The organism is Myxococcus sp. CA056 (assembly GCF_013336715.1).
GTDB lineage: Bacteria > Myxococcota > Myxococcia > Myxococcales > Myxococcaceae > Myxococcus > Myxococcus llanfairpwllgwyngyllgogerychwyrndrobwllllantysiliogogogochensis.
Map to the genome: position 1 here is coordinate 572,522 of NZ_JABUMT010000004.1, position 56,848 is coordinate 629,369.

Sequence of the window (56,848 nt, forward strand, 5' to 3'; positions counted from 1 at the left end):
GCGCTCCGAGGAGATGCTGGAGGGCTTCGGCGTCACCGAGGCGAACTGGCGCGACGGCGCGAAAGTGGAGCCGGACTTCATCGCCTCCGAGTCACCGTCCTACGTCGGCCGCGCCGTCGCCGCGCTCGCCGCGGACCCGAACGTCGCCACCAAGGCCGGCACCGTCCATAGCTCCTGGGCCCTGGCCCGCGAGTACGGCTTCACCGACCTGGACGGCTCCCAGCCCCACTGGGACGAGTACTTCGAGCGCACCTATCGCACGCCCTACCGCGTCGCCGACGCCACCGCCTACGCGTCCTGGCACAACAGCCCCATCGAGATCGCCCGCCCCAACTGGCCCGTCGACTGAATCCGTCCTTTCGCCCGCACCCGGGCCGGGCCCACCCGGGCCTACATGGTCTGGGAGTCCTGGGCCGCTCGCACCGAGCGGGCGACCGACCAGGGGCCTCGGGCGACGGTTGGGCCACGCGCTCGTGGACGTGGCCCCTCTGCGCCGGTAGGGTGCGCGGCTCGAATGGAACGCCCCCTAGTGGTTTCCGCCCTCGAAAATCAGGTCAAGGCCCGGCCCGTGCCGCGCCACGTGGGCATCATCATGGATGGCAACGGTCGGTGGGCGGAGTCGCGGGGTCTGGACCGACTTGAGGGCCACCGCGAAGGGAGCTCCAGTGTGCGGGAGGTGACCCGCACCGCCCGCCGCGTGGGCATCCAGGCCCTGACCCTCTACGCCTTTTCCTCACAGAACTGGGCCCGCCCCGCGGAGGAGGTCGCCGGGCTGATGGACCTGCTGCGCGACTACCTGGAGCGCGAGCGGGCCGAAATCCTCGACAACGGCATCCGCCTGAACGCGGTGGGTGACGTGGGGCGCCTGCCCCGCTTCGTGCGGGAGCCGTTGGACCGGCTCATCGCCGACTCGGCGCACAACACCGGCATGGTGCTGTCGCTGGCGCTGTCCTACGGCGGCCGGGAGGAAATCCTCCACGCCGCCAGTCGGATGGCGGAGGCCATCTCCCGGGGCGAGCTGTTGGCGGGCCGGGTGGAAGAAGCCGACTTCGAGTCCTTCCTGTGGACGAACGGGCTGCCCCCGCTGGACCTGGTGGTGCGCACCAGCGGCGAGCAGCGCGTGTCCAACTTCCTGCTCTGGCAGATGGCGTACGCGGAACTGTGCTTCACCGACGCCCTCTGGCCGGACTTCCGCACCGATGAGTTTCTCCGCTGCGTGTCTCAGTACCAGCAGCGAGAGCGGCGCTTCGGTCTCACTTCCGCCCAAGTCAAGCGGGAGGACACCCCCCAGCGGGCCAAGGCGTGAACGACAAGAACAAGAACCTCGTCGTGCGCATCGTGACGGCGCTGACGCTCCTGCCGCTCGTGGTGTTGCTGCTCTTCCTCGGCGGCGTGTGGAGCGCGGGCCTGTTGGGCCTCGCCGCCGCCGCGTGCGTGGGGGAGTACTATCTCATCGTCCAGAAGCGGCTGAACGCGGCCGCCTGGGTGGGCATGGCCTTCGCCGCGGTGATGCCGTTCCTGCCGCTCAAGGACGCGGCGCGCACGGGAGAGACGGCCTTCTGGCTCACCGTCGTCTTCTCGTTCTTCGCGTGGATATTCCACCTGTTCAAGGGCCCGCTCGCGGAGGCCCCCACGCGCACGGCGCACCTGGTCAACGGCTTCCTGTACGGCGCCGTGGGCCTCACCGCCCTGTCCGCGCTGCGGCTGCTGCCGGACCATGGTCTGGCGTGGGTCATCTGCGCGCTGACGATTACGTGGGCCAACGACACCGCCGCGTACTTCTTCGGCCGCTTCCTGGGGCGCCACAAGCTGTACCCCGAGGTGAGCCCCAACAAGACGTGGGAGGGCTTCTTCGGCGGCATGCTCGGCTCGGTGGGCGGCATGTTCATCGCCCGGGGCTTCTTCTTCCCCGTGTTCACCGTGTGGGACTGCGTGCTGCTGGGCATCGCCGGCGGCCTGTTGGGTCCCGTGGGTGACTTGTGCGAGTCCATGCTGAAGCGCGCGTACGGGGTGAAGGACTCGGGTTTCCTCATCCCCGGGCACGGTGGGGTGCTGGACCGCATCGACGCTTTGCTCTTCAACGCCCCCCTGGTGTTCGTCTACGTGCAGTTCGTGCGCGGCCTGCTTCCGTAGAATCGTGAGATTTCGCTCGCCCGCCTGGCTGGCGGGCCCGGATGTGCGTTGTCCGTCCGGGGGCTCACGATTACTGTTGCCGCCATGCCCTCACTTCAGAACCTGGGGTTCTTCATCCTCCTGCTTGGCGTGCTCGTGACAGTGCACGAGCTTGGCCATTTCCTCGTGGCGAAAGCCTGCGGGGTGAAGGTCCTCAAGTTCTCCATCGGCTTCGGGCCCAAGCTCATCGGCTTCGTGAAGGGCGAGACGGAGTATCAAATCGCCATCCTGCCCCTGGGCGGCTTCGTGAAGATGGCGGGCGACCTGCCCCATGAAGAACTGAGCCCCGAGGAAGCCAGGCGCGGCTTCCTGGCGCAGCCCCCCTGGAAGCGCGGCCTCATCGTCCTGGCGGGGCCGGCCTTCAACCTCATCTTTCCCGTCATCGTCTATTTCTTCGTGTTCCTCGGCCCGCACCAGGCCACGTCCACCCTGGTGGGGTACGTGGAGCCCGGAATGCCCGCAGCCGCCGCTGGCATGCGCCCCGGAGACCGGGTGCTGTCCGTGGAGGGCGAGTCAGTGCGCACCTTCGACGACATGCGGGACACCTTCGTCGGGCGCTTCGAGCGGCCGATTCCCATCGTCGTGGAGCGCGATGGCCAGCCGGTGACGTTGACGGTGAAGCCCATCAAGAACACGGAGACGTCGCCCATCGACACGGTGGAGCGGGGCCTCATCGGCGTGCTGCCGCTGGCCAAGCCGCCCCTGGTGGGTGTGCCTCCGGGGTCCGTGGCGGAGGCCGCGGGGCTGCGGACGTTCGACCGGGTGCTGAGCGTCAACGGGACGAACGTTCCGGACGAGGCGCGGCTGTATCAGGAGCTGGGCCGGCACCCGGAAGGGGAGCCGCTCAAGGTCGTCGTGCGGCGCATGGACACCGTGGCGGCGGGCGTGGTGCAGGGGCAGGTGGCCCGCGTGGCGGAGGTGACGGTGCCCCGTCAGCCCGGTGCGGGCCTGGCGGCGCTGGGCGCGGAGCCGGCGGACCAATATGTCGCGACGGTGGTGCCCGGCAGCGCGGCGGAGAAGGCCGGGCTCAAGCAGGGTGACCGCATCGTCTCGCTGGACGGCGAGGTCCTCCCGTCCTTCCGGATGCTGGAGGTGAAGCTCAGCGGGGCGGAGGCGAAGCCCTTCACGCTGACGTGGCGGAGCACGGACGGCGAGCACACCGAGAAGCTCTCGCAGGCCCCGCTGATGGCGGAGGACGGGATGGGGCAGCAGCTCACGAAGCTCTCCCTGGGCGCGCGCGGGTGGACGCTCGTGGACGCGGACGTGGCCCGGGCGGACGAGGTGACGGTGCACCTGGGCCCGGCCGCGGCGCTGAAGCAGGCGGCCATCGTGGTGCCGAAAATCGTGGGGCAGATGGTGAAGGTGCTCGGAGGGCTCGTCACCCGCGACGTGCCGCTGAGCACGGTGGGCGGCCCCATCATGATGTACCAGCTGGCGGCCCGGAGCGCCGAGCAGGGGCTCGACTCCTTCCTCAACCTGATGGCCATCATCTCCATCAACCTGGGCGTGATGAACCTGCTGCCCATCCCCGTGCTGGATGGCTTCGCGCTGCTGTCCGCCGCGTGGGAAGGCATCCGCCGTCGCCCCATCCCCGTGCGCGTGCGCGAGGCCGCCAACATGGTGGGACTGGCGCTGCTCATCCTGCTGATGCTCCTGGTCTTCACCAACGACATCACCCGCTAGAGGTCCCATGCGCGCGAGCACCTTCGTCATCTTGCTGGCGCTGGGCATCTCCACCGGGTGCGCGTCGCGCGCGGCGAAGCCGGACTCGCCTGAGGACTCCAGCCCGGAGCCGTCCTCGCCCCGGGTGACGAAGCGCGAGCAGATGCCTCGCTCCTACGTGGGCGAGGGGCTGGCCTCGTTCTACGGCCCGGGGCTGCACGGCCGTCCCACCGCGAGCGGGGAGCGCTTCAACCAGAACGAGCTCACCGCCGCGCACCGCAAGGAGCGCTTTGGCGCGTGCCTGCGCGTGGTGAACATGGAGAACGGCCGCGCCGTGCAGGTGCGCGTGAATGACCGGGGGCCATACGTGGATGGGCGCATCATCGACGTCTCGAAGGCCGCCGCCTCCAAGCTGGGCATGCTGGACAAGGGCGTGGTGCGCGTGCGGCTGTACCGCTGCAAGGACGCCGTGTCGGAGATTCCCCGCGCAATGTGGGCCGCGCCGGTGTAGGGAGCGCCCATGTTCCTCGCGCTGGACACCTCCACGCTGACGATGTCGCTCGCCCTGGTGGAGCGCGGGCCGGAGGGGGCCGTGCACGCGGTGGAGCACTCCGTGGTGCGGCCTCCCGTGAAGCAGAGCGAGGCGCTGCCCGGTGTCGTCGGTGAGCTGCTGGACCGCCATGGCGTCAAGCTCGGGGATTTGGAGGGCCTCATCGTGGGCCTGGGCCCGGGCTCCTTCACGGGGTTGCGCATCGGCCTGGCCACGGTGAAGTCGCTGGCGTACGCGGCGAACCTCAAGGTCGCGGGCGCGTCCTCGCTGGCGGCCGTGGCGCTGGAGGGCCCGGAGGACGTGCCGCTCTACTGCCTGGCCGTGGCGCGCAAGGACGACCTGTACCTGGGCGCGTATGTTCGGCGCGGCGCGACGGTGGAGGCGCTGGAGCCGGAGACGGCCATGTCGCCCAAGGACGTGGCCGCGCGCATGGCCGCGGAGCCGCGGGCGGTGGCGCTGGGGCCGGCGCTGGTGGACTACCGCGCGGCGCTGGTGTCGCACGGCGTGGCGGCGGAGCGACTGTTGACGGGGCCGGACTTTCCCTCGGCGGTGGAGCTGACGCGGCTTGCGCGCATGCCAGAGACGTTCTCGCTCGAGGCCCTCTTCGCCATGGAGCCGCACTACGTGCGGGCCTCCGAGCCGGAGCGAAACCCCAAGTTCCCTCCGCTGCCGGGGCCTGCGCCCACGGCGCGGTTGAAGGACGACTGAAGCGTCCAGCGCTCACGCGCTCGGGCGATGCAAAGGACGCGCGATGAACGAGAATCTCAAGATTGCCGTGGTGGGCGCCACGGGTGTGGTGGGCCGTGAGGTGTTGGCCGCGCTGTACGCGCGCGACGTGCCCGCGGAGCAGGTGCGCGCCTTCGGCTCCGAGCGCTCGAAGGGGCTGGAGGTGGAGTACGGCGAGGACTCGCTGGAGGTGGAGCGCGCCGTTCCGGAGGCCTTCAAGGGCATGGGGCTGGTGCTACTGGCCACGCCCGCGGAGGCGTCTCGCACGCTGGCTCCGGCCGCTCAGGCCGCGGGCGCGTGGGTGGTGGATGTCAGCTCCGCCTTCCGGTCCGACGGCAACGTCCCGCTGGTGCTGCCGGGCTTCAACACGGAGCTGTTGGGCGCGACGATGAAGGGGCGCCTGGTGTGCCTGCCGAGCGCGGTGACGACGGCGTCGGTGCATGTGATGGAGCCCCTGCGCCGGGCCTTCGGCGTGGTGCGCGCGCAGGTGACGGCGATGATGAGCGTGTCCAGCGCGGGCGTGCGCGGCGTGGCGGAGCTGGAGAAGCAGACCGCGGATTTGATGTCCGGGCGCGAGCCGGACCCGAGCGCCTTCCCGCACCGAGTGGGCTTCAACCTGGTGCCCCAGGTGGGCGGCTTCATGGTGGGCTCCCCGTGGACGGAGGAGGAGGGCGGCTGGACGCTGGAGGCCGCGCGGCTGTTCGCGACGCGAGGCGACGCGCCCGTGCTCGCTGGCACCGCGGTGCAGGTGCCCAGCTTCTACGGCCACGGCCTCACCCTCAACGTGCAGCTGAAGAAGGCGGGCCCGGTGGAGCAGGTGCGCGCGGCCCTGAAGACGTCACCCGCCCTCAAGGTGCTGGACACCCCCGGTGAGCGCATCTACCCCATGCCCATGCTCGTCACGTCGGACCCCACGGTGCACGTGGGCCGGGTGCGCGCCTTCCCCCAGGCCCCCGAGTGGGTGACGCTCTTCGCCGCCGTGGACAACGCCACCCGGGGCGCCGCCCTCAACCTGGTGGAGGCCGGCTTGAAGCTGGCTGAACGCCCCGTCTGACAAATTGGCACGCCGGCCGCGGCCGCCCTGCCTGTTTGGCTCGCCGGAGCGGCCCGCGAGGGCCAGAAGTAGGCCTGCGGGAACGATTTCAACGTGGCCTCCCGCTTGCTAGCTTCCGGCTACCCATGCGCCTCACATTCGCCGTGCTCCTGCTCTTCGCGTCGACCGCCCTGGGGCAGACCGTGACGTTCTCCGGCTCGGTCATCGTCGACAACGACATCGTCGTCTCCAAGGCCAACTGCGCCGATCGCAGGTCCGTCTCCTGGTCGCGGACGGGGACCCTCGCGTGCAGTCCGCTCGTCTTCTGGTTGTCGGACGGCAACTGTTCGGGGGAACCGGGCGAGGGGGACAAGGAAATCTTGGAAATCGCCGAGGGGAACACCGCCACTACGTCCGGCACGCTCGAGCTGCGCATGAGTGATGCGCTCGCCGCGGGTGGCCTCACGTGTGAAACCCAGACGGCGGACAAGACCTACAGGCTCTGTGCGACGGTGGAGAAGCAGGACTCGCTTGGGGCCTGCGACAGTACGACCTCCAGCGTGGGCTCGCCGAGCGTCAACTTCATCCTGGACCCGACCTCTCCCCTGGCGCCGGCACTGCCGGGCGTGACGGGCCTGGACAGCGCGCTGAGTGTCAGCGTGACGGTGCCCAGCGACACGACGAGCATGCTGGTGGAGGTGGTGGAGCTGGTGCCAGGGGATGGGGATGGCGGGACGGCCACCGCGGGCGAGGTGGTGCGCTCGAAGACGCAGACGTCCGACAACACGGTGTTCCGGATGGATGAGCTGGAGAACGAGAAGGAGTACGGCGTGCGTGCCTTCGCCTTCGACAAGGCGGGCAATCAGAGCCCGGCGTCGCCTCTGGCGACTGGCTCGCCGATTCCGAGCGATGGTTTCTTCGCGGCGTATCACGCGGCGGGTGGTGCGGAGACGGGCGGGTGTGGGGCGGGCGGGGGTGGCCTCGCGCTGGGCGCCGTGGTGGCGGCCCTGGGGTTCTGGATGACGTCGAGGAGGAAGCTGTCATGAGTCGGGCATGGGCCGTGAGTGTGGCCATGATGGTTGCCGCGCTGCCGGCGTGGGCGCAGGACGTCGGAGTGGTTTCGACCGAGCAGATGGAGTCGTCGCGCAGCGGCGGCATCATCATCCGGGTGGGCGGCTACAAGCCGCTCTTGGATGACGAGAAGGCGCTCAACGGGAATACGCCCTACGAGGACACGTTCGGTGACGCATCGCTGCTGCTCGTCGAGTTGGAGCTGCAGCGCTACTTCTACCAGGGCATCGGCACCGCGGGCGTGGGTGTGTCGGCGGGCTACGGGGAGAAGTACGCGGCCGCGAAGCTCGCGGGCGGAGGCAACGCGGCGGAGCAGACGGCGCTGAAGGTGGTGCCGCTGGCGTTCAACCTCTTCTACAAGTTCGACTACGCGGCCTTCGAGTGGGGAGTCCCCCTGGTGCCGTACGGCAAGCTGGGGCTCATCTACACGCCGTGGTGGGTGACGAAGGGCAGCGACACCGAGACGGCGGACGGCATCACCGCCAGCGGTGGCAAGTGGGGCTGGGGCGCGACGGGCGGGGTGGCCTTCCTGCTGGACGTGCTGCAGCCGCGCTTCGCGCGCGACTTCGACTCGGGGCTGGGCATCAACCACAGCTACCTGTTCGCCGAGTACACCTACGCGGATGTGGACAATTTCGGCAAGCCGGGCTTCGTGCTCTCCAGCCGGCGCTGGATGTTCGGACTCGCGCTGGACTATTAGCGGCGGATGCCGCTTTTTCCGCGCTCCTCCCGCTCGTTCGTCGCGCACTTTCTCTTGATGGTCGCCGTGGGGCCCTGGGCCTCCGGCTGCCGGCGCGTCGTCCGGGCGGACCTGGGCGCGGACCGCACGGTGGAGGCGGGCGTTCCCGTGGAGCTGGGCTCGGGCGAGGCGGGGGCGCAGGCCCTCACCTGGGAGCCCGGCGACGGGACGCCTTCACGGACGGGCTCCCGGCTGTCGCATGCCTTCGCCCGCGCGGGCACGTTCACCGTTCGCGCGCTGCATGAGGGCCAGGAGGTCGGCAGCGTGCGACTCACGGTGGTGCCGCGCCCGTTGCCGCGCGCGGTGCCCTCGGATGCGCGGTCGCTGCTGTGGGTGCCCAGGCTTCAGGGCAACGTGGAGCCGCTGGTGGACTTCTACGAACGGCTCGTCGGTCCCGATGAGGCCGAGCAGGTGCTGCGGGAGGCTCCGCTGGTGTCGCTCGTGCTGAACAGCCTGACGAGTGGCGCGAGTGTCGTGGACCCGGAAGAGGGCTTTGGACTGTTCCTGCTGCCCGGGTTCGACGGCGTGGTGGCGCTGCTGGGCGTGACGGAGCCCGACGCGGCGCTCGCGGCGGTGGCGAAGGAGTTGGAGGCGGTGGGCCACGAGGTGACCGCCACGGAGGATGGCGCCATGCGCGTGACGCCCCTGGACTCCGGCGAGCCGATGCTGCTGTTCGTCGACCGGGGCTATCTGTACCTCGCGATTCCGGACGCGGCGGACGAGGACGTGGTGCCTGGGGAGGGCGAGCCCGTGGAGGTGCTGGCTCAAGAGGAGGCGCCGGCGGTGGTGGGCGACGTCGAGGTGGCGCGCCGCGCGGTGCTGGGGCTGTCCGGTGAGGGGCTCTCCGAGTCCGCGCTGCTGACGGAGCTGCGGCCGAAGGTGGCCGAAGGCAATGTCTACCTGTACTCGGGCGCGTTGCAGCGGGCCGAGGACGCGGAGGAGGCGGGGCCGGTTCGCGGGTTCTTCGCGTCGCTGACGGTGCAGCCGGAGCGGCTGGTGTTGGATGGGTTCCTGTCGTCCACGCGGCCGCTGCTGCAGGGGGCGGATGCTCCCGCGTCGGCGTTGCTGGCGGACAGCGCGCTGGGGCCGGTGGCGGCCGCGCAGCTCTCCGTGCCGCCCGAGGAGCTGGCGAAGCTGGCGTTCGGTGCTCCGGGCTCACCGCACCGGGAGCGCACCGTGGAACGTTGGCGCGCGCGGGGGCTGGACGCGGAGGCGCTGCTGAAGGCGCTGCGCGGCGACGTGGCCATGCTGGTGTACTTCGACGCGCCCGGGTTCCTGCGGGGCTTCGTGCAGAAGCAGCGGCCGGAGCCCAAGGGCACGGTGTTGATCGACGCGGGGCTTACGTCCGCGGAGCCGGTGCTGCGGCTGCTCGATGCGCGGCTGCGGGGCACGTCGCTGCGCTTCAGCGCGGAGAAAGTCCCGGGAGGCAAGCTCTACCGGACCCTGATGTGGGGCTATCCGGTGCAGCTCAAGGTGGGGCCGGAGCGGGCCACGCTCGTCGCGGGAGAGTCGCTGGACGGCCGGCCGCGCGGCGACGTGGGGCGCGCGCTGCGCGAGCGCTTCGGGGGCGAGACGTTTGGTGCCGGGCACATGTCGGTGATGGCGGACCTGGGCCAGCTGCGTGCGGACCTGGAGGCGCAGGAGTCGGTGCCTGGGGTGTCGGCGGAGCGGCTCGCGTCGGCCCAGGCGCTCGTCAAGGCGGTGATGGAGGGTGTCACGCCGCTGGACTCGGCCTTCCTGGACTTCTCGCTCGCCGAAGGGGGCGCCCGACTCAAGGGGAGCCTGCGGCTTCGCGAGGATGCGCGGACGGGGCGAGGTTGGCAGTGAGCGCGGGTGGCGCCGTCACCGTGCTGTACTTCGCCGCCGCTCGTGAGCGGACGGGACGGGCGCGTGAGTCGCTGGACGTTCCCGACGGCGCGACGGTGCGAGACGTGCTCCGGTTGCTCGCGACGGCGCACCCGGGGTTGGAGCCGTTGCTGCCGCACCTGCGGGTGGCGGTGGACCAGGAGTTCGTGAGCGCCGAGGCACCGGTGCGACAGGGCGCCGAGGTGGCGTTGATTCCTCCGGTGGCGGGTGGCTCGCCTGGGTTGTTCCAGGTGGTGGACCGTCCGCTGCGGCTGGAGGACGTGGTGGAGGCGGTGGGCGGCGAGGCGTACGGCGGGCTGGTGACGTTCAGCGGCTCGGTGCGCAACCAGACGAAGGGACGGCGCGTGCTGCGGCTGGAGTACGAGGCCTACGCGCCCATGGCGGAGAAGAAGCTGGCGGAGATTGGGGCCGAGGCCACGGCGCTGTGGCCGGGCGTGCGGCTGGCGATTGTCCACCGCGTGGGCACGCTGGTGCCCGGAGAGCTGGCGGTGGTCATCGCCGCCGCGGCCCCGCATCGCAAGGAGGCGTTCCGGGGCTGCGAGCACGCCATCGAACGGCTCAAGCAGGACGTGCCCATCTGGAAGAAGGAGTTCTTCGAGGACGGCGAGGTCTGGGTCGGGCTGGGGCCGTGACGCCACACAGGTCCCAGATGAGTCGCAGCTGCTCGAGCCCGCGCAGCACGAGGTACACCAGGTCCACTTCCCACCACGCGACGCCCTGACGGACCCGGCCCGCGCGGTGGTGATGGTTGTTGTGGAACTCGCAGAGCGAGAGCACCGCGTAGAGCAGGTTGTTGCGGCTGTTGTCTCGGGTGTCGAAGCGGCGGGGGCCTCGACTCAGGCTCGGGCCGCGCGGGGGCCCGGGCCCGTCCGCGCGCATGGAGGCCTCAGCGCGAGCGGAAGGTCGCGGGGATATGGACCTCCTCCGGGCCTCCATCGGTCTGCTGCTGCGAGCGCTCCGCATCGGTGATGGGCCGCATGGGCGTGTCCAGGCCCATCTGCTTGCGACGCGCGGCTTCCTTGTCGGCCGCCAGTTGCAGCGCGCGTGCGTTGGATTCGGCCGCGCGTTGTGGCGTGGGGCCCGCGAGCAGGAAGCCCACCGGAAGGCTCAAGAAGAGCAGTCCGACGATGAGCAGCCAGCCCATGTCCTTCCACTGGAGGGGGCCGACGCGCTCCTTCACGACGGAGCCCTGGACGAGCAGCGAGAGCTGACCTTCCGTCAGCCGCAGCGTCATTCCGTCCGCGAGGGCCACGGAGGTCCGGCCCTGGTCCTTCACGAGCTGATTGGCTGGGACGGAGGTGAAGGCGTCGCCGCGTGCCTTGTGCTCCACGTGGACGTTGGGCGGCAGATGGATGCGCCAGCCGCGTCCGGTGCGTTCTGCCACGAGGAAGGGCTCCTCTGGCAGCGTGAAGCCGTAGAGGGGCAGGGGTGCCTTTTCATCGGGCGCGGCATGCACCTTCGCCTGCTCGGGCCCGTAGCTCCAGGCATCCGCGAGGTTCTCGCCCCAGTACAGCTCGAAATACAGCCCGCCGTCCGCCTTGGTGCTCATCTCGCGTACAAGCATATGCGTCCTGCTGCCTCTCGGCCGCGTCATCGGGCGCGGAAGCCCACCGGTGGACACGAAACGTCCGCCCGCCTACCCGACAACCAAGGGAGGGCAGGGGTTCCCCGGGCGAATCACCTCGAGGGCGTACTCGGTCCAGCTGGCGAGGTGGGGCCCGGTGTGTTCGACCCGTTCTTCGTGGGTTCGGTGGGTCCACCGGGGACTGCGGTGGTGGGGGCGCTCAGCCCGTTTCTGGCGGATGCACTCGATGCACCTGCTCCAGCGTCAGTGGGCGGCACTTGACCTGCCGTTCCCGAGACAGGAGGCGCCTTCGGTCCAGTTGGTCCAGCGGGCACGGTGCCACCCGTTCCCGCGATGCCCGTCGCACTCGTTCCACCTGTCCCAGTGACAGCAGGTGACACGGGCCCGCCGGTTCCTGCGACAGCAGGAGGTGTTGAACCGCTCTTCCCCGCCGCAGAAGGTGGAACCGTTCCACTCGCTCCGGTGCCAACAGGCGCTGCGGTCCCGTTGCTTCCATTGGCAGAAGGCGGTGCTGAACCACTCGTTCCTGTGGCGGCAGGCGGAACAGCTCCACTCACTCCGGTGCCAACAGGCGCCGTGGGTCCACCGGTTCCCGAGGCAGCAGGCGCAATCGCTTCACCTGCCCCGGTACTAGTGGGCGTCACAGTCCCACCAGTTCCAGCGACAGCAGGCGCAGCAACCCCGCCGGTTCCCGAGACAGCAGGAGCAATTGCTCCACCCGCACCGGTACCACCAGGCGCCACAGTTCCACCGGTTCCCGAGACAGCAGGAGCAATCGCTCCACCAGCACCCGTGTCAGCAGGCGCCACAATCCCACCGGCTCCCGCGACAGCAGGAGCAATCGCTCCACCAGCACCCGCGACAGCAGGCGCCACAATCCCACCGGCTCCCGCGACAGCAGGAGCAATCGCGCCACCTGCACCGGTAACAGCCGGAGGCACGGGACCCGTCGCAGGTGCCACGGGCCCACTGGCTCCGGCAACAGGAGGAGCAGTCACTCCACCTGGACCCGACGGAGGCGTCGAGCCGGCGACCGTGGGCATTCCCGTTCCAGGTGTCGCGGGAGTCCCCGTTGCCGTCTGCGTCCCCCACCTGAATCGCTCGGGAAGCGCGCCCCGAATCTCGGCCGCCGCCACCGCGACGATGACCACCGAAATCGCGAGGAAGCCCACCGTCTGCGCCACGGTCTCCACGCGCGGCGGCAGCTTGCGACCGCTCGCCACTTCAATCATCAGCAACAACACCCGCCCACCATCCAAGCCGGGAACCGGCAACAGCGTCAGCAACGCCAACGCCATCGATGCGGCCACCAGGGCCCGCAGCACCGAGTCCACACCCGAGGACGCCGCGTCCGACGACTCCTGCCGGACCAGCGCGCCGGGCCCCGTCGGTCCTCCATGGGGCTGGCCACCTCGCACCAGCCGCAGGAGCATCGTCCCACCCTCCGACGCGAGGTTCATCGTGTGGACGAACGCATGGCCCAGCGCCTCGCCCGGCGCATGCGAGCGGTAGACGTACTGTTGGCTCACGCCGATGCGGCCCTCGCCCCGCTCATCCGCGCGGGGACGCACGCTCACCACGCGCGTCTCGCCGTGCCGGTTCACCCGCAGCTCCAGCGTGCGGCCCACCCCCACCGCCACCTTCTCCACGAACTCCGTCCAGGTGCGCAGCGGCTGCCCATCCACCGTGTCGATGCGGTCTCCCGGAAGCAGTTGTGCCCGCGCCGCCTCCGAACCGGGCCGCACCGTGCCCACCGTCAGCGGCACCACCACGTGCGTGCCCGACGTGTACAGCGCGAAGAGGACGCCCAACGCGAAGAGGTAGTTGGCCAGCGGCCCCGCCAGGATGATGAGCGCGCGCCGCACCGGCCCCATGGCCCGGAAACTGACGGCCTCCGCCGCGTCCGCGCGGTGCGGATTCATCCCCTGGATATGCACCGTGGCGCCCAGGGGCACCGCGCCCACGACGAACTGCGTCCCTCCCAACCGGAAGGACGCCATCGGAGGGCCGAACCCGAAGACGAAGCGAGGCACCCGCACGCCGAGCAGCCGCGCGGCGATGAGGTGCCCCAGCTCGTGCAGGGCCAACAGCGCCCCCAGGGCGAGCAGGACGAGTGCGTAGTGCATCCCGGAAGGCCGCGCCCTACAGCTTCCGCCGCTGCCCGGTCCGCTTGTAGGCCAGGTAGTCGGAGAGGATGGTTCCGTGGTCGAAGCACAAGTCGGACGGCAGCGCGTCCAGCGCGAAGGTGCGCGCTTCCGCCGCGTCGTCCGAGCCCTGGGGAGCACCCTCCGAGGTGCCGATGTACACCGTGGACAGCGTGTGCTGGCGAGGGTCTCTCTTCGGGTCCGAGTACGTGAAGAACTGCTCCACCAGCTTCACGTCGAGCCCCGTCTCCTCCTTCACCTCGCGAATGGCCGCCGCGTCCAGCGGCTCACCCTCGTCCACGAACCCGCCCGGCAGCGCCCACCCGATGGGCGGATTCGCGCGGCGGATGAGGACGATGCGTCCGCCGGGAAGCTCGATGATGCAGTCCACGGTGGGCTTGGGGTTGCGGTATTCGGGCATGGCCCCCAGTCTACCCCGACCGTCACGTCCGCACTGCACTCGATGCGTCCGTGGAGTATGGTGCGCACCGTGTCCACCGTGAGACGCTTCCGCCTGCTTGTCCCCGCCCTCCTCGTGAGCGCCATGTCGGGCTGTCTGCCCTTCAACCAGGACCCGGGTGACTACCAGTTCACTCCCGTGGAGGTCTTCCGCGACGAGTGCGGTCTCTACCCCGCCAACCAGGACCAGTTCCACGGCACCCTCCAGGTCACCGGGCGCGTCGTCCGCCTGGACTTCGGGCTGCTCGACACGCAGCTCATCGGCTACTTCCTCGCCGAGGGAGACGACTTCTCCATCGACGGCACCATCGTGAATGCCTCCGCCATGGTGCGAGGGCAGGAGTGTCTGCTCGACGAGGCCAACATCCACATCGACGCCACGACGCAGTGCGGGACGCGCTTCGATGGGGTGATGCGGGTGCGCTACCAGACCGATCAGCGTCCGACGGACTGCGCCTGCGAGCTGTGGATGCGTTTTGAAGCCGTCAAGGAAGCGAAGCGCTGCGAATAGCGCGCTTGAGCCTGGCCTCGCGGGTTCCTAGAACAGAGGGGTTGTCGCCCACTCCGTGGAGGAGCCCATGGCTGAAACGCACCAAGAGATTGTCTCGGTCCTGACCGAGGCCCGCGTCTTCCCACCGCCCCAGGCGTTCTCCCAACGCGCTCTCTTGAAGAGCATGGAGGACTACCAGCGCCTGTGGGACGAGGCCGCCAGGAACCCGGACAAGTACTGGGGAGACCGCGCCCGCGAGGAGCTGTACTGGAAGGAGCCCTTCCAGACGGTGCTCGAATGGAAGCCGCCGCACGCGCGGTGGTTCGTCGAGGGACGCACCAATCTGGCCTACAACTGCCTGGACCGGCACCTCGCCACGCGCCGCGACAAGCCGGCCATCCTCTTCGAGGGCGAGCCCGGAGACCGCCGCAGCATCACCTACGGAGAGCTGTCCACGCAGGTGAACCGGCTGGCGAACGGCCTCAAGTCGCTGGGCATCAAGAAGGGCGACCGCGTGGGCATCTATCTGCCCATGGTGCCCGAGGCCGCGGTGGCGATGCTGGCGTGCGCGCGCATCGGCGCGGTGCACTCGGTGGTGTTCGGCGGCTTCTCCACGGAAGCACTCCAGGAGCGCATGAACGACGCGGGCGCCAAGGTGGTGCTCACCGCGGACGGCGGCTGGCGCAAGGGCGCGGTGGTGCCGCTGCTCAAGAACGTGGAAGCCGCGCTGAAGACCATGACCACCGTGGAGAAGGTGGTGGTGCTGCGGCGCACGGGCGACTCGCTGGCGCTGAGTGACTCGAAGCTCCTGGCGTGGGACGCGCTGGTGAAGGACCAGTCCGACACGTGCGAGCCGGAGTGGGTGGAGAGCGAGCACCCGCTGTTCATCCTCTACACCTCCGGCTCCACCGGAAAGCCCAAGGGCGTGCTGCACACCACCGCGGGCTACTCGGTGATGGCGTCGCTCACCACGCGCTGGGTGTTCGACTTGCGCGAGGACGACGTCTACTGGTGCACCGCCGACGTGGGCTGGGTGACGGGGCACAGCTACGTCGTCTACGGGCCGCTGATGAACGGCGCGACGACGGTCATCTACGAGGGCGCGCCCACGCACCCGGCGCCGGACCGGTTCTGGGACATCATCGAGCGCTACAAGGCCACCATCCTCTACACCGCGCCCACCGCCATCCGCGCCTTCATGCGCCTGGGCGAGGAGCACCCGCGCAAGAAGGACCTGTCCTCGCTGCGCCTGCTGGGCAGCGTGGGGGAGCCCATCAATCCCGAGGCGTGGATGTGGTACCGCGAGGTCATTGGCGGCGGGCGCTGCCCCGTCGTGGACACCTGGTGGCAGACGGAGACGGGCTCCATCATGATTTCGCCGTTGCCCGGGGCCACGCCCACCAAGCCGGGCTCCGCCACGCTGCCCCTGCCCGGCATCCACGCGGAGATTTTGGACCGTCAGGGCAACGCGGTGCCGAAGGGGCAGGGCGGTCTGCTCTTCGTCACCCAGCCGTGGCCCTCCATGCTGCGCACCGTGTACGGCGACCCGGAGCGTTACGTGCGCACGTACTTCAGCGAGCTGCCCGGCAAGTACTTCACCGGCGACGGCGCGCGCACCGACGCGGACGGCTACTTCTGGTTGATGGGCCGCGTGGATGACGTCGTCAACGTGGCGGGCCACCGCCTGGGCACCGCCGAGGTGGAGAGCGCCCTCGTCTCGCACCCCCGCGTGTCCGAGGCCGCCGTGGTGGGTCGCCCCGATGACTTGAAGGGCACCGCGCTCGTGGCCTTCGTCACGCTCAAGCAGGGCCACGCCCCGTCTCCCGAGCTCAAGAAGGAGCTGGCCCAGCACGTCTCCAAGGAGATTGGCGCGATTGCCCGGCCGGATGAGATTCGCTTCGCGGAAGCGCTGCCCAAGACGCGCTCCGGAAAAATCATGCGCCGCCTGCTGCGCGACGTCGCCGCCGGAAAGCAGTCCTCGCAGGACACCACCACGCTGGAGGACCTCAACGTCCTCGCGGCGCTCCAGCAGAACGACGAATAGCCATACCCCGAGGCAGGGCAGGGGAGCGTCGAATCAGGCCCCCTGCCTTCGCCCCTGTGGGACGTGGTGGCTCGGGTGCCCTACGTGAAACCACTCAGGTCGGAACTGCAACTGGGTTTCACCCTACGTGTGACGGTCGGTCTGCGCTAACAATCCGAAATATTCAGGTGTTGAGGAGTTGTTGACACTGGAAGATTACAGGGGCATTAGAGGCCGCGCTCACCCCCCCCGAGCGCGACGCCCCAGGTCTTGTTTCCAGCGTCGTTTACCCTCCCCCTCGGATGTGTTCATGAATCTCCGCGATCAGCTCGACTCGCCGCTGTTCACCCATTTCATCGCCAACTACACGAACCCCACGGGGCCTGACTTGCTGGGCCGCACGGAGGCGTTCTTCGAGTGGCAGGAGTCGCGGCGGCAGACCGGGTTGTGGCCGTATTCGCGGAGCCTGGACGGAGCGCCCATGGCCGAGTGCGCCGTGCGCAGCGAGACGGGAGTGGCGCGGCAGGGTTTGAACTTCGGTTCGCAGGACTACCTGGCGCTGTCCACGCATCCGTCCGTGGTGGAGGCGGCGCACCGGGCCATTCGTGACTTCGGCGTGCACAGCGCGGGCTCCGGGATGTTCGGGGGGAACACGGCGCCGTCGCTCAAGTTGGAGCAGGCGCTCGCCGAGCACCTGGAGATGCCGTACGTGGCGCTGTTCGCGACGGGGTGGGGCGCGGGCTTCGGTGCCATTGCCGGGCTGGTACGTCCCGAGGACCACGTGGTGCTGGACGCGCTGTCCCACGCGAGCCTTCAGCAAGGCGCGAACGCGGCGACTCAGAAGGTGAGCCGCGTGCCGCACCTGAACAACCGCGCGATGCGCCGCAAGCTCCAGGAGCTGCGCGCGAGCGACGCGGCCAACGGCATCCTCGTCGTCACCGAGGGCCTGTTCTCCATGGACTCGGACATTCCTCGCATCGAGGAGCTACAGACCATCTGTCACGAGTTCGGCGCGACGCTGCTGGTCGACGTAGCGCACGACCTGGGCGCGCTGGGGCCCAAGGGCACGGGCAGTCTGGGGGCGCAGAACCTGCTGGGGAAGGTGGACCTGGTGGTGGGCTCCTTCTCGAAGACGTTCTCGTCCAATGGCGGCTTCGTGGCGACGCGTTCGGCGGCGGTGCGCCAGTTCGTCCGCGTCATGGGCGGGCCGCACATCTTCTCCAATGCGCTGGTGCCCGTGCAGGCCGCGGTGGCGCTGGAGTCGCTGCGCATCGTCCGCTCGGAGGAGGGTGACGTGCTGCGCGCTCGGGCGATGGAGAACATCCTCGCGTTGCGCGCCGCGTTCGCCGAGCGCGGAGTGAAGTGTCTGGGGGAGCCGTCGAACGTGGTGCCGGTGCCGCTGGGGGACCCGAAGGTGGCGCGCGTGGCATCGAAGCTGGTGTTCGAGCGCGGCGTGTTCCCCAACCTGGTGGAGTACCCGGCGGTGCGCATCCGCGAGTCGCGCTTCCGCATGCAGGTGATGTCGTCGCACACGGTGGCGCAGATGAAGCAAGGCGCCGAGGTGGTGCTCAACGCCGTCGAAGAGGCCCGGACCATGCTCGAGGCCCCGCAGCCGAGCCCGTTACGGGTCGCGCGCGCCGAGTCAGGCAAGCGCGCCGAGGTCTGAGCCGCGCGCGTCGAGTCGGGCGCGCGCCGAGGTCTGAGCCGCGCCCGTCGAGTCGGGCGCGCGCCGAGGTCTGAGCCGCGCCCGTCGAGTCGGGCGCGCGTCGAGATCTGAGCCGCGCGCGTCGAGTCGGGCGCGCGCCGAGTCAGGCAAGCGCGTGTCGAGTCGGGCGCGCGTCGAGTCAGGCAAGCGCGCCGAGGTCTGAGCCGCGCGCGTCGAGTCGGGCGCGCGTCGAAGTCTGATGCTTGCGCCGAGCCGGGCAAGTGCCAAGTCAGGTGCTCGCGCCGAGGTCTGAGCCTCGCGCCGAGGTCTGAGCCTCGCGCCGAGGTCTGAGCCTCGCGCTGTCGCCGCGGTCACTCCAATCGGCTTCACGAGTCCCGGCGAAGCCGACTGTGCCGATCAGGTGTCGTCGAGGCTGTCGTCGCGCAGGTGCGTGATGTCGCCCCACGTCACTAGCCGGAACGCGCCCTGGTGATAGTCGAACTGGTTCCAGCACGCGTTGAGCACCGAGAACGCGCGCGGCGTGCTCGGCGGAATCCCCAGGCTGTGTCGGAAGAAGCTGCTCAGCACGCCCCCGTGGGTGACGACGACGACGCGCTCCCCAGGGTGGCGGCTGCCCACTTCACCCAGGCACTCCACCGCGTGCCCCAGTCGCTGGGACGTGCTCTCGCCTCCCGGGACGACGAAGTCCGGCGCGTTGGTGGCGTACTCGCCGAAGATCTCTGGATGCTGGCGACTCGCCTCCTCGCGGGTGAGTCCCTCGAGGATGCCCAGCCCGCGCTCCCTCAGCCGCGCGTCCGAGTGGACCGGGTGGCCCGTCCTCGCGGCGATGCGCTGGGCGGTCTGCAGCGCCCGACCCAGGTCGCTGCTGTACAGCGCGCTGAAGGAGAGGGTGGAAAGCCGCGCCGCGAGCGCGTCCGCCTGACGCAGCCCCTCGGCGCTCAAGGGGCTGTCCCGGTGGCCCTGGAGCAGCCCGAGGGCGTTCCACTCCGTCTCGCCGTGCCGCAGCAGGATGAGCTCGGTCTTCATGCCCGAAGCCTGACGACAGGCCCCGGGCGGGGCAAGGACTCCGTGCGTGCCGTGTCAGCGGCTCAGCGCGCCCGCTCCATGTGCGTCATGCCTTCCTCCAGCAGCGCCGCCACGCCCCGGCGCACCACGTGGACGACCTTGCGGCTGTAGGCCGGGCCTCCATGGGTGTAGTGCCCGCTCACCTTGTGGTGCAGCTCCGTGGCGCCCCACACCAGCACCAGGTCCGCCCACTCCAAATCACTCCGCGCCCGGTCCGACGTGCGCCGCTCGGTGCCGTCCACCATGCGCAGGTCGATGTGGTGGCCCAGCTTCGACTCCAGCTCCTCGCGCACCGCCGGAGAGCCGCCCACCACCACGACCTTGCGCACGCCCAGGCGGTTGCACGTCTCCACGAAGGCGACCTCCGCCCGGTGGTTGGCCGAACCTCCGCAGCGCGCGCAGTGGCTGCGCGGCTCCACCCGCAGCGGCTCGCGGCCACTGGCCTGCGCCACCTTGAGGCACGCGCCATCCGCGCACACGGGGAAGAAGCGCCCCTCGAGCACCTCCGCCGCCTTGTGCAGCTTGGGCTCACTCATCCGCAGCTTGCCGGGACGCGTGAGGCCCGCATCCTCCAGCACCGCGCGAGCGCGCACCCGCGCGTCCGTCAGCGTGATTCCGCGGTCCGACAGCCAGCCGTCGATGTCTCGGTCCGTGCTCATGACTCTCTCCTCGTCGGAGACGGCACGGCGGAGAACAGCTCCGCCTGCACGGGGGAAGTTTCAGGAGAAGCCACCAGTCCCAACACCTCTCTCACCGGACCGAAGCTGCGCCGGTGGATGGGCAGGACCCCCTTCTCCTTGAGCGCCTGGACATGGCGCGCCGTCGGGTAACCCTTGTGGTCCGCCAGCCCATAGCCCGGGTAGCGCGCGTCCAGCTCCGCCATCAGCTTGTCGCGCGTCGTCTTGGCCAGGATGGAGGCCGCGGCGATGCTCATGGAGAGCGTGTCGCCCTTGATGATTCCGCGCTGGGGCGAAGGGCACTGCGGAATCGTCCGCGCGTCCACCAGCACGTAGTCCGGCTTGAGCCCCAGGCCCTCCACCGCGCGGCGCATGGCGAGCAACCCCGCGTGGTAGATGTTGAGGCGGTCGATTTCCTCTACCTCCGCGTGGCCCACCGCCCAGGCCACCGCGTCGCGCTTGATGGCGACCGCCAGCGCCTCGCGCTTCTGCGCGTCGAGCACCTTCTTCGAGTCGTCCAGCCCCTTGAGCCGGTAGCTCCTGGGCAGCACGGCCGCGGCCGCGACGACGGGGCCGGCCAGCGGTGCCATGCCCGCTTCGTCCACGCCCGCCACATGCGTGTGCCCCTGCTCCCACAGCTCCGTCTCGAAGCGCAGCAGGTGGCGCAGCCGCTGGCCCTCGGAGCGGTTCTTCTCCTGACGGGAGCGGATGCGCCGGGCGAGCGCCTGGGCGCCTCGTCGCGGATCCGCGTCGAGCGCTTCCAACAGACCGTTCGGGACGGGGTTCGCCTGGGTGACGAAGCGCTCGGTCAGCTCACCGAGTGCGCACTGAAGCCACTGTTCCCGGCTATCGATGGACATGCTTGCGGACCCGAGCGACTACCGGAACGGTAGGACTCCCCGATGAGGGAACGCGGTGCCCACCACAACACGTCCCCACCGCCGTACACACGGGAGCGCCCGACTGGTGGGTGGCTCCGAGGACGGGGATGTGACGCGAGGAGGCGGGCATGCGGGTCTGACGCATGCTGACAGCCGTACCGCAGGCGGCCGGCTCAATTCAACCTCCCTGGTGCATTCTCGCGAGGAAATCCTCGCGAACCCCGGAGAAGTTGGAGGCCAGATGAGTTCCTACGGACTCAACTCCAGCGTCAATTCGGCCGGCTCGGGTACGCAGTTGCAGGTGTCACACACCCATTCGACGCGGGAGGCAGGGGACACCTTGGCGCCGGCGGTGGCCACCACTCGCACCGGGCTGGGGGCGAGCCGCTCGTTGACGGCGGTGGTGACGCCGTCGCTGTCGGTGACGCCGGAGATGCTCTCGTTGGAGGTGAGGTTTGTGGCGGTGACGGTGGCACCGCGCACCCGGGCTCCCTCCGCCGAGACGACCTCCACGCGCAACGCCATCAGCGTCGCCTCACAGTCGTCGATGCCGCGCTCCATGCGAGGTGCGTCATCACATCCCGAAAGCAAGCCGAGGCCGATGAGCCAGCAGAGTCCGCGCACGCGAAGCATGTGCTCAAGGTGATGCTTGTCCCTCCGCGCGGCAATGCCTGACTCAGTCGGAAGTGAGTCTCGTGCGCTCGCCCGCGTAGCGCGCCGCGCTGGTGTCCGGGTAGCGGTGCAGCACGTACTGGTAGACTTCCTCCGCGCGGGCCATCTCGTTCATCCGTTCGCCTAGCACGCGCGCCAACAGCACCAGGGCCCGGGGCGCGGTGGGCGCATCCGGTGCCACATCCGCCGCGCGCTCCAGCGCCGCTACCGCCAGTGGGAAGTTTCCTTCCACGGCCGCTGCCTGCCCGATGAACAGGTGGTGCTCGGCGGGCACACGCGAGGCGGGGAGTTGCTCCAGCGCGGCATACAGCTCCAGGGCCCGGGGTACATCGCGCCCCCCCACGGCCGTCGCCAGGGCGGAGAGCTGCTCGGTGGCGCTCGCCTGGCTCGCCCCGGCTTCCCCTCCAGGAGACGCCGCTTCCGTGACGTGCTCCGTCAAGAGCCCTGTCGAGTGGAGCGACGGTGCATCCTTCAGCGGCCGGGTGTTTCCCAGCACCGGCTCCAGGTAGTCCCGTGCCTCGCCGTAGCCCACCTGGTCTCCCCGGACGTACAGGAGCAGGCCCAGCACGTGCGCCGCGAGGAAGGGCACCACCAGCGTGACGCACTCCGCCAGGACACGGGAGATGATGACCAGGTCCAGCGCGCGCAGCCCCGCGGCCACCCCGTGGGCCACGACCTGGAGGAGCACCAATAGCGCGAGCACGAAGGTGGTCAGCAGGTAGTCGGAGCCCAGGCCCCGGGCCAGCCGGAGCACGAGGCGCGGGTCGAGCATGCGCCACGGCGGCTGCCCCGTCGCGGCGAGCAGGAGCCCCATGGGCAGCCACAGGCCCCCCAGGAGCAGCAGGGCCCAGAGCACCGGGTCCTCGAGCAGGTCGGGCGGCAGCTCCCACTGGATGAACCAGGCGAAGGCGTCCAGCTTCGCGTGGGCGCCGGTATGGGTCAGATACCCGTAGGCGAGCGCCGGCAGGGCCGCGAGCACGAAGACCATCAGCCCGCGCAGGCCCGGGACGATGGCGTCGCGGAAGATGTCGCTGAAGTCCGGGATGTCCAGCGACGTGTCGCCGCGCGCGGACTCCTGGACGAGGCCGAAGAACGTCGCCCAGAACAGGCCGCCGTAGAGGGCGATGAGCGGGGCCCGCATCAACAGGAACGACATCTCCGCGAACCAGGCCACCGTCGCGAGGAACAGGCTCAGCGCCACCAGCAGTTGGAGTCCCTCGGCGGAGAAGGGGTAGCGCCAGGCCTTCTTCAGCCGGTGGGACAGCGGCACCGCGCCGCGGTGGATGCCGAGGACCTGGGCGTCGCCGCCGCACGGTCCGCAGGCGACCAGCTCCACCGTCTGGACCCGGCGCCCCAGGGCGCACTCGGGGCACAGCGCCGCGCCGCACGACTGGCAGCGCCAGCCGGCGAGGGCCTTGGGATGACGCTGACAGGCGGCCGCGGTGGTGGGAGGCATCTTCCCGGCAGCCTACGTCGTGCCAGGGGCCTCGTCCCAGGGGGCGCCGAGCCAGGCCTGATAGGCGGACTTCTGCGCCTCGCTGGGCTTGTCCACGCGCGAAAGCCACACGGCCTCCGTGGGCTTGGCGCCGAGCACCACGGGAACTTCCACCAGCCTGTCGCGGCGGAAGACCGTCACCCGCACCGTCTCCCCGGGCTTGCGGTCCTCACAGCGGCTCATCAGCGCGGCGCCGTCCGCCTTCCAGCCGTCGAGCGCCACCACGTCGTCCTCGGCGTACAGCCCCGCGTCCTGCGCCGGCGAGCCGTCCAGCACCGTGGCCACCGTGGCACTCCCCTTGAGGGTGACGCCCAGCCAGCCCTTCGGCTTGGACTCCTTGCCCTTGGGCGGCGTGCCTCCGCGGTCGCTCGCGGACTCCCGGATGCGGAAGTTCATCTCCAGGCCGACGTGCGCGAGGACCGAGTAGTCCAGCTCCTCGGTGGTGCGCAGCGCCCGGTCGAAGAAGGGCGTCAGGTCCACGCCCGCCACCTCGTTCGCCGCGGCCTCCACGCCGTCCTCATTCACGCCGGAGCCGTCCCCGTGGCGGCGCCACAACAGCCGCAGCACGTCATCCAGGCCGCGCGTGTCGCTGGTGGCCCGGCGGATCTCCAAATCCAGGAGCGCCGACACCACCTCGCCCTTCAGGTAGTAGGAGATGGCGCTGTTGGGCGAGTTCTCGTCCGGCCGGTAGTGCTTCACCCAGCTCACCAGCGACGCCTCCAGCAGCGTCTGCGTCCGCCGGCCCGGCGTCGAGTGCAGCGCGGTGAGCGTCTCGCCCATCCGCGTGAGGTAGCGCTGCGCGGACATCAGCCCCGCGCGCCGGACGATGAGGTTGTCGTAGTACGCGGTGGTTCCCTCGAAGGCCCACAAGAGGGAGGTGTAGTTCTCCTTCGAGTAGTCGAAGGGCACCAGCGCCCGGGGCTTCACCCGCTTGACGACCCACAGGTGGAAGTACTCGTGCGCGGCCAGCGTCAGCAAGTCCTCCCACCCCCGGCCCGTGGACAGCGCCGTGCGGGGGAAGAGCAGGGCGGTGCTGGCCTGGTGCTCCAGCCCGCCGCGTCCCTTGTCCGTCAGGTACAGGAGGAAGAGGTAGCGTTGCAGGGGAAGTCCGCCGAAGAGGCGGGCCTGCACCTCGCACAGGCGCTGGAAGTCCGCGCACAGCCGCTCGGGGTCCGCCGGTGTGTCACCCCAGACGATGATGTCGTGCGGCACGCCCGCGGCGGTGAAGCTCAGCGGCGTGTGGGGGCCCACCTCGAAGGGGCTGTCCACCAGCGTGTCGTAGTCCGAGGCGATGAACGCCCCCGCTCGCTGCCCCAGCGCGCAGAAGGTGCTCCAGCTCGGCGGCGCGTCCACCGTGACCTGGTGCTCCAGGCCCCGCGTCGCCTCCGTGTAGAGGAACACGGTGGCGCCGTTGAGGTACGCGTGGGTGCCGTCCACGTGGCTGGTGCGCACCGTCAGCTCGTTGGCGTACACGCGGTAGCGCAGCGTGACGGCCTGGCCTCCGGCGCTCACGCGCCAGGTCTGCTTGTCCACGCGCAGCACCGTCAGCGGCGAGCCGTCCTGCGTCGTCGCGGTGAGGTCCTGGACGTGCCGGGCGAACTCGCGCACCAGGTAGCTGCCCGGCGTCCACACCGGCATCAGCGCGTCGAGCACGGTGGGGCCCGCCGGGAAGGTGACCTCCACTTCCACCAGATGCGAGTGGGGCCGAGGCAGTGAGACGCGGTAGCGGACGGACGGGGACATGGCCGGGCCTTTCTTCCAGGCAGGCTACTTCGCTCGGACGAGGACGGCTCCGAAGAAGCCATCCGTGCCGTGGGTGTGTGGCGCAAGTCGCAGGAACGGGCCAGGGCCCACCTTCGCGCCCAGCTCCGGCCCCAGCAGCTCCGCCACCGGGCGCACCGTGTACTCGGGGTGGCGCGAGAGGAAGTCCTCGATGACGGCCTCGTTCTCCTCCCGCAGCACGCTGCACGTGCCGTAGATGAGCCGGCCTCCGGGCTTCACCATCCGCGAGAAGCGCTCCAGAAGCGCCTTCTGCCGGGCCACGTGCTCGGCCAGGTGCTCGGGCGTCAGGCGGTAGCGCGCGTCAGGCTTGCGGCGGAAGGTGCCGGTGCCGCTGCACGGCGCGTCCACCAGCACCCGGTCCGCCTTGCCCGCGAGCGAGTCCAGCGAGGAGTCCGCCTCCGGCCCCTCCGCGGCGATGAGCTGGGCGCGCACGTTGTGCACCCCGGCGCGGCGGGCCCGCTTCTTGAGGTCCTCCATGCGCCGCGTGTCGATGTCCAACGCGTGCAGGTCTCCCCGGTTCTTCATCTGCGCCGCCAACTGGAGCGTCTTGCCACCCGCGCCCGCGCACGCATCGACGACGCGCGTGGGGGGCGCATCCACCAGCATGCCGAGCAGCTGGCTGCCCTCGTCCTGGATTTCGAGGAAGCCTTCGCGGAAGGTCTCCAGCGAGAAGACGTTCATGCGCGTCTCCAGGTGCAGGCCCATGGGCGACAGCAGGGAGGGCTTGGACTCCACCTCCTCGGTGGACAGGCGCTTCGCCAGCGCGTCGCGGTCCTCCTTGAGGAGGTTGGCGCGGACGGTGAGGGGAGCGCGCTCGTTCATCGCCTCGGCGGCGCGCGCGGCGTCCTTGCCGTACTGCGCGAGGAAGCGCTCGGCGAGGAAGTCCGGCAGCGAGGCGGCGATGGGGAAGCGCTTCTTCTCCGGCAGGGCCTCCAGCGCGGCGGCGGCCTGGGGCAGCGCGCTCAGGGCGGAGGCATCCGCGGGCGTCAGCGACGAGGTGCGCGCCACCTCACCCAGCGCATCTCCGTGCAGGACGCGCGAGGTGGCCAGACGCAGGACGTCCTGACGGGTGGAGTCCAGCGAGTCGAACTGCGGATGGGCGCGCGACAGCAGGAAGTCCACCGTGCGCTGGCGGCGCAGCAGGGCGTAGACGCGCTCGGCGACGGCGCGGCGCTCCGACGAATAGAGGTTCGTCTTGCGGCGCAGCGTGAAGTCCAGCGCCCGGTCCGACAGTCGCCCTTCATGGCGCACCAGCGCGTACGCCTCCAGGCAGGCCTGGAGCACCAGGTCCTCTCTCACGGGCCGAGGGGAGCGCGCCTGCTCCTTGAGCGTGGGCTTCTTGCTGTGCGTACGCTCGTTGGAGGACTTCTTCGCGGACGGTCGCGAGGTGGGGCGGAATTTGGATTTCTGGGCCATGGCTGCAGGGGCCTTTGCATCCCCCGGGCGGGTTGACAAGCGGGGAAAGCAAACCCGGGTGGTCAGGGGACGCTCGGTCCACCGACACACCCGGGCGGGGGGCTCGCTCACCGACGGGGAGCGAGACGGGTTTTCAAGGACGTCGGCTGGCGCGGCGACGGCGGAGCAGTCCGGCCACCATCAGCCCGGCGGCGGGGAGCAGCGCGGCCGTGGGACCCGCGGCGCAACCCCCGCCGGACCCGCCGCCCTCATCGTCGGTGCCCGGCGTGCCCGTCGTCGGCGGGGAAGGGCGGTCGTCCGGGTTGCCCGTGGAAGGGGTCCCCGCGTCGGTGCCGCCACCACTGCCGCCGTCTTCGCCTCCACCACCGCCACCCGGGGCCGCGGAGACTGTCACGACGGACGTCGCGGTCCGCGTCACCGCTCCGAAAGTCGCCGTCGCCGTCACGGTGTACTGGCCGGCCTTGGCGTACGTGTGCTCGGCCGTCGTGCCCTCGGCCGCGCCGCCGTCGCCGAAGTCCCAGCTCACGGGGACGACCGAGGACGTCGTCGCGCGGAAGAGGGCGCGGTGGGGCGCCACGCCGCGCTCGCCCTCCACGGTGACGGACAGGGCATCCGCCGGGGGCGGCTGCTCCACCGGGGGCAGGTCCTTGTGCAGCGTGAAGCTGTCGAGCACCGTGTCGTCCGTGGTGATGAGCTTCGCGGTGAGCACGCCCTCCACCACCTCCACGTCGAGGAAGCCGTGCGCCTTGTTGTCGCGCACCTGGCTCCAGCTCGGCTGGCCCTCGGAGAACGCGCGCAGGGCCGCGCCGCCGCCGCCCACCACCAGGTAGGGGATGCCGCCCGAGGACGCGACGCCGTCACCCTGCATCGGCTTGCTGCGCTCGTAGTTGTGGTCATGCCCCGTCAGCACCAGGTCCACGCCGTACTTCTCGAAGATGGGGCCGAACTGGCGGCGCATGGTGAGCTGCGAGCCGTGCTCGCCGCTGGACCAGGGCGGGTGGTGGAAGAAGACGACCTTCCACGGCTGCGTGGTGCCGGCCAGGTCCGTCTGCAGCCACGCCTTCTGGTCCGCCAGCGAGCAGCGCTCCGCCGCCGACAGGCCAATGGCGCAGTTGGAGTCGAGCGACACGAAGTGCACGTGCCCCCAGTCGAACGAGAAGTAGCGCTCCGAGCCCGCCGGGTTGTTGGTGGGCATGTAGAGGTTGTCCAGGTACGGCTGTCCCTGGTTCGTCACGTACTCGTGATTGCCGGGCGAGGCGAAGAGGGGGACCTCCGCCAGCAGCGCGGCCATGGGCGCGAAGAGGTGGTCCTGGAAGTCGGCCTCGGTGCCGTCGGGGTAGGCGTTGTCGCCCAGGGCCACGAACAGCTCCGGCTTGCGCGCGAGCATGTCGGCGGCCACCGCCTTCTGGTCCGAGCCGCCCGTGCCGAAGTCGCCCACGGCGGCGAAGTGCACGCTGCGCGTTCCGGGCTCGGGCGCGGTGGTGAAGCGCTTGGTGGGCGTCTTGAGGCCGCAGGCGCTGACCTCGTAGGAATATTCGGTGCTGGGCTTCAGGCCGGTGAGCACCACGGCATGGACGCGGCCCGAGGCCTCCGAGCGGGCGACCTCACTGACGGCTCCCACGCCATACCGCACCTCGGGCGAGCAGTTGGCCGCCAGACGGAACGCCACCAGGGCGGTGTCCGGGCCGACTTTCTGGAGGTAGGGGTCGCGGGCGAGGACGCCCGCGGAAGCCACGGCCGACACCAGGGTCAGGGCCACGGCCAGGGGAAGCGGGTTGAAGCGGGTCTTCCGATGCATGCAGCCTCCTCCCGAACCATTTCGGGACGGAGGCCCAACCGTTCACTCCGCGACCTTCATCCGGACGGGAAGTGGGCGCCGGGCGGCGAGGCAAGCCCTCGCGCACCCGACGCCTGTCCCGCCGGGCGCTACTTCTTCACGTCATAGGTCGCGAGGTCCTCGGTGCGCTCACCCTCTTCGCGCACCTTGCCGACACCGGGCACCAGCCAGTACGTGCGCTCCTTGCCCTCCTTCACCTCGCCGGCGTCGTTGAGCTTGTCGCGGCGGACCTTCACGGCGTTGGTGAAGGTGCCGGCCCGGGTCTGCACCGTCGCGTTCACCTCCAGCACGCGCCACGTATAGGTCGGGTCGCTGTCCTCCTGGCTCCCGTCACCCAGCACCGTCAGCTCCTGCACGGCGCTGGTGAAGGACCAGGGCAGAGAGCCCGGCGCGCGCGACAGGGACTTCACCGTGGAGGGAGACCAGGTGGTGGTGCGCACCTGCACCCCGTCCCGGTGGTCCTCCTCGCGAAGGCGCACCACCAGGCCATTGCTCTGCTCGAGCTGCCACGAGTACTCCTCGTAGAGGATGCCGGTGGCCACCCGGTCCTGCCGGCTGTGCACCAGCACGCCCGTCGTTCCCGCCGGTGCCCCCGGCACCTCGCGCGGCCCCTGCACCGTCACGCGTTTCTGGAAGTTGCCGTGCACCGGGTCCTGGATGTCGTAGACCCAGACGGAGCCCGTCGTCAGCGGCCACAGCGTCTTGGAGGCCGTGTCGTCCGGGTTGTTGTCGTTCGGGTCCTTGTCGCCCGGCAGGCCCACGTCTCCGCCCGGCGAGGGACCCGGTCCATCTCCATTGGGCAGGCTCCCTCCACCACCACACCCCACCAGCAACCATCCGGCCGCGAGCGCGACCACCCACCTGCGTGTCATGTCAGCTCCTCTCGTGTCCCCTTGGGGCCTACCGCCGTCCACCGCAGCCCCCGCAGGGGCGTGCCCTCCGTCCGTCCCAGCGCCGCCGTCAGCGAGCCGGGCACGGGCTCCTCCACTTCCAGCTCCAGCCGCCGCCCGTCGAAGTCGAGCGCGCAGCTCTTCACCAGCACGTTGCGCTCACGCAGCGCGCTCCTCAGCGACGCCTCCGCGCCCACCAGGTCGTCGGCCTGCGCGGACACCAGCAGGCGCTGCCGGGTCGCCACGGGCGTCTCGCGGTTGAACAGGTCCAGCACGAACAGCAGCGCCGCCACGAACACCGTGCCGACACCGGCGAGCCCCAGGCTTCCGTGGCCGCACGCCATGCCCAGGCCAATCATCAGGAAGAGGATGGCCGCGTCGCGCGGGTCCTTGAGGCCCGAGCGGAAGCGCACGAAGCCTCCCAGTCCCACCAGCCCGAAGGCCTTGGCCACGCTGTCGCCGATGACGGCGGTGATGACCGCCGCCGCCGCGCACAGCAGCACCTGCGCTTGAATCATGTCCGCCTTCGGCAGCGCCCGGCGCATGGGCAGCCGCCAGGGACGCAGTGACAACACCGTGCCGATGAACGCCGCCGCGAGCATCCGCGGCAGCATCACGGTGATGGACAACGAACTCATCTCCGCCTTGGCGCTCTCGAAGAGCGCTGGAATCGAAACCTCCATGTCGGGGCTCCCCTAGAGCTCGACCAGCTGTGTGGCCGCATCCGCGACGACGCGGCTTGGGCGGACCGTGGTGCCCCGAGCGTCGAGCGTCGACGCCGTGGCGATGACCGCATAGGCATTGCGCAACACCGGCAGGCTCGCGGGGCGTGCCTCCAGGACACGTGAGATGAGCGTGCGTGCCTCGGGCCCCAAGGGCAGCCCCTTGAGCGAGGACAGCACGGTGGCGGGCCAGCGCTTCGCGTGGGCCACCCGCAGCTTCCACGCGCGCGGGTCGTTCATGCCGTCGACGGAGTCCAGCGCCTCCTTCGTCTGCGAGGAGCCCCGCTCACGCAGCGCCCACGCTTCCTGCGAGTCGAGTCCGGTCAGCGAGCGCAGCACCAGCTTCAGCGCCTTGCCCGCCAGGGCCTCGCGCAGTCCGCGCGCCACCGGGGTGTCCAGTCCCTGGGTGCCGCGCAGCACCGCCAGCCGGTCATGGGGCAGGAGCGCCTCTCTCAGCGCGTCCGCCCGCGCGTCCGACAGGCCTCCGAGGCTGCGCGCGGTCTCCACGAACAACGAGCGCTGCACGCCGGCCTCGCGCACCAGCCAGGACTCCTCGCCGTCCACGCCGGAGAGGCCCAGCAGCACGTCGGTGAGGCGGCCGTCCTTCATGCCACGCTCGCGCAGCGCCCACGCCTGGGGAGAGCTGTCGCCCTTCAGGCCCTGCAGCACCTCCGACGGAGCCTGGGCATACAGCCGCTCGCGCATCATCGACGCGCGCGCGCCGGTGAGTCCGCCCAGGCAGAGCGCCACCTGCGCGGGGGCCAGCGGCGCCAGCACCTCTCGCAGCGTCCACGCCGCCTCATCTCCCAGGCCCAGGAGGCCCCGCGCCGTGAGGGCGGGGAAGCGCTCCACGAAGGCCAGTCTGCGCTGGTGCGCCATGAGGCCGGGCAGGCCACCCAGCATCCACACCGCCAGCGACGGCTCGCGCAGCTCCACGGTGTCCAGTGCCTGGAAGAAGCGCGCCTCCACGTCCTCCACGTCCACGGGGCCCGAGTGCACCGGCGTCGTCGACATGGGGACGATGCGCTGCACGGGGGTGTCGCGCCCCTCCAGTCGCGCCACCACCGCGTCCACGAGCCGCTGCTCCAGCACGTGCAGCGGCGCGTCGTTGTTCTCCAGGATGAGCCAGCGTCGAGGGTCCTCCTTCGCCAGGGCGAGGAAGGACTCGCGCACGCGCACCGCCAGGCCCGCGCCCGCGAGCCCCTTGCGGCTGTCCCCGTCCGAGCCGCGTCCCGCCTGGGCCTTGCCCAGCCGCTTGCGCCACCTCGCGAGGTCCGGGTCCACGTCCACCAGGATGACCAGGTCCGGCCACAGTCCCTGCGAGGCCAGCTCGCACGCGGGCCGCAGCTCCGACATGGGCAGTCCCCGGCCCCCTCCGCTCAGCGCGAGCTGCGAGTACAGGTAACGGTCGGTGATGCACACCTCTCCCCGCGAAAGCGCGGGCGCCACCACTTCCTCCAGTTGCTGCGCGTCTCGCGCCAGATTGAGAAAGAACTCCGCGCGCGGTGACATCTCCAGCAGCCGCGCATCGCGCGTCAGCTCCCGCACGCGCCGGGCCGTGGACGAGCGCAGCTCGCCACCTTCCCGTGCGTGCGCCACCCGGTAGCCGAGCTTCTTCAGCCTCCCGGCCAGCAGGTTGGAGAGCGTCGTCTTGCCGCTGCCGTCAATCCCCTCGAAGTCGATGAACACGGTGCCTTATCCCCTCGCGACCCCATCCACGGCGAAGGCATGAACCCTCGCCATCCCCTCTGCGAACTTGCTGTACGTTGGCGCGCCGCCCGGATTGAGCGACGACAGCCAGTCGGGCAGCTCCTGCCCCAGGTGCTTCACCTCCACCACCACGCGTCCTTCGCTCCACAGCGGCGGTCCCAGCCGCTCCGTCGTCAGGGCAAGCTGGGACATGGCCAGCTCCGGAGCAATCTGGTGGTAGCCAATGTCCCGGTCCACCGTCACCCGCCACGCCTGCGACGCCTGATACACGTGCCGCTGGTACGTCACCGCCAGCACCGGCAGCAGGCTGCCTCCGGTGATGAGCGGCAACAGGCGCGCGCCCCCTCGCAACACGCGCCCCAGGTCCGAGCGCGGCACCCAGACCCGACGCTTCTGCGTGAGTCCATGACGCTCGCGCTTCACCTCCAGCACCACGCGCTCCACGCCGCCGGCCCCCACGTCCGGCGAGTACTCCTTCGTGCGGACCTTGAGGCAGTCCTCCGGCGTGCGCAGCGCGCGCGACGCCAGGGGACAGCCCGGTCGGTCGAAATAGACGGACACGATGCGCGTGGGTCGCGGCATCTGCCCCTCCAGCTCCATCGACAACCGCGCGCACAGCGTGAGCGCGGCCTGCTCTCCCAGAACCAGCTTGAACTCACGCCGGAGTCTGGTCACTTCTCCCTCGGCGAACGAGAGCATGGCGTGTCTCCGTGATTAGAAGCGGGTGGCGAGCTGCAGCGAGTACTCGAGGCCCGGCGCCTCGTCCCCCGGTCGCAACGCGCGCTCCACCTGGAACTGCCCCCGGAACCGACTCCCCAGCAGCAGGTTGAGACCCCCGACCAGCGAGTGGCCCCGGCCTTCCACATCCCCTCTCAACTGCAACCCCTCCGCCCCCACCACCGGCTGGAGCGCCCACTCCGTCGTCACCGGCACCGTCCAACTCGCCAGCAAGAGCTGCGCGGTGAACGGACCCATGGGCAGCCGTCCCGTGACGACCTCACCCGTCACGTTCAGCCCGCCCAGCTTCAGCTCCGCGTCCGCCGCCACCGCGTGGCGCCGTGCGCGGTCCAACGCCTCCGCCACGTACGTGCTGACCCCCAGGGTGAGCATCTTCTTGAACGGACGCACGCTCACGCGTCCGGCCAGGTCCTCCTTGGTGCGCACGCCCAGGTCATCCTTGGAGCCCTGGAACACGCCCGCCGACACGCGGACATCCCAGAGGCTCTTGAGCCGCACCTCGCCCATCAGTCCCATCCGACGGCCGCCCAACTCGTGCACGTCCCCCAGGTAGTCCTCCACCAGACCGCGTCCCTGGATGGGCAGGCTCCACGAGCCCTCCAACCGGCGCTGGAGGAAGGGGGCCTTGAACTGGCCGCCGTAGAGTCGGAAGCGCTTGCTGTCGTCCGCGAGGCGGACGAAGGCGTCCTTGAGGATCGACGAGTCCGCGAGGTCCGCGCTCACCTCGGCCTCCAGGTTGGACAGCGACGTGCCCACGCCCACGCGCGCGGAAGGGATGCTCAGCGCGCGCTGGTACTTCGCGCGCTCGTCCGCGCTGGCGCGGGCGTAGACCCGGCCGAAGACGCGCACCGTCTGCACCTCCTCCTGAGGGGTGTCGTCGAGCGCCGTGGAGTCCTCTCCCAGCGAGTCCTCCTGCTGCGCGCCGGGCTTGGACTTCTTTTTCTTCTTCGGGTCCGCCTGCTGCGCGGGCTCCGGCGTGGGCTGTGCGCTCGTCGGCGGCACCGGGCTCACCGCGTCGCCGGTGTCCCCGGGCTGGATGCGCGGGGGCAGGGCCTGCGCCAGCGCGCCCTCCGTCAGGCTGCTCTGGGAAGGTTCCAGGGGCTCGGAGCCTTCTGGGGGTCCGCTCTCGGGCGCTTCCACTCCATCCACGACTCCGCCCGAGAGCGGATCCTCCGCGGCCTCCAACCCCGCGTTGCTTGCGGAAGCCGGAGCACCCGCCAACGCCGGCCCACTCAGGAGGACCGCGACGAGGAGGCCCCGCCTCCCCAGATCATCCAACCGCCACCCGCCCATGTCCCCGCCTCCCCATCGCAGCCGCCAGAGGGCTTGTGCAACTGCGGTGCCCGAATCGACAACGTCGGGTGGAGGACGGCGTGGGCGGCGCGCGGGTGTGCCAGGGCGCGAAAACGTCGTGACCAGGGCGTTACAAGGCCCTCGGTGGGAACGGAAGTTCCACCGCGAGGGCAGCCGGGCCTGTACGAATGTCGATCAGCCGGTAGAAGGAGTTACCGGTTGGACGCCGCATCCGGCGGCGGGACGGTGGAATCGCGTGCCTCCGTGGACGCGGGAGACTCCACCGTCACCGTGGAAGCGGGGGCCGTGCCAGCTTCTGGCGTGCCCGCGGGCGAGGCCGGGGCCTTCATCCTCCGCATCGCGCCCCGCACACCCCAGACGAGCGCCGCGCCCGAAGCCAGGACGAGCAGGCCCCAGCTCAACTCCGGAGGCAGGGGCTGGGCGGCCACGGTGACGTAGCCCGTCAGGACCTTGAGGTGCGTGTTCTGGTAGCGGATCTCCAACTCGTAGAGGCCCGGCTCGTCGAAGGTCAGCTCGGTGTGCCAGTTGACGCCGTCGCGCGTCAGCGTCTTCGTCACCTGGGCGGGCGAATCCTTCAAGTGGACGGTCAGCGTCAGGGGGCCGGTGAACTCGGCGCCCTCGAACGCGCCCACGTGGAGCGACAGCATCGCGGGCTGGCCCTCCCGGGGAAGGGCGGGGTGAAGCGTACCCTGCAGGCGCTCCTCGGCATCCGCCCAGCGCAGCTCCATGACGTCGCCGCGTCGCTCCAGGCGGAGTTGATCCGCACCCGGAGTCGCTGCGAACGCACCCGTCGCCAGCAGGCAGGCAATCAGCACCCCGAGCGAATTCCGTGCGCGCCACCTTTGCCTCGGCGGCGGCTGTCCCATAAGATGGCGACCCCTGACGCATTCCATCTGAGCCAACTCCCCCGGCCAGAGTACCGGGATGAACCCTCAATCATTCGGGAAATATCAGCTCCTGAAGAAGCTGGCCACCGGCGGCATGGCCGAGGTGTGGCTGGCGCGTCAGTCGGGCATCGAGGGGTTCCACAAGAACCTCGTCGTGAAGCGCATCCTTCCGCATCTGGCGGAGGACCGTGAATTCGTGGAGATGTTCCGGAACGAGGCGCTCATCGCGGCGCGCTTCAACCATCCGAACATCGCGCAGGTCTACGAGTTCGGCGAGGCCAACGGCACCTACTACATCGCCATGGAGTTCATCCACGGCGAGGACCTGGGCCGGGTCATGCGCAAGGCGGCCAGCGCGGGGCAGTGGATAGCGCGCCCCCTGGCCATCCGCATCGTCGCGGCGGCGTGCGAGGGCCTGCACTACGCCCACAGCCGCACGGACGACGCGGGCCGGCCGCTGCGCGTGGTGCACCGCGATATCTCGCCGCAGAACATCCTCATCAGCTTCGACGGCTCGGTGAAGCTGGTGGACTTCGGCATCGCCAAGGCCGCGGACCAGGCGTCGCTGACCAAGTCGGGCGCCATCAAGGGCAAGTTCGCGTACATGGCGCCGGAGCAGGCGGCCGGCAAGCCGCTGGACGGGCGCGCGGACATCTTCGCCATCGGTCTGGTGCTCTACGAGCTGCTCACGGGCGTGCGCCCGCTCAAGCGGGACTCGGAGCTGGCCACGCTCCAGGCGGCCATGGAGTGCGCCATCCAGCCGCCGTCGCAGGTGGCCGACGTCCCGGAGGAGATGGACCCGGTGGTGATGCGGGCCGTCACCAAGAACGCGGACGACCGCTACCGGGACGCGCGCACGTTCCAGACGGCGCTGGAGGAAATCCTCGTCGGCCAGCGCTGGGTGGCGGGCTCGGTGCAGATCTCCGAGCTGATGGAGACGCTCTTCGCGGACCGACTGGCCGATGAGAAGGTCCAGGGCCAGGTCGTCCCGGTGGACGACGACGCGTCGGGCAACTCGGGCTCGCCCGTGCCTCCCACGCCGCCCCCTCAGGAGCGCGGCCGGGGACGTCCGTCGTCCGCGGACATGAGCTGGGATGCGCCTCCAGGTGAAGCCTCCGCGCCCCGCGAGCGAGGAGGCCGCGCCGCCCCCTCGCGCTCCGCCCCGCCCCCGCCGCCGCGTCGCACGGGTGCCTCCGCGCAGCCGGTGGTGGAAGAGGACCCGGGCGAGTGGGACGCGCCCTCGGGCGACCTGGACGTGCCGCCGCGACGCCGCGGTGGAACGTCGGACTCGATGCGCCGGCCCAGCAACGCGAACGTCACCCAGGTGGCGCGCACCAGCTCCCGCTCGGACCTGCGCAGTGCCGTCACCAATCCCGGAGAGCCGCCTCCGTCGCCGCCGCGCCGCTCCATGACGCGCGCCCAGCCGGTGGTGGACGTGGACGCGCCTCCGCCGCCGCGCTCCCGCACGTCCGCGTCGTTGGATCTGGACGAGCGCACGCGCATGGAGGACGAGGACGACGAGCGGACCATGCTCCCGCCTCCGGAGCCGCCGCCGCGCCGTCGCACGGGCATGCAGTCTCAGGTGTCCGCGCCCGAGCCGGCTCCCCGCCGCCGCACCTCCAGTCGCGCGGAGATGTCCGTGCCCCCGCCGTCGCGCTCGCGCGTCTCGCTCTCCTCGGCGCCCGCCGTGAGGCCGGACGACGATGTGGACCGGGCGCTGTCGGACGACTCGCGCCGCACGCGCCGCACCATGGCGACGCGCAACGTGGCCACGCTGGGCTTCATCGTGGGGTTGCTGGCGGTGGTGGCCATCTTCCACAAGCCCATCCTCGCGGTGCTCAGCGCCACGGCGTCGGACGGGCAGGGCGTGCGCCTCACCATCAACACCAATGAGCGGGTGAAGGTCTCCGTGCGCCATGCGAATGGCTGCGGCGGCTCACAGCCCATCACCGAGCTGGGCATGACGCCGCTGACGCTGGTGTCGGGTGCCCACCTGCAGGACACGCTCATCCTGGAGAACGAGCAGCAGGGCATCTACAAGGAGGACACGGACACGCTGGCGTTCGGCGAGCCGGGTCAGGCCAAGGTGCTCACCCAGGAGTTCCGCCGGGGGAGTCTGCTGCTGCTGCTCAAGCCGGACAGCGTGCGCAACATCACCGTGCGCCGCAGGGACCAGGACGTCGGCATCTACCAGGGTGGCAACGGCAAGGGCCTCAAGATTGAGTTGATGGAGGGCAAGCACAAGCTCGAGCTCAATGGCGGCCCCTTGAAGGAGCCGTTCCACTTCGAGGTCGACATCAAGCCCAACAGCATCAACCGCGAGACGCAGGACCTGTCCGCGTTCCTCGGCTGAGGGCCCCCTCAGTAGCGGGGCAGCGAGGGGTCCACCTGAATCGAGTACAGGTCGATGCCGCCTCGCAGCGACACGGCCTCCAGTCCGCGTGACATCAGGTAGGCCGTACCGTCCAGGCTGCGCACGCCGTGGTGGCAGTAGACGACGACGGGCCGGCCCCGCAGGGCCTCCAGCTCGTCGGCGCGCTCGTCCAGCTCCGGCAGGGGGATGAGCACCGAGTCCGGCAGCGCGACGTACTCGTGCTCATGCGGGAAGCGCACGTCCAGCAGGGCGGGGCGGGACTCGGCGGGGCCGGCGAGCAGCTCGGCGAGTCGGGCGGGCATGATTTCGGGGATGGGCATGCGGGGAGGTTCCTGGCTCGAGTCGCGGGGCGCTCAAGCGGTGGTGGAGCAGAAGCGCTCGTAGTCGATGAGCTCCACCTTCGCGCCCGGCGCGCACACCGGGCACTGCGCGTCCCGGCGCAGCTTCAGCTCCTGGAAGCGGGTGCTCAGCGCGTCGAAGGTGAGCAGCCGGCCGACGAGCAACTCGCCCTGGCCGAGAATCAGCTTGAGGGCCTCGTTGGCCTGGAGCAGGCCGATGAGCCCGGGCAGCACGCCCAGCACTCCGGCCTCCGCGCATGAGGGCGCGAGCTCCGGCGGCGGCGGGGCGGGGTAGAGGCAGCGGTAGCAGGGCCCCTGGCCGGGGACGAAGGTCGTCACCTGTCCCTCGAAGCGGAAGACGGAGCCGTGGATGTTGGGCAGGCCCTTCATCACGCACGCGTCGTTGAGCAGGTAGCGGGTGGGGAAGTTGTCTCCGCCGTCGAGGACCAGGTCGAACCCCTCCAGCACGCGCAGGACATTGTGCGAGGTGAGCCGCTCCTGGAAGGGGATGACGCGGACGTCTGGGTTGAGGGCTTCAATCGCGGCCCTCGCGCTGACGACCTTGGGCTGGCCCCGGCGCTCCTGGGTGTGGAGCACCTGCCGCTGCAGGTTGCTCAGGTCCACCACGTCCGAGTCGACGATGCCCAGCGTCCCCACGCCCGCGGCCGCCAGGTACAGCGCCGCCGGAGAGCCCAGCCCGCCCGCGCCCATCAACAGCACGCGCGACTTCAAGAGCTTCGCCTGCCCCTCCTCGCCGACCTCCGGGAGGATGAGGTGTCGGCGGTAGCGCTCCTTCTGTTCGGCCGTGAGCACGAAGGGCTTCTCCACCGGCAGCGCCGCGTCGCTCCAGCGGTTGTAGCCGCCCGCCAGCGAGGCCACGCGTGTGTAGCCCAGCTCCTTGAGGCTCTTCACCGCCAGCGCCGAGCGCGTCCCGCCCGCGCAGTAGACGACGAGCTCCTCGTCCCGCCCGGCCCGCTCCTCGATTCGCAGCTCCAGATAGCCCCGGGGGATGTGCACGGCGCCAGGCAGCCGTCCGCCCGCGTACTCGTCCGCCTCCCGTACGTCGATGAGCTTCACCTGGGCCCGGTCGTCCAGGAGCCGCTTCACCTCGTCCACGGTGACTTCGCGAATCTCCTGTTTCACACCGGCCAGAAGCTCACGGAAGGATGGGGCCATGGGGCGGGGTATAACCCGAGGGCGGGGCGTGTTCCGCTCGGGATGAAGCGTCCGGGGCGGACAGGCGGCCGGTCCCATGGATTTTCCGGCCCCGGGCGTTATAAAGGGCCGTTCGAGAGGAGATTTTCCCGACATGGATACGACGACCACGACCCCCGCCCCGGCCACCACGACGGCCCCCCAGTCCGCCCCGCCCGAGGCCGTGCGTTTGACGGAAGGCGCAATCCAGCAGGTGAAGAAGGTCATCAAGGACCAGGGCTTCGAGGGCTACTTCTTCTCCATCCGCGTCGTGCCGGCCGGCTGCAGCGGCCTCGGCTATGACCTGAACCTGGTCAAGGAGTCGAAGGCCGGCGACAGCGTCTGGGAGCAGGACGGCGTGAAGCTCGCCACCGACGGCATGAGCGCCCAGTACCTGGCCGGCACGGAGATCGACTACGTCTCCGCCATCACTGGCGCGGGCTTCAAGTTCAACAACCCGAACGCGAAGTCCTCCTGCGGCTGCGGCACCTCGTTCACGACCTGAGTTCCCGTCGTGGCGTGACGTGGCTCGCGACGGTCCACGCTTCCTGAGGCGTGGGCGGGTGCTCGCGAGCCGACACGAGGGTGGGTGTGCTGCCCGCCCTCGTGCTTTCCCCATTCCGAGCGGGCCTGCTCAGGCCCCGGCGATGGGCTGCATCACCTTCAACCAGGACTGGTTTTCCTTCTGCCGCGCCAGGCGCTGGGCGCGTCGCGCCTCGGCCTCCCGGAACGACTCGCGCTCGGTGTCCGTCTCCATCAGCAGCGGCGGCACCGGGACGCGGCTGCCGTCCTTGTCGATGGCCACGAAAGTCAGGAGCGCGCTGGTGGTGAGCGTGCGCTCGCCGGTGAGGGGATTCTCCGCGTGCACCGTCACGCCCACTTCCATGGAGGTGCGGAAGGCGGCCAGCACGCGCGAGTGCAAGAGCGCAATCCAGCCGACCTTGATGGGCGCGTGGAAGTGCAGGTCATCCATGGACGCCGTCACCACGACTTGCCGGCAGTGACGCTGGGCGGCCACCGCGCCGCAGATGTCGATCCACTCCATCACCTTCCCGCCGAACGCCGCGTTCAGGTTGTTGGCGTCCGGAGGCAGGATGAGTTGGGTCATCACCACCTCCGTGTCCTTGGCTCGCTTGGGCGTCATGTCCGACATCTCACACCTTCCATGCAGGGACTGGGGGGCGCATGCGTGGGCCCCCGTGCCTCATGCCAGGAAGGTGGAGACGCGGTCCAGGAACTCCTCACGGCCCCGGCCCCGGCGGATGTCCTGGTTTGACACATCCATCACCAGACACTCCACGCCGTACTTCTCCTGGAGCACCTGGGGGAAGGACGCGTAGTAGCCGTTGAGGCCTCGGAGGAACTGCGGGCGGATGCCCTTCTCTTCCTCGCGGCCGCGGGTGCGGATGCGCTCCAACAACACGTCCACGCTGCCGACCTCGAAGCAGATGACCTTGTCCGGGCGGATGATGTGGCGCGACAGGCGCTGGAAGTACTCGTAGTAGAGGTCCAGCTCCGCGTTCGTCAGGTGCCCCAGGCCGTGCAGGTACTTGGCGAAAATCTCCGGGTCCTCGTACAGCGTGCGGTCCTGCACGCAGCTGCGGCGGTACGAGTGGATGAGCTCGTGGTGCTCCACGCGACGGATGAGGAACTCGAGCTGGAGCGTGAAGGACCAGCGCGACATGTCCGAGTAGTAGTCGCGCAGGAAGCGGTTATCGATGACGGGCTCGTCGAACAGCTCGTAGCCGAAGCTCTGGCTGAGCATCTTCGCCGCCGTCGTCTTGCCCGCGCCGATGTTGCCGGAGAGCGCCACGAAGCGCCGCCCCTTGGGGGCCTTCACCTTCGGCTTCTCCTTCACCGCGTTCTTCGCACGGGGGGCAGCGGCCTCGCTCCGACGGGCTTCGGTGGGAGGCTTCGGGGCGGCGGCCGGAGAGGGGGACGGGCGCGAGCGCGAGGTGGTACGAGGCATGGAACCGGGGCTTAACCCGGCTTGGTAAGGTCGTCCATTCGCTGCCTCAGCAGGTCCGGTCGGTCGGTCATGATTCCGCCGACCCCTTCTTCCAGCAGCCGCTGCATCTCGTCCGGGTCATCCACCGTCCAGACGTTGACCCACTTGCCGCGCGCCGCGCAGTCGCGCAGGAAGTCCGCGTCCACCAGCCGCACCTCGCCGAAGTACAGCGGCATGTCGAGCACGGTGAAGCGCGGGTCCTCCGGCGGCGGCTCTCCGCCGCGCAGCGCGATGACGAGCGCGGCCAGCGCGTCGCGGGGGTAGAAGTGACACGCGTGGGGCAACCGGGCGACCAGCCGCTCGCCCACCGCGTCCTGCTCGCTGCCCATGCACACGCGCTCCACCGCGCCTTCGTCCTCCAGCAGCCGCGCGAAGACCTCCTCGTGTCCGGGCACGTCTGGCTTCAACTCCACGTTGAGGCGCAGCGCCGGAAAGGCGCGCAGCACCTCTCTCAGTGTGGGGATGCGCACGCCCTGGCCCCGGAAGGGAAATGTCCGGCCCTCATCCGGGGTGAATCCATACCCCGCATCCAGCTTCTTCAGCTCCGACAGTGTCTGCCCCGCAAGGGGCCCGAAGCCATCCGTGCAACGCTCCAGTGTGTCGTCGTGCGCCACGATGACTTCGCCGTCCCGCGTCACGTGGACGTCGAGCTCCAGCATGTCCGTGTGGAAGCGCTCCACCGCCTGACGGAAGGCTTCCATCGTGTTCTCCGGGGCGAGTGACGCGCCGCCGCGGTGCGAGATGTGCAGCGTGGGCCGCAGTCCTCGGAGGAAGGCGGGTAGGGCGTTCATGGCTTCCTCGATTTCACGAAGGTGTCACCGGCCTGGCGGGAGTGGCTTCCTTGCCGGCCCCCGCGGGCCGCCGGTATAAGGCCGACATCCTCGGACCGACTGGCGTCGACTTCAACCCTTGGGACGCCGCGACAAGAATGGAGATACGAGACATGCAACTGCGCAAGACTCTTGGCGCGGCAGCGCTGATCACCGCGGCGGTATTGGCTTCGGTGGCGGGCTGTTCCGGTCGTGACGATGGCGACGAGACCCCAGACTCCGGCCCGGGCTGTTCGGGCACGTGCGGCGATGCTGGCACGGACGCTGGCACGGACGGCGGCCCCACGCAGAACTGTCCCGCGCCCGTCAACGGCATGGGCCCCATCGGCAACCTGCGCACCGCCGGTGAGCGTGGCCAGTCGGTCACCCTGGACAACGTGGTGGTGACGGCGGTGAGCAATGTCTCCCGCGGCAGCGCGGGTGACTTCATCGCCCGCTTCTGGGTGGTGAACCCCTGCTTCCCGAAGGAAGGCATCTACGTCGACAAGTTCTACACCGACGTCATCACCAACTACGAGCCCGTGGTGGGCGACGTGTTGACCATCACCGGCTTCTTCCGCCGCTTCTACCCGAATGGCGACGACAACGTCCCCGCCGGGCGTGACGCGTACCGCCCGGTCATCAAGAGCGACTTCCAGCTCAACGTCGCGGGCGTCAAGGGCAAGCTCTCCATCACCAAGCGCGGCTCCGGCCAGATCCTGCCGGACAACGCGGCCCCGGCTAACTTCGGCAACTCCGAGGGCGGCAGCACGAAGCCCAACCCCGAGTTCGCCGGTTCCCGCGTCCACATCCCGGGCCCCATCACCATCACCAATGCCAAGCCCGCGGCCCTGCGGCAGTACCCGAATGATCCGGAGAACCACAACTACGTGGGCTTCGAGGTGACCGGCGGCGTGCTGGTGGCCAGCTACAAGACGTACCAGGCTTGCGACCTGCGCGCGTCGGCCGACGACGGTGGCACGGTGACCTTCCCCAACGGCATCCGCGGTGTCTGGGAGACCTTCACCAACACGCCCTGCACGGACGGCGGAACGGTGACCACCGACGGTGGCTCCCGCTTCAACTGCAATACCTTCGGCGACGGCGTCATCCCTGGCACGCAGAACGACTACACCTACGTGCTGTACCCCATGACGTGCGACCCGGACATGGTTGGCACGGTCGCGGCGCCGTAATTCCAGGCCCATCATCCCTTCCGGGATGATCCGCTGATTTCGCCGCCCCTCGCCTGTGTCGGGAGGGGCGGTTTCTTTTTGGACGCGACCCCCAGGTCGGTGTCCGCTACCTGTCGATGTGGGCCCCCGGCTCCCCCAACCGTTTGATTGTGGGTAAGCTCGGGAAAAGTCCAACCTGTCCCACCCTGTCAGACGCCTTGTTCCCTCCGTGAACTCCCCCCAGACGGCCATCCCGTTCGGACAGTACCTGCTGATCAAGCGGCTCGCCGTGGGTGGGATGGCGGAGCTGTTCCTGGCGCACCGTCCGCCGGATCCGGAGCTGGTCGTCCTCAAGCGCATCCTCCCGTACCTGTCGGAGGAGCCCGAGTTCGTTCAGATGTTCCTGGACGAGGCGCGCATCGCCGCGCAGCTCAGCCACCCCAACATCGTGCAGGTGCACGAGCTGGGGAAGGAGGGCGACAACATCTTCATCGCCATGGAGTACGTGGAGGGCGTGGACCTTCGCCGGGTGATGGCGGAGGAGCTGAAGTTCGGCGCCACGGTCCCCTGCGGCGTGGCGGCGCGCATCTGCTCGCTGGTGGCGGCGGGACTGGATTACGCGCACCAGAGCCGGGGCGTGGATGGCCGTCCGCTGGAGCTCATCCACCGGGACGTCAGTCCGCAGAACGTGATGATTGGCTATGACGGGCGCGTCAAGCTGGTCGACTTCGGCATCGCCAAGGCCGGCGCGTTCATGGAGCGCAGCAAGCCGGGCGTCATCAAGGGCAAGTTCCTCTACCTGGCGCCGGAGCAGGTGTCGCAGGAGCGGTTGGACCACCGCGCGGACATCTTCGCGCTGGGGACCATGCTGTACGAAATCACCACCGGCAAGCAGCCCTTCGCCAAGCCGACGACGGAGGGGATTCTCTACGCCATCCGCTTCGACGACCCGACGGCGCCGCACCTGTTGCGTCCCGACTATCCGCTGGAGCTGTCGCGCATCGTCATGCGGTGCCTGACGAAGGACCGCAACCTGCGCTACCCGCGCGCCGCGGTGGTGCACGAGGAGCTGGAGGCGTTCCTCGACTCAGGTGAGCTGCAGCAGAGCCTGGACGTGTCCGAGTACATCGCCCGGCTGATGGGGGAGGAGGAGGAGCGCACCATCCTCCACATCCCCATGGCGAGGCCGGTGGGACGCACCCAGGCCACCGTTCCCCTGGCGGGGAACCGGCTGATGCAGGCGCCGTCCAGGCTGGCCCCGCTGGAGGTCACCGCGCCGACGTTGTCGTCCACCACGCCCATGGCGGAGCCGTCGCCCGGGGCCGTGACGGCGGTGCCCGGGCTCACCGCGCGGCCCACCCCCCGCCGAGTCTCCGCCGAGGCCGTTCCGGCCGCGCGCTACGCGGACGAGCCGGAGCCGGCGACGCAGATGGCGCGCCCACGCGAGCTGCCCACCGGGCATCGTGGTGCCCATGAGGACGCGGACGAGGACATGTCCACCGCCATCCGGACCGCGCCCACCGGATACGTGGTTCCGTCGGAGCTGCAGGACCCGGATGAAGAGGACATGGGGGACGGAGAGTCCACCATTCCGCAGCGGGGGCGGGGCCGCGCGCCTGTCACGCCGCCTCCGGGCCCGCCGGTGCGCCGCTCCAGCACCCAATCGGAGTTCCCTCCCACGCCTCGGTCGCTGTCGGCGGTGGAGCCACTCACCGCGCCGCCGACCCCGCCGCGCCGCTCGGGCATGTCCCCCTCCGAGCCGCCGCGCGCCGTCGCTCCGCTGGAGCCGCTGCCGTCGCCCCGCGCGGCCGGCTTCGCGGAAGCGCCCGTCGCCAAGACGCCCTCGCCGGTGGAGACCCGCTCCCGTCGCGTGTCGACTCCACCGACGCCCGCCGCCGCGCCGCCCCGCCGGGCCCCGACGCCCGTGCCGCAGGACCCCCGAGACTTCGACATGGGCGAGGCCTCCGGCGACATGACGATGCCCATCCGGCGTCAGTCCATTCTGGACGTGGAGGCGTCGGTGTCGCTCACCACGCCCATGCGACGCATGTCGCCGCTGGACGAGGAGTCCTCGCAGTCGGTGTCGCTCACCACGCCCATGCGGCGCATGTCGTCCGTGGACGTGGAGGCGTCGCTCACCACGCCCATGCGGCGCATGTCGTCGGTGGACGTGGAGGCGTCCCAGTCCGTCTCCATCACCCCGGCGACGGTGAGCCACCGCCATGCCTCCCGGCCGCAGATGCCCGCGTCCCGGGGTGGCAAGGCCGTGGGCGACGAGGACGAGAACTTCCACACCGACTCCAGCATGTCGGCGGCGCACACGAATCCCACGGCTTCGCTCCGCGACGACGGCGAGGACGACGAGTCCACCGCCGGGTACGCCGGCTACGACTACCCCGACACGCGCGCGACCACCGGACGCACGAATCCGCGAGGGCTCCTGCTGGCCATCGCCGGCGGACTCCTGCTGCTGGCGCTGGGGGCCATGTTGCTCTGGGTGCTTTACGGCCGGCTCCGGAGCCCCGTGCCGATGTCGTCTCAGGACCTCTCCCGAAGGGCGCTGGAGGAACAGCAGGTACGGCCGTCGGCTCCGGTGCGGGCCAATACGCCGCCTCCCGCCGTGAATGCCGCGCCCCCAACCGTGGCCCCTCCACCCGCGCCGACGCCGACCGCCCCCGAGGCGGCCGCCCCTCCGTCGCCCGTGCCCTCGACTCCGGACCCGGCAGTGGTGGCGGCGGCTCCCGGCGGCACGGCGAACGGCGGGTCCGGCCTTCCTCCGCCAGCTCCCTCCCTGGTCGAGGTGCGGTTCGAGGCCCCGGCGAAGACCATCCTTCGCCAGGAGGGGGGCGAGCGGCTGCCCGTCAACCGGCTCCTGGCCCTGCCGCCCGGCCCCATCAAGGTGGCCTACGACTGCCCCGGACGACGCGCACCTCGGGGGGCAATACCCTACCTTATCGAGCAGGCGACCCCGGGGCCGCTCGTGCTCCAGGTCCCCTGCAAGGTCCGGCGCTAGTCCGGACGGGCACTTGCCCGTATGGGCCGTGCTCCCCCCGAATCGGACAAGTGGGACTGGGTGGGCTTGAGTGCCCTTAAGTCGTTGGATTTCCTAGCTTTTCCGAGGCGCGCGCGCATTGCGCATGTCAGACGGGGCCGTAGAATCCGGCGCTCCATGGCGCGCCTCAAGAAGCAGAAAAACATCGTGACGAAGAGGAGTTACACGGCCGGACGGGTAGTGCGACAGCAGCCTGTCGCACCAGAACCGAACCGGCTCGTGAAGGTTTGGAGACGCGTGCTCGAACGCCGCCTCCGCACGCGCTTACGCGCGAAGGTGGCGGTGGAGGTCCACGACAACACGCACACGATGCTGACCTTCCAACGTCACCGGGCGATGTGGCGGCTGCGGCTGCACCACATGTTCCTGGCGGCGCCGGATGACGTCGTGCAGGCCCTGGCCAGCTTCGTGCGCAAAGGGGACCCGGAGGCGAGCACGCTGTTGGACCGCTACATCGAGCGCAACAAGATGTACATCCGGCGGCTGTCTCCGGCGCAGATGCGCAAGCGCATCCGGCTGGAGCCCCTGGGTCAGCACCACGACCTGGAGCGCATCTTCGAACGGCTCAACGAGCGGTACTTCAGCACCCGTCGCATCGATGCGGCCATCACCTACGGCCCGGCGCCTCGGGTGAAGGGGCCCCGCAAGAGCATCAAGATGGGCTCCTACTCGGCGGACTCCAAGGTCATCCGCATCCATCCGGCGTTGGACCAGCCGGTGGTGCCCCGCTACTTCGTGGAGTGGATTGTCTTCCACGAGATGCTCCACCACATCTACCGGACGAGGAAGGGCGACGACGGGCGGCGGTGCATCCACCCGCCGGAGCTCATCGAGCACGAGAAGCGCTTCCACGACTACACGCGGGCCCAGGCCTGGGAGCAGGAGAACCTGGACCTGCTGCTGCGCGCCCGCGTCTCGCCGGACTGAAGGACTCGGCAGGGCCCATCCTCCCCAGGGCTCAGGGGAGGATGAGGCCGCCGGGGCTGCGCCGCTCCTGGGTGGGGGCGGCCTCCGCGGGCGAGGGCGCACTGGCGCCAGGGGCCCCCCCAGCTCGCCGGGCGGCGGCCTCTTCGCGGGCTCCGGCGGCGGCGACCAGACCAACCACCTTCTCGAAGAGATGCTCGGCGAAGCGGGAGAAGGGCTGCGTGGCGCCGTGGAAGAGGCGCCGCGCCTCACCCCGGGCGACTTCGGCCTCGCGCTTCCGCCCGGTCCGCTCGAAGAAGTCCGCCATCCTCCACAGCCGCAGGGCGTAGCGACGGGACATGTCGGGGGTGAAGTACTCCTGCGTCACCGTGCGCACCGCGCCCTGGAGCTGGTCCTGGCGCTGTACGTCGCTGAGCGCCAGGGGGCTGACCACCACCTCGTCCAGCTTCGCGAGCAGGCGCCTGGTGATGGACTCCGGTGGGAGCCACGCCGCCAGCTCCGGTGTCTCGTGCAGCAGGTCTCCGTCGAGCGCGTGGCGGACGTCCTCCGGCTCGGGCGGGGGGAGGGTGGTGGGCTCGAGCTGGGGCTGCACGCCGAAGTGGCGCAGCGCGACATCGAGCCCCTCGGGAAAGGGCGTGTGGGCGCGCAGGTTGAGGCCGGCGGCCTCGGCCAGCAGGGCCGCCGCCTCGTGCTGGGGCAGCTCCACCGTGCCGCCCTGCTCCAGTCCGTCCTTGAGGATGCGGCGCCAGATGCTCCGGCTCGCCTCCTGGAGCTGCAACTGGAGGACGCCCTCCTCGTCGGAGATGAGGGCCTGCACCATCTCGATGCCACCCGCGCGCAGCACGCGGCCCATGACGAGGGCCCGCTCACCTCGGCCCGTCACCGTGCTGGCCAGGGCCGGGAGCGCCTCGGGGGAGGGGGAGGGCCGAGGGGCCTCCGGGGGCGCCGTGCGAGGGGGCTCGGCGATGGCGACGCCGCGTGAGCGCAACCGGTACAGCGCCTTCTTGGCGAGCTTGGCCAGGGGCTTCACCGCCGAGGCGGACAGGGCCTCGGGCAGCGCGACCTGGCCGTCGAGCACGGCGGCTTCGAGGAGCGCGGCGGCGAGGGGCTCCGGGAGGGCTTCCACGGAGGCCGGCGTCGCGGTGCCCAGGTCCTTCGCGAGCGCCCGCGCGGACTCCACCGCCTGGACGGGGAGGTCAGGCAGCGAGGTGCCGGCGCGCAGCGCGTCCAGCAGGGAGCGAGGGTCCAGGGCGGAGGATTTCATGCGGGCCTTGTAACGCGCGAAGCGGGCCCCGGGCATCGCTCGGGCCGGCACGCCGCCCACTGGCCCACATTCGTGCGCGGCGCGGCTTCAGCGGCGGCGCACCAGCCAGCTTCGGCCCGACTGGCCCACCACCGTCAGCTCCGTCTGGAGTCGCGCGCCGAACACCTGCGAGGGGTGGACGCCGCGCACCACGAAGGTGTCGTACCAGGCCCCCTGCGTGTCCAGGTCCACGTCCTGCGGGCGCCACTCCGACGGGAAGGTGGGCGGCACCTCGTCGCGATAGCGCAGCGGCGAGTGCGGCGTGGAGGCGAACGTGAAGTTCGGCACGCCTCCGCGCTCACGGGCCAGCACCGCCGCGGAGTGGATGAACACGGGGAAGCGCACCACGCGCGAGCCCGGGTCATAGATGAGGCCCATGACGCGAGGCCGCTGGGCGGTGGCCGCCACCAGCCCCTCCCACTCCGTCGCCTCGCGGGAGAAGGCGCGGAAGCCCCGGCCCAGCGTGAAGGCCAGCACCAGCGTGCAGGCCGCGGCGGCCCACTTGAGGGGCAGCCGCCACTCCGGAATCGTCGCGGGCGCGGTGGCCACCAGCAGCGCGGCGGCCAGGTGCGCGTAGCGCGTGTTGAGGTAGTAGACGTAGCCGCGGATATCGAACGGCAGCAGGAAGTAGAGCGCGAGCGCCAGCACCCCCAGCCCCAGCAGCCGCGCGCGTGCCACCGGACCTTGTGTGCCCGTGGGCCCCGGACGCACGAGCGCCGCCACCCAGCCCGCGAGCGCCACCGCGCCCACCGCGTACATCGCCCACCGGTCCGAGCCGTCGCGCAGCGTGTTGGCGAGCACGTCGAACAGCTCCGCGCGGTTCTGCGCGAAGCTCTTCCAGCCCAGGTTCTGCGGGGAGAACGTCGGGCCCCACGCCTTCCAGGGCGCGCCGGGCTGGATGTCCGGCGGCTCGCCGAAGCGCAGCACCACCCAGCCCAGGAACAACGCCACGCCCGGCACCACGCCCAGCAAGGCCGGCACGCGGGGCCGCAGCCGCTGCGCGAGTCCACGAGCGGTGGCGTCCTCAGGCACGGCGGTGGTGAGCAGCAGCCAGGGCAGCCCGAGCGCGAGGAACCCGAAGGCCTGGACATGGAACAGCAGCACCGTGACGAGGCAGACCGCCAGCGCCGCCGTCCAGCCTCGTCGCCGGGGCACGTCCTCCAGCGCCCGCACGAAGAAGCCGCAGCACAACAGCGTCAGCGGCAGGGCCGCGCAGTAGTTGATGAATCCCCAACCGAAGCTGTCGCCGTACGCGAAGGGCAGGGCGAGCAGCGCGGGCCACGTGGGCCGGCCCAGCGAGCGCAGCAGGAAGCCCAGGCTCAGCGGCAGGCCCACCACGTACGCGGTGAGGAAGACGCGGTTGGCCAGGTCCAGCGGCAACAGCCAGTTCAGCGCGCTGACCAGGTAGTAGTAGCCCAGGTAGGGCGTCAGCGCGTGTCGTGCCTCGAACAGCTGGGGGTACAACGTGCTCGGGTCATCCAGCCGGTGCAGCACGGAGATGAGGTACAGGTGCTGCGGCAGGTCCACCATGGGCAGGTGGCGCGAAACCCAGAGGGGCAGTGCGCCCAGCACCAGGGCGGCGATGTGAATAAAGCGAGCGTTGGGGTTCGTCACGAGAGGTGCCGGACTGTATGCGCCGCTTTCCTGCCCGGCGAGCAACCGACGCGGGGCGTCTGGAGCAGCGCGTCGGGGTAGACAAAGGTATGGCCGTCGACCTTGGCAGTCGACGGGGGCTGCGCTATAGGCGCCGATGGACGGGAGCCGAGGCCGAGAGTCTCCCGAAGGAGAGCATGCACATGACACGCAACGCGACGATGGTGGCCGCGGGGCTGCTGGCCAGCGGTCTGCTGCTGCTCGCTCCCCGCGCGGCGAGCGCCTGTGAGGCCCACGCCCAGGCGGCACGGGAGAAGTCGGCGGAGGCCCAGAAGCCGTCGCCCGACAGCGCCTCTTCGGAGGCGGCTCCCGCCCCCGAGAAGGCGCGGCCCACGGGCGGTGAGGTGGACCGTCCACTGGACGCGCTCGACTCGCTGATGGCCGCCAAGTGCCAGTGTGGCAGCAAGGCGGACTGCACCTGCAAGAAGGGCTCGTGCGAGTGCTCCAAGTGCCAGAAGCCCAAGCGGCAGGTGATGGACGCGCTGCGCGGCCGTCCCGCCGAGCTGAAGCTGGACGAGGCCCGTCGCTACGACGCCTCCGCCGGCATCTTCATCTGAGCGACTCGGCGGAGCCCTTCTCCGCCTTGAGCACCAGCAGCGGCGGCAGGGCCACGCGCTCGAAGCGCACCAGTCCCGCCGCGCTGGTCGCCGCGCGCAATGTCGCCTCCGCCCGAGGGTGAAGGCCCACGCGGCGGTGCAGGAATCCGGACGCGGAGCCCGGCGGCGCATAGGTGCTCGCCACCCAGCGGCCCCCCGGACGCAGCACCCGCGCCACCTCCAGCATCAGTCGGCCCAGGTCTTCCAGGTAATGCAGCGAGTCGGCCATCAGCACCGCGCCGAGCGTGCCGTCGAGGAAGGGGAGCGCGGGGGCCTGTGCCCGGAGGAAGTCCACCGTGGCGCCCGCCTCGCGTGCCTGGGCCACGCCTTCTTCCAGCATGGCGGGGGACAGGTCCTGGCCCGCGACGAGGGGAAAGGCCGGCTCTCGCGCGAGCCGCCTCGCCACCAGGCCCGTGCCGCAGCCCAGGTCCAGCACCGGTCCGTCGGGCGTGCCCAGCAGGCTGCGGTAGAGGAGGTACTCGCTGTCCGTGTCGAGCGGCTGGCGCAAGAGGGCGCGCTGGAGCGCGGGGCGGACATGACGCTCGTAGGAGCGCGCCACCCAGCGACTCTCCAGGCCCCGCTGCAGTCCTCCGGCGGAGCCATGCTCCAGCACGAGGTCAGCGACGCCCTCGGCCACCGGATAGCTGGCGCGGCACTCCGGGCAGCGCAGGGGGCCGAACATCAACACCGGCGTGGGCGCCTCGGGACGGAGGGCGCCTCTGCGGCAGCGAGGGCAACGAAGGAGCTGGACGAGCGCGTGCCGCATGAGCGGCGGAGGCTACCGTCCCCCGTCCGGCGCGAGAACCGCTTTGTATGCCGCGGACCGCTTCAGGCGGACGGGCCGCTCGGAGCCGCCGCCACCCGCTTGTCCTCGGCCACCAGGACGGGCCAGCCCCGGGCCATGGCTTCGCGGAAGAACACCGCCAGCTCCTTGCGGCTGTGGTTCACCGCGCCCTGGAACGGGTCGATGAGGGCTTCCTCGCCCAGGCTGCGGGTGGCGTTGAGCTCCACCGGCGTCCCACACCGCTCGCAGCGGATGGACACCTGCCGCACCAGCGCCACGGGCACCGCGTACCGGGCACCACAGTCGCCGCACTTCCACACCAGCGCGCGCTCGCCGGCCTCGCGACGGGCCAGGCTCTCCAGCTCGTCCGCGAGCCTGAGCAGCGCGGGCAGGTCCTGGGGCGGCTGGGCGAAGACGGCCGACGGACCGAACCCCGCCTCGGGGGAACCCAGCGTGGGAGGTCGGTCCCCCTGGAGCAGGGCGCGCATGCGGTCCTTGGCGCGGACATCGCGGAACTCGGCGCCCGCCAGGGCACGCTCCACCGCCTCATGGACCGGGGGGAGGTCCGGCTCGAGGCGCTCATCAACCGGCAGCGACTGGGGGTGATTCACCAGCCGGTGCGACGGGACTGCGAGAAATCGGAAGGCCACGGATGGCTCCATTGCACCCCGGCCTTTCCGGCGCAAGACGCGAGTTGGCAAATGTCCGCTGTGACGACAGATTCCGCTCTATCTGGACCACTCCAGCATGAGCTGCAACGGCGCCCGGGCCGCCTCGCGCAGGTCCTCCCGCATGGTCAGCTCCGGGGTCCGCTCCTTCATGCACTTCCAGAGCTTCTCCAGCGTGTTGAGCCGCATGTACGGGCACTCGTTGCACGCGCAGCCGTTGTCGGGGGGCGCGGGGATGAAGGTCTTCTGGGGCGCGCCCTTCTTCATCTGATGGAGGATGCCCGCCTCCGTCACGACGATGAACTTCTGCTTCGGGCTCTTGAGCACGTAATCCAACAGCCCCTTCGTGGAGCCGATGAAGTCCGCGTGCCGCAGCACCGCCTGCTCACACTCCGGATGGGCGACGACCTCCGCGTCCGGATGCTCGACCTTGAGCCCCACCAGCTTCTTCTCGCTGAAGATTTCGTGGACGATGCAGCTGCCCGGCCACAGCACCATGTCCCGGCCGGTCTGTTTCATGACGTGGCGTCCCAGGTGCTGGTCCGGGGCGAAGAGGATCTGCCGGTCCCTGGGCACCTGGTTCACGATCTTCACCGCGTTCGAGGACGTGCAGATGACGTCGCTCATCGCCTTCACCGCCGCGGAGCTGTTGACGTAGCTCACCACGAAGGCGCCCGGGTGCTTCTCCTTGAAAACCTTGAAGGCCGCGGGCGGGCACCGGTCCGACAGCGAACACCCCGCCTTCAGGTCCGGCAGCAGGACCTGCCGCGTCGGATTCAGGATCTTGGCCGTCTCCGCCATGAAGTGCACACCGCAGAAGACGATGACGTCCGCTTCCGTGCGCTCCGCCGCCTGCGCCAAAGCGAGGCTGTCTCCAACGAAGTCCGCGACATCCTGGACTTCGCTCTCCTGGTAGTAGTGCGCAAGAATCACAGCGTTCATGGAACGCTTGAGCTCCTGGATTTCCTGCGCGTAATCCACCTCGGTGCTCATGGGCCCTCCTGGCCTGGTCGACATTTAACTCGCCCGCCGGTGCCAGGCCACCTCGTCGGAAGTTGGCTGCCGGGCGGACGGACGCCTGTCGCTGGCGCGCCCTGGGTCGACTCTGCCACCGTCCCCCTTCGTGCAAGAGCGGTGGATGGTCGCATCACCTGACGGCGCGGAGAGGGTAGACTGCGCGCAATCCTCCGGGTCGGCCCGGAGGGAGGCAGTCGCCTTGCTGTCAAGCTTGGACAAGCCACACATTCGGGGTCGAGAACACGCGATCGGCTGGTGGAGAGGGGGCGGCACCGGACCTGTGGCCCGTGGGCAGACGATGGCTCTGCCCCTTCTCCATCTGAACGCCTTTCCCGTCGAGGAGAGAGCATGAGTGTCCCCACTCAGGACGTCCTGATTGTGCATCCGAACGAGGGCCGGCGCGCCGCGCTGGCCGAGGTCCTGGGAATTCACCGCGTGGTGGCGGTGGAGTCCCAGGTCGAAGCCACACGGAGGATGGAGTCCTCCGCGCCCACCCTCATCATCGCGCCCCCGGAGAACGCGCGGCGTTTCCTGAGACATGTCGACAGGGCCGCCCCGGAGGCCGTGCGCGTCTTCGTGTGCGCGCAGTCGGACCGCCAGGGACTGGAGGAACTCGTGGAGACGGCCGCGGAGGGGCACGTCTTCAATACGCTGGACGACAGTCTCACCATCCCCGAGCTGGGCCGGCGCATCACCAACATCCTCCAGCTTCGCGCCTCCGCGCGCGTCACGCCCAACTCGCGGATGGAAGCGGGCTTCCGGCTCCTGGGCCGGGGCTACACCGCGCGCTGTCTGGACGTGGGCAACTTCGGCGCCGCGCTCCAGGTCCCCATGGATGCGTCGGTAGGCGCCTTCCTTCCCGGCGCCGTGCTGGATGACCTGCACATCGAACGCGAGGGCCGCTGGGTCCTGAAGTCCCGCCGGGCCCTGGTGCGTCACGTCAGTCCGGTGCGCAATGGCGCGGAGCACGCGCTGCGGCTGGGGCTCTCCTGGAGCGGCTCGCTGGAGGAGACGTCGGCGGCGCCCCTCGCCGTGGTGCGCGACCCGGTGAGTGTGCTGGCCGCCCTGCGCAAGGCGGTCCGCCGGGGCTCCGCCCTGTGGGTGCACTACCCGGACACCCCCTCGGTGCAGTTCATCCTCGAGGCGCCCCTGGTGGACCTGGTCGATGGCCGCTCGGTGCTGCGGGGTGTCAACGTCGGCGGCTGCCCCATCTCCGCCGGCGACGTGCTGAACCTCTCCTTCGAGGTGAGCGGGCAGAGCTACCTGGGCGCCACCAGCGTCCTGCAGCGCGGGGAAGGGGCCGTCACCCTGAGCGTGCCGCGCACCCTGGGGGTGCAGAACCGGCGGGGCCTGCAGCGCTTCCGCCCGGGACCGGACCACCGCTTCCTCGTCTCCTTCAGCGCGCCGTTCAGCGGCAAGCGCATGACGCGCTCCGTGCTGGACATGAGCAGCCGCGGCCTGTCCTTCGCCATCGACGCCTCCTGCGAAGTCCTCCCCGCCGGCTCCCAGCTGGAAATGTCGCTCTTGCTGCCCGACGGCAGCGAGGTGGCGTGTCGCGCGGAGGTCCGCTCGGTGGATGGGGTGTCCTCCGGTGAGGGCGCGGACAACCCGCTGCGGCCGTACCGCTGCGGCGTGCGGTTCCTGGAGGTTCCTCCCTCGGTCCGCAACGCGGTCCTCTCCGCCTTCATCTCCTCGCGCAACCAGACGGTGGCGGACGGCGGACGGTTCCCGTTCCAGGACATCTGGCGGATGATGGAGGCGGCCCACTACGGCTTCCATCCGGACTACCCCTTCGGGGGCGAGGCCAGATACCTCGACGACCTGGAGCGGACGCACCATCAGCTGTGCGCGTCCGGGGAGCTGGGCAGCTCGCTTGTCTACAACGACGCGGATGGCGTGCAGGGGCACGTCGCGGGCCTGCGCATCCACTCCCGCACGTGGCTGGTGCAGCACCTGGCGGTGCGGCCGGGCTTCCACCGGCAGGACCAGATTGCCCACGAGCTGTCCGCGCTGGCCATCGAGCTGGGCGAGGCCCACGAGGATATCGACTTCATCCGCTTCTCCTGGCGCGAGGACAACCGGTGGCCGAGCCGACTCGGCACGTGGTTGCTGCGCGTCATGGACAGCCACGGGCTGAGCTGGTTGCGGCACTTCCAGTACATGCGCCTGGAGCTGGACGGCACGGAGCCTTCGCCCCAGGGCTCGCTGCCCGCGGTGCGCGAGGCGTCCGACGCCGACTGCGCGCGCCTGGAGTTCTTCCTGCGGGAGCGGGGCGAGGTGGTGCGCGTGCTCGCCGAGGACCTGCAGGCGGACCAGATGCGGCTGGAGGCCCTGTCGTCGCGCTACGCGGCCCACGGGCTCCACCGGGCCCGGCGTGTCTTCGTCGTGGATGGCGAGACGGGCCCGCTGGCCATCGCGCTCCAGGAAGAGGGCAGCCCGGGCATCAACCTCATCGAGAAGACCAATGCCTTCTGGTTCGTGGTGCTGGAGCCGGGGCACCCGGACGAGGCCGCCGCGGTGCGCGCGCTCATCCAGCGTTGCGAGGAGCACGCCCGGGAGCACGGACGCTCCGCCGTGGTGGCGCTCGCGGCCGACGAGGACTTCAAGGCACTGGAGGCCGCGGGCTTCACGTCCCACGGCCGCTTCTCCGAGTGGTTCTTCCACCGCTCCATGGTGCGCCGGTGGGTGGAGCTGTTCCGTTCCATCTTCGAGCGTGTCCAGCGCACGGGAGGAGAGGCGCGGGCGCGCGGCCGCGCGGCGCGGGGGAAGGCTTGAGCTACATCATGGAGTCCGAGGCGGAGACGCGCCGGCTGCTCCTTCAGGAGCAGGCGGACGACGCCCGCGCGCTGCTACTGGCCACCGGGCTGACGCCGGGGGCCCGGGCGCTGGATGCGGGCTGTGGCCCGGGTGGAATCTCTCGGACCATGGCGCGCATCGTCGGCGGTGAGGGCAGCGTCCTGGGCATGGACCTGAGCGACGTGCGGCTGGCCGAGGCCATCCAGCGCTGCGCGGGGCTGCCCCAGGCGCGCTTCATCCGGGGAGACATCCGCCGCACGGGCCTGCCCGACGCCGCGTTCGACTACACCTGGAGCCAGTACGTGCTGGAGTACCTGTCGGACCGGGACGCCGCGCTCGCGGAGCTCATCCGCGTCACCCGGCCGGGTGGCCGCGTCGTGGTGTCCGAAATCGACGGTCAGGGCCTCAACAACTGGCCGCTCCCGGCGGGGCTGGAGGAGGGCGCGCGGTGCTTCGAGCGGGGGCTCGCCTCCCAGGGGTTCGATTTGTTCGTCGGGCGCAAGCTGTTCCAGTCCTTCCGTCGGGCGGGTCTGCGCGACATCCGGGTGCACGTGACGCCCCAGTATGTCGTCGCCGGCACGGCGGATGACCGTTTCCTGGCGGACTGGGAGACGCGCTTCGCGGCGCTGGCTCCCGTGGTGACGCCCGCCTTCGGCTCCGAGGTCGCCTATGGTGAGTTCTGCCAGGCCTACCTGCGGATGCTGCGAGATCCGGATACGCTCAAGTATTCGGTGCTGGTCGTCACCGAGGGAGTGCGTGCTTGAGCGAAGGGATAGGGGAAGTCATGTCAGGCGGGGGGCCGGAGACGCCCGACAATGCCCCCGAAGTCAGCGTGCGCACGACGTCCACGTTGCTGCTGTACTTCGAGCGCACGTACGGCGTGGAGCGGCTGCAGGCGCTGTGGGCCCGGCACGACATCCCGCTGTCGCTGGAGTACCTGCGCACGCACGCCAACTACATCTCGCTGCCCTTCCTGGAGCGGCTGTCCGCGCTCTTGATGAAGGAGTCCGGCGATGTGCACTTCATGCGCAACGCGGGCCTCTTCCTGGCCACGCCGGAGGCGATGGGCTTCGCGTTCTACCTGCTGCGGGCCTTTGGCTCGCCGCGCATGTGCTACCTGAAGACCATCGAGCTGGCGCCCAGCTACAACCGCGTGGGCAGCTTCCACGTGGAGTTCCTGGAGCAGAAGCAGCTGGTGCTCACGTACTCCAGCAAGACGCCGGAGAAGAGCCGCAACATCTGTGAGCTGCGCATGGGGCAGTTCGCCTCCATCCCCACCATCTGGGGCCTGCTGCCCGCGGAGGTGCGCGAGTCGGAGTGTCAGGTGCTGGGCGCGCCGGTCTGCCGCTATCACCTGTCTTGGGCGGACCCGATGTCGCAGTGGGGCCACCACCTGGGCCTCTTGCTGGGCACGGTGAGCGGGCTCGTCGTTGGCGCGCTGGGCTGGGCGCACCCCGTCTTCGGCGTGGCGTCGCTGGCCACCGCCGGCTTCTCCATGGGCGGCTGGCTGGACGGGCGGCGCGAGCTGAAGCGCAAGGACGAAGCGCTCCGCTCCCAGAACCAGGCCATCATGGGCTCGCTGGTGGAGCTGCAGCAGCGCTACGACGAAATCTTCCGCGCCAACGTGGCCCTCGAGGACCGCGTCGCGGAGCGCACCCAGGCCCTCAAGGAGGCCAACGGCAAGCTGGGCGACGCGCTCTTGCGCCAGCAGGAGCTGGACCGGCTCAAGAGCGAGTTCTTCGACAACGTCAGCCACGAGCTGCGCACCCCGCTCACCCTCATCCTGCTGACGCTGGAGTCGCTGGAGCGCCGGGGCGAGGAGAACAACCCGGAAGTGGTCATGCAGCACGTGGCCACCATGGAGCGTAGCGCCCAGCGCCTGTTG

The 56,848-nt window shown here is 70.3% G+C and carries 49 protein-coding genes and 2 pseudogenes (1 of these 51 only partly in view); 23 read left to right on the plus strand and 28 right to left on the minus strand.

Going from position 1 to position 56,848, the window contains the following annotated elements; translation table 11 throughout:
• The 11 genes and pseudogenes from HUA76_RS20710 to moaD form a co-directional block, all read left to right on the plus strand.
• A pseudogene (locus tag HUA76_RS20710) lies at positions 1-349 on the plus strand (short-chain dehydrogenase); the annotation flags it as partial.
• Positions 350-514: 165 nt separating this feature from the next.
• Positions 515-1,306, plus strand: coding sequence for a polyprenyl diphosphate synthase (gene uppS / locus HUA76_RS20715; RefSeq protein ID WP_141644889.1), 792 nt, complete (start codon positions 515-517; stop codon positions 1,304-1,306).
• Complete coding sequence (locus HUA76_RS20720; RefSeq protein WP_174454882.1) at positions 1,303-2,133, plus strand: phosphatidate cytidylyltransferase; 831 nt, start codon at positions 1,303-1,305, stop codon at positions 2,131-2,133. Before uppS ends, HUA76_RS20720 begins: the two co-directional genes overlap by 4 nt.
• Positions 2,134-2,217: 84 nt before the next feature.
• Entirely contained in the window at positions 2,218-3,855 is a 1,638-nt protein-coding gene (gene rseP / locus HUA76_RS20725) for an RIP metalloprotease RseP (RefSeq protein ID WP_141644891.1), read from the plus strand.
• Between the two features lie 7 nt (positions 3,856-3,862).
• Complete coding sequence (locus tag HUA76_RS20730) at positions 3,863-4,345, plus strand: septal ring lytic transglycosylase RlpA family protein (protein WP_174461862.1); 483 nt, start codon at positions 3,863-3,865, stop codon at positions 4,343-4,345.
• Positions 4,346-4,354: 9 nt separating this feature from the next.
• Positions 4,355-5,092, plus strand: coding sequence for a tRNA (adenosine(37)-N6)-threonylcarbamoyltransferase complex dimerization subunit type 1 TsaB (tsaB, locus tag HUA76_RS20735; RefSeq protein ID WP_174461863.1), 738 nt, complete (start codon positions 4,355-4,357; stop codon positions 5,090-5,092).
• Between the two features lie 43 nt (positions 5,093-5,135).
• A complete protein-coding gene (locus HUA76_RS20740) occupies positions 5,136-6,164 on the plus strand; it encodes an aspartate-semialdehyde dehydrogenase (RefSeq protein WP_174454886.1) in 1,029 nt (342 codons plus the stop codon).
• A 125-nt stretch (positions 6,165-6,289) separates the two neighbouring features.
• On the plus strand, positions 6,290-7,189 hold the full coding sequence (locus HUA76_RS20745) for an MXAN_2561 family MXYO-CTERM-anchored protein (RefSeq protein ID WP_174454887.1): 900 nt from the start codon (positions 6,290-6,292) through the stop codon (positions 7,187-7,189).
• Positions 7,186-7,914, plus strand: a complete 729-nt coding sequence (locus HUA76_RS20750) for an MXAN_2562 family outer membrane beta-barrel protein (RefSeq protein ID WP_174454888.1) — start codon at positions 7,186-7,188, stop codon at positions 7,912-7,914. The genes HUA76_RS20745 and HUA76_RS20750 overlap by 4 nt, the downstream gene beginning before the upstream one ends.
• A gap of 6 nt (positions 7,915-7,920) precedes the next feature.
• Positions 7,921-9,780, plus strand: coding sequence for a PKD domain-containing protein (locus tag HUA76_RS20755; protein WP_174461864.1), 1,860 nt, complete (start codon positions 7,921-7,923; stop codon positions 9,778-9,780).
• On the plus strand, positions 9,777-10,451 hold the full coding sequence (gene moaD, locus HUA76_RS46305; protein WP_141645838.1) for a molybdopterin converting factor subunit 1: 675 nt from the start codon (positions 9,777-9,779) through the stop codon (positions 10,449-10,451). The genes HUA76_RS20755 and moaD overlap by 4 nt, the downstream gene beginning before the upstream one ends.
• A gap of 254 nt (positions 10,452-10,705) precedes the next feature.
• On the opposite strand, the gene HUA76_RS20765 is transcribed toward moaD, so the two are convergent.
• The 4 genes and pseudogenes from HUA76_RS20765 to HUA76_RS20775 form a co-directional block, all read right to left on the minus strand.
• On the minus strand, positions 10,706-11,368 hold the full coding sequence (locus HUA76_RS20765; RefSeq protein ID WP_254614353.1) for a hypothetical protein: 663 nt from the start codon (positions 11,366-11,368) through the stop codon (positions 10,706-10,708).
• Between the two features lie 676 nt (positions 11,369-12,044).
• Positions 12,045-12,311 (minus strand): hypothetical protein, encoded by a 267-nt coding sequence (locus HUA76_RS45430; RefSeq protein ID WP_254614405.1) that lies wholly within the window; start codon positions 12,309-12,311, stop codon positions 12,045-12,047.
• 307 nt (positions 12,312-12,618) lie between these two features.
• A pseudogene (locus HUA76_RS45435) lies at positions 12,619-13,530 on the minus strand (RIP metalloprotease); the annotation flags it as partial.
• Positions 13,531-13,546: 16 nt separating this feature from the next.
• Positions 13,547-13,969, minus strand: a complete 423-nt coding sequence (locus HUA76_RS20775) for an NUDIX hydrolase (RefSeq protein WP_141645835.1) — start codon at positions 13,967-13,969, stop codon at positions 13,547-13,549.
• Positions 13,970-14,038: 69 nt separating this feature from the next.
• On the opposite strand from HUA76_RS20775, the gene HUA76_RS20780 reads away from it, so the two are divergent.
• The 3 genes from HUA76_RS20780 (at position 14,039) to HUA76_RS20790 (ending at position 18,186) form a co-directional block, all read left to right on the plus strand.
• Entirely contained in the window at positions 14,039-14,518 is a 480-nt protein-coding gene (locus tag HUA76_RS20780; RefSeq protein WP_246137486.1) for a hypothetical protein, read from the plus strand.
• Between the two features lie 67 nt (positions 14,519-14,585).
• The gene (gene acs, locus HUA76_RS20785; RefSeq protein WP_174461867.1) at positions 14,586-16,541 is read left to right on the plus strand and encodes an acetate--CoA ligase; all 1,956 of its coding nucleotides are present in this window, start codon (positions 14,586-14,588) and stop codon (positions 16,539-16,541) included.
• Positions 16,542-16,830: 289 nt separating this feature from the next.
• Positions 16,831-18,186, plus strand: coding sequence for an aminotransferase class I/II-fold pyridoxal phosphate-dependent enzyme (locus HUA76_RS20790; protein WP_174461868.1), 1,356 nt, complete (start codon positions 16,831-16,833; stop codon positions 18,184-18,186).
• Between the two features lie 396 nt (positions 18,187-18,582).
• Here the strand turns inward: HUA76_RS20790 and HUA76_RS20795 are convergent, their stop codons facing one another.
• The 14 genes from HUA76_RS20795 to HUA76_RS20860 form a co-directional block, all read right to left on the minus strand.
• Positions 18,583-19,212, minus strand: coding sequence for a histidine phosphatase family protein (locus HUA76_RS20795; protein WP_174461869.1), 630 nt, complete (start codon positions 19,210-19,212; stop codon positions 18,583-18,585).
• A 62-nt stretch (positions 19,213-19,274) separates the two neighbouring features.
• A complete protein-coding gene (locus tag HUA76_RS20800; protein ID WP_141645831.1) occupies positions 19,275-19,910 on the minus strand; it encodes a hypothetical protein in 636 nt (211 codons plus the stop codon).
• Positions 19,907-20,788 carry a ribonuclease HII gene (locus HUA76_RS20805; protein ID WP_174454893.1) on the minus strand — a complete coding sequence of 294 codons (882 nt, stop codon included), beginning with the start codon at positions 20,786-20,788 and terminating at the stop codon, positions 19,907-19,909. The genes HUA76_RS20800 and HUA76_RS20805 overlap by 4 nt, the downstream gene beginning before the upstream one ends.
• 270 nt (positions 20,789-21,058) lie before the next feature.
• Positions 21,059-21,442, minus strand: a complete 384-nt coding sequence (locus HUA76_RS20810; RefSeq protein WP_174454894.1) for a carboxypeptidase-like regulatory domain-containing protein — start codon at positions 21,440-21,442, stop codon at positions 21,059-21,061.
• A 43-nt stretch (positions 21,443-21,485) separates the two neighbouring features.
• Positions 21,486-22,937 carry a tetratricopeptide repeat protein gene (locus tag HUA76_RS20815; protein WP_174454895.1) on the minus strand — a complete coding sequence of 484 codons (1,452 nt, stop codon included), beginning with the start codon at positions 22,935-22,937 and terminating at the stop codon, positions 21,486-21,488.
• A gap of 12 nt (positions 22,938-22,949) precedes the next feature.
• On the minus strand, positions 22,950-24,719 hold the full coding sequence (locus HUA76_RS20820; RefSeq protein WP_174461870.1) for a M61 family metallopeptidase: 1,770 nt from the start codon (positions 24,717-24,719) through the stop codon (positions 22,950-22,952).
• Between the two features lie 24 nt (positions 24,720-24,743).
• Positions 24,744-26,174: an RsmB/NOP family class I SAM-dependent RNA methyltransferase gene (locus HUA76_RS20825; RefSeq protein WP_141645826.1), complete on the minus strand. Its 1,431-nt coding sequence runs from the start codon at positions 26,172-26,174 to the stop codon at positions 24,744-24,746.
• A gap of 133 nt (positions 26,175-26,307) precedes the next feature.
• Positions 26,308-27,972, minus strand: coding sequence for a metallophosphoesterase (locus HUA76_RS20830; RefSeq protein ID WP_174454897.1), 1,665 nt, complete (start codon positions 27,970-27,972; stop codon positions 26,308-26,310).
• Positions 27,973-28,100: 128 nt separating this feature from the next.
• Positions 28,101-28,883 (minus strand): hypothetical protein, encoded by a 783-nt coding sequence (locus HUA76_RS20835; RefSeq protein ID WP_174454898.1) that lies wholly within the window; start codon positions 28,881-28,883, stop codon positions 28,101-28,103.
• Positions 28,880-29,584, minus strand: a complete 705-nt coding sequence (locus HUA76_RS20840) for a DUF4956 domain-containing protein (RefSeq protein WP_141645823.1) — start codon at positions 29,582-29,584, stop codon at positions 28,880-28,882. The genes HUA76_RS20835 and HUA76_RS20840 overlap by 4 nt, the downstream gene beginning before the upstream one ends.
• 12 nt (positions 29,585-29,596) lie before the next feature.
• Positions 29,597-31,312, minus strand: coding sequence for a dTMP kinase (gene tmk / locus HUA76_RS20845; protein WP_174461871.1), 1,716 nt, complete (start codon positions 31,310-31,312; stop codon positions 29,597-29,599).
• A 6-nt stretch (positions 31,313-31,318) separates the two neighbouring features.
• A complete protein-coding gene (locus HUA76_RS20850; RefSeq protein WP_141645821.1) occupies positions 31,319-32,032 on the minus strand; it encodes a VTC domain-containing protein in 714 nt (237 codons plus the stop codon).
• Positions 32,033-32,047: 15 nt separating this feature from the next.
• Positions 32,048-33,364 carry a hypothetical protein gene (locus tag HUA76_RS20855; protein WP_174461872.1) on the minus strand — a complete coding sequence of 439 codons (1,317 nt, stop codon included), beginning with the start codon at positions 33,362-33,364 and terminating at the stop codon, positions 32,048-32,050.
• A gap of 212 nt (positions 33,365-33,576) precedes the next feature.
• Positions 33,577-34,113 (minus strand): hypothetical protein, encoded by a 537-nt coding sequence (locus HUA76_RS20860; RefSeq protein WP_254614354.1) that lies wholly within the window; start codon positions 34,111-34,113, stop codon positions 33,577-33,579.
• A 196-nt stretch (positions 34,114-34,309) separates the two neighbouring features.
• Between HUA76_RS20860 and HUA76_RS20865 the strand changes: the two genes are divergently transcribed.
• Positions 34,310-36,625, plus strand: coding sequence for a serine/threonine-protein kinase (locus HUA76_RS20865; RefSeq protein ID WP_174461873.1), 2,316 nt, complete (start codon positions 34,310-34,312; stop codon positions 36,623-36,625).
• An 8-nt stretch (positions 36,626-36,633) separates the two neighbouring features.
• Here the strand turns inward: HUA76_RS20865 and HUA76_RS20870 are convergent, their stop codons facing one another.
• Entirely contained in the window at positions 36,634-36,966 is a 333-nt protein-coding gene (locus HUA76_RS20870) for a rhodanese-like domain-containing protein (protein ID WP_174454903.1), read from the minus strand.
• 33 nt (positions 36,967-36,999) lie between these two features.
• Positions 37,000-38,160: a molybdopterin-synthase adenylyltransferase MoeB gene (gene moeB / locus HUA76_RS20875; protein ID WP_174454904.1), complete on the minus strand. Its 1,161-nt coding sequence runs from the start codon at positions 38,158-38,160 to the stop codon at positions 37,000-37,002.
• Positions 38,161-38,293: 133 nt separating this feature from the next.
• On the opposite strand from moeB, the gene HUA76_RS20880 reads away from it, so the two are divergent.
• Positions 38,294-38,683, plus strand: coding sequence for an iron-sulfur cluster assembly accessory protein (locus tag HUA76_RS20880; protein WP_174454905.1), 390 nt, complete (start codon positions 38,294-38,296; stop codon positions 38,681-38,683).
• A 129-nt stretch (positions 38,684-38,812) separates the two neighbouring features.
• Here the strand turns inward: HUA76_RS20880 and HUA76_RS20885 are convergent, their stop codons facing one another.
• The 3 genes from HUA76_RS20885 to HUA76_RS20895 are packed head-to-tail and all read right to left on the minus strand — an operon-like array spanning position 38,813 to position 40,977.
• Entirely contained in the window at positions 38,813-39,331 is a 519-nt protein-coding gene (locus HUA76_RS20885) for an acyl-CoA thioesterase (RefSeq protein ID WP_141649209.1), read from the minus strand.
• Between the two features lie 51 nt (positions 39,332-39,382).
• Positions 39,383-40,147, minus strand: coding sequence for a deoxynucleoside kinase (locus HUA76_RS20890; RefSeq protein ID WP_141649210.1), 765 nt, complete (start codon positions 40,145-40,147; stop codon positions 39,383-39,385).
• An 11-nt stretch (positions 40,148-40,158) separates the two neighbouring features.
• A complete protein-coding gene (locus HUA76_RS20895; RefSeq protein ID WP_174454907.1) occupies positions 40,159-40,977 on the minus strand; it encodes a glycerophosphodiester phosphodiesterase in 819 nt (272 codons plus the stop codon).
• 152 nt (positions 40,978-41,129) lie between these two features.
• On the opposite strand from HUA76_RS20895, the gene HUA76_RS20900 reads away from it, so the two are divergent.
• The 3 genes from HUA76_RS20900 (at position 41,130) to HUA76_RS20910 (ending at position 46,149) form a co-directional block, all read left to right on the plus strand.
• The gene (locus HUA76_RS20900; RefSeq protein WP_254614355.1) at positions 41,130-42,191 is read left to right on the plus strand and encodes a hypothetical protein; all 1,062 of its coding nucleotides are present in this window, start codon (positions 41,130-41,132) and stop codon (positions 42,189-42,191) included.
• A gap of 208 nt (positions 42,192-42,399) precedes the next feature.
• Positions 42,400-45,183, plus strand: coding sequence for a protein kinase (locus HUA76_RS44910; RefSeq protein WP_371823504.1), 2,784 nt, complete (start codon positions 42,400-42,402; stop codon positions 45,181-45,183).
• A gap of 156 nt (positions 45,184-45,339) precedes the next feature.
• Entirely contained in the window at positions 45,340-46,149 is an 810-nt protein-coding gene (locus tag HUA76_RS20910; RefSeq protein WP_141649457.1) for a hypothetical protein, read from the plus strand.
• A gap of 31 nt (positions 46,150-46,180) precedes the next feature.
• Here HUA76_RS20910 and HUA76_RS20915 read toward each other — a convergent pair whose 3' ends face one another.
• Positions 46,181-47,410, minus strand: a complete 1,230-nt coding sequence (locus HUA76_RS20915; protein ID WP_174461875.1) for a hypothetical protein — start codon at positions 47,408-47,410, stop codon at positions 46,181-46,183.
• An 87-nt stretch (positions 47,411-47,497) separates the two neighbouring features.
• A complete protein-coding gene (locus HUA76_RS20920) occupies positions 47,498-49,063 on the minus strand; it encodes a hypothetical protein (RefSeq protein ID WP_141647072.1) in 1,566 nt (521 codons plus the stop codon).
• Positions 49,064-49,245: 182 nt separating this feature from the next.
• On the opposite strand from HUA76_RS20920, the gene HUA76_RS20925 reads away from it, so the two are divergent.
• The gene (locus tag HUA76_RS20925; protein ID WP_174454911.1) at positions 49,246-49,659 is read left to right on the plus strand and encodes a metallothionein; all 414 of its coding nucleotides are present in this window, start codon (positions 49,246-49,248) and stop codon (positions 49,657-49,659) included.
• On the opposite strand, the gene HUA76_RS20930 is transcribed toward HUA76_RS20925, so the two are convergent.
• The 3 genes from HUA76_RS20930 to nadA form a co-directional block, all read right to left on the minus strand.
• Positions 49,652-50,464 carry a class I SAM-dependent methyltransferase gene (locus tag HUA76_RS20930; RefSeq protein WP_174454912.1) on the minus strand — a complete coding sequence of 271 codons (813 nt, stop codon included), beginning with the start codon at positions 50,462-50,464 and terminating at the stop codon, positions 49,652-49,654. The genes HUA76_RS20925 and HUA76_RS20930 overlap by 8 nt on opposite strands.
• Positions 50,465-50,526: 62 nt before the next feature.
• Positions 50,527-51,132 (minus strand): hypothetical protein, encoded by a 606-nt coding sequence (locus tag HUA76_RS20935; RefSeq protein ID WP_141647074.1) that lies wholly within the window; start codon positions 51,130-51,132, stop codon positions 50,527-50,529.
• A 78-nt stretch (positions 51,133-51,210) separates the two neighbouring features.
• On the minus strand, positions 51,211-52,143 hold the full coding sequence (nadA, locus tag HUA76_RS20940; protein ID WP_141647075.1) for a quinolinate synthase NadA: 933 nt from the start codon (positions 52,141-52,143) through the stop codon (positions 51,211-51,213).
• 372 nt (positions 52,144-52,515) lie between these two features.
• Between nadA and HUA76_RS20945 the strand changes: the two genes are divergently transcribed.
• The 3 genes in view from HUA76_RS20945 to HUA76_RS20955 are tightly spaced (at most 20 nt apart) and all read left to right on the plus strand, a layout consistent with a single transcriptional unit that may run on beyond the window.
• Complete coding sequence (locus tag HUA76_RS20945) at positions 52,516-54,942, plus strand: PilZ domain-containing protein (protein ID WP_174461876.1); 2,427 nt, start codon at positions 52,516-52,518, stop codon at positions 54,940-54,942.
• Entirely contained in the window at positions 54,939-55,727 is a 789-nt protein-coding gene (locus HUA76_RS20950) for a methyltransferase domain-containing protein (RefSeq protein ID WP_174454914.1), read from the plus strand. The genes HUA76_RS20945 and HUA76_RS20950 overlap by 4 nt, the downstream gene beginning before the upstream one ends.
• A gap of 20 nt (positions 55,728-55,747) precedes the next feature.
• Positions 55,748-56,848: the 5' end (the start) of an ATP-binding protein gene (locus HUA76_RS20955; protein ID WP_141647077.1), read on the plus strand. It continues 1,806 nt past the right edge of the window; only the first 1,101 of its 2,907 coding nucleotides appear in the window; it begins with the start codon at positions 55,748-55,750; its stop codon lies off the right edge, out of view.

Bases quoted from the DNA above. Each gene is read 5' to 3' on its own strand.
- uppS (WP_141644889.1), top strand. From the start codon at position 515: ATGGAACGCCCCCTAGTGGTTTCCGCCCTCGAAAATCAGGTCAAGGCC.
- rseP (WP_141644891.1), top strand. From the start codon at position 2,218: ATGCCCTCACTTCAGAACCTGGGGTTCTTCATCCTCCTGCTTGGCGTG.
- HUA76_RS20730 (WP_174461862.1), top strand. From the start codon at position 3,863: ATGCGCGCGAGCACCTTCGTCATCTTGCTGGCGCTGGGCATCTCCACC.
- tsaB (WP_174461863.1), top strand. From the start codon at position 4,355: ATGTTCCTCGCGCTGGACACCTCCACGCTGACGATGTCGCTCGCCCTG.
- HUA76_RS20740 (WP_174454886.1), top strand. From the start codon at position 5,136: ATGAACGAGAATCTCAAGATTGCCGTGGTGGGCGCCACGGGTGTGGTG.
- HUA76_RS20745 (WP_174454887.1), top strand. From the start codon at position 6,290: ATGCGCCTCACATTCGCCGTGCTCCTGCTCTTCGCGTCGACCGCCCTG.
- HUA76_RS20750 (WP_174454888.1), top strand. From the start codon at position 7,186: ATGAGTCGGGCATGGGCCGTGAGTGTGGCCATGATGGTTGCCGCGCTG.
- HUA76_RS20755 (WP_174461864.1), top strand. From the start codon at position 7,921: ATGCCGCTTTTTCCGCGCTCCTCCCGCTCGTTCGTCGCGCACTTTCTC.
- HUA76_RS20765 (WP_254614353.1), bottom strand. From the start codon at position 11,368: ATGAGCACCAAGGCGGACGGCGGGCTGTATTTCGAGCTGTACTGGGGC.
- HUA76_RS20775 (WP_141645835.1), bottom strand. From the start codon at position 13,969: ATGCCCGAATACCGCAACCCCAAGCCCACCGTGGACTGCATCATCGAG.
- acs (WP_174461867.1), top strand. From the start codon at position 14,586: ATGGCTGAAACGCACCAAGAGATTGTCTCGGTCCTGACCGAGGCCCGC.
- HUA76_RS20790 (WP_174461868.1), top strand. From the start codon at position 16,831: ATGAATCTCCGCGATCAGCTCGACTCGCCGCTGTTCACCCATTTCATC.
- HUA76_RS20795 (WP_174461869.1), bottom strand. From the start codon at position 19,212: ATGAAGACCGAGCTCATCCTGCTGCGGCACGGCGAGACGGAGTGGAAC.
- HUA76_RS20800 (WP_141645831.1), bottom strand. From the start codon at position 19,910: ATGAGCACGGACCGAGACATCGACGGCTGGCTGTCGGACCGCGGAATC.
- HUA76_RS20805 (WP_174454893.1), bottom strand. From the start codon at position 20,788: ATGTCCATCGATAGCCGGGAACAGTGGCTTCAGTGCGCACTCGGTGAG.
- HUA76_RS20810 (WP_174454894.1), bottom strand. From the start codon at position 21,442: ATGCTTCGCGTGCGCGGACTCTGCTGGCTCATCGGCCTCGGCTTGCTT.
- HUA76_RS20815 (WP_174454895.1), bottom strand. From the start codon at position 22,937: ATGCCTCCCACCACCGCGGCCGCCTGTCAGCGTCATCCCAAGGCCCTC.
- HUA76_RS20820 (WP_174461870.1), bottom strand. From the start codon at position 24,719: ATGTCCCCGTCCGTCCGCTACCGCGTCTCACTGCCTCGGCCCCACTCG.
- HUA76_RS20825 (WP_141645826.1), bottom strand. From the start codon at position 26,174: ATGGCCCAGAAATCCAAATTCCGCCCCACCTCGCGACCGTCCGCGAAG.
- HUA76_RS20830 (WP_174454897.1), bottom strand. From the start codon at position 27,972: ATGCATCGGAAGACCCGCTTCAACCCGCTTCCCCTGGCCGTGGCCCTG.
- HUA76_RS20835 (WP_174454898.1), bottom strand. From the start codon at position 28,883: ATGACACGCAGGTGGGTGGTCGCGCTCGCGGCCGGATGGTTGCTGGTG.
- HUA76_RS20840 (WP_141645823.1), bottom strand. From the start codon at position 29,584: ATGGAGGTTTCGATTCCAGCGCTCTTCGAGAGCGCCAAGGCGGAGATG.
- HUA76_RS20850 (WP_141645821.1), bottom strand. From the start codon at position 32,032: ATGCTCTCGTTCGCCGAGGGAGAAGTGACCAGACTCCGGCGTGAGTTC.
- HUA76_RS20855 (WP_174461872.1), bottom strand. From the start codon at position 33,364: ATGGGCGGGTGGCGGTTGGATGATCTGGGGAGGCGGGGCCTCCTCGTC.
- HUA76_RS20860 (WP_254614354.1), bottom strand. From the start codon at position 34,113: ATGGAGCTGCGCTGGGCGGATGCCGAGGAGCGCCTGCAGGGTACGCTT.
- HUA76_RS20865 (WP_174461873.1), top strand. From the start codon at position 34,310: ATGAACCCTCAATCATTCGGGAAATATCAGCTCCTGAAGAAGCTGGCC.
- HUA76_RS20870 (WP_174454903.1), bottom strand. From the start codon at position 36,966: ATGCCCATCCCCGAAATCATGCCCGCCCGACTCGCCGAGCTGCTCGCC.
- moeB (WP_174454904.1), bottom strand. From the start codon at position 38,160: ATGGCCCCATCCTTCCGTGAGCTTCTGGCCGGTGTGAAACAGGAGATT.
- HUA76_RS20880 (WP_174454905.1), top strand. From the start codon at position 38,294: ATGGATACGACGACCACGACCCCCGCCCCGGCCACCACGACGGCCCCC.
- HUA76_RS20885 (WP_141649209.1), bottom strand. From the start codon at position 39,331: ATGTCGGACATGACGCCCAAGCGAGCCAAGGACACGGAGGTGGTGATG.
- HUA76_RS20890 (WP_141649210.1), bottom strand. From the start codon at position 40,147: ATGCCTCGTACCACCTCGCGCTCGCGCCCGTCCCCCTCTCCGGCCGCC.
- HUA76_RS20895 (WP_174454907.1), bottom strand. From the start codon at position 40,977: ATGAACGCCCTACCCGCCTTCCTCCGAGGACTGCGGCCCACGCTGCAC.
- HUA76_RS20900 (WP_254614355.1), top strand. From the start codon at position 41,130: ATGCAACTGCGCAAGACTCTTGGCGCGGCAGCGCTGATCACCGCGGCG.
- HUA76_RS20910 (WP_141649457.1), top strand. From the start codon at position 45,340: ATGGCGCGCCTCAAGAAGCAGAAAAACATCGTGACGAAGAGGAGTTAC.
- HUA76_RS20915 (WP_174461875.1), bottom strand. From the start codon at position 47,410: ATGAAATCCTCCGCCCTGGACCCTCGCTCCCTGCTGGACGCGCTGCGC.
- HUA76_RS20925 (WP_174454911.1), top strand. From the start codon at position 49,246: ATGACACGCAACGCGACGATGGTGGCCGCGGGGCTGCTGGCCAGCGGT.
- HUA76_RS20930 (WP_174454912.1), bottom strand. From the start codon at position 50,464: ATGCGGCACGCGCTCGTCCAGCTCCTTCGTTGCCCTCGCTGCCGCAGA.
- nadA (WP_141647075.1), bottom strand. From the start codon at position 52,143: ATGAGCACCGAGGTGGATTACGCGCAGGAAATCCAGGAGCTCAAGCGT.
- HUA76_RS20945 (WP_174461876.1), top strand. From the start codon at position 52,516: ATGAGTGTCCCCACTCAGGACGTCCTGATTGTGCATCCGAACGAGGGC.